Annotated in this window: 55 protein-coding genes and 1 tRNA gene (1 of these 56 only partly in view); 31 read left to right on the top strand and 25 right to left on the bottom strand. The window is 54.5% G+C overall.

All coding sequences use genetic code 11. The features are described from left to right. From murJ to B7994_RS11755, 3 genes are all read left to right on the top strand, one after another. On the top strand, positions 1-1,596 hold the full coding sequence (murJ, locus tag B7994_RS11765; RefSeq protein ID WP_158213143.1) for a murein biosynthesis integral membrane protein MurJ: 1,596 nt from the start codon (positions 1-3) through the stop codon (positions 1,594-1,596). 101 nt (positions 1,597-1,697) lie between these two features. After that, entirely contained in the window at positions 1,698-3,101 is a 1,404-nt protein-coding gene (locus B7994_RS11760; protein WP_088638659.1) for a TrkH family potassium uptake protein, read from the top strand. Positions 3,102-3,118: 17 nt separating this feature from the next. Further along, positions 3,119-3,775 carry a TrkA family potassium uptake protein gene (locus tag B7994_RS11755; protein ID WP_088638658.1) on the top strand — a complete coding sequence of 219 codons (657 nt, stop codon included), beginning with the start codon at positions 3,119-3,121 and terminating at the stop codon, positions 3,773-3,775. Positions 3,776-3,920: 145 nt separating this feature from the next. Here the strand turns inward: B7994_RS11755 and B7994_RS11750 are convergent, their stop codons facing one another. Continuing rightward, positions 3,921-4,502, bottom strand: coding sequence for a hypothetical protein (locus tag B7994_RS11750; RefSeq protein ID WP_088638657.1), 582 nt, complete (start codon positions 4,500-4,502; stop codon positions 3,921-3,923). 96 nt (positions 4,503-4,598) lie between these two features. Between B7994_RS11750 and aroC the strand changes: the two genes are divergently transcribed. The 3 genes from aroC to B7994_RS11735 are packed head-to-tail and all read left to right on the top strand — an operon-like array spanning position 4,599 to position 8,106. Beyond that, a complete protein-coding gene (gene aroC, locus B7994_RS11745; protein WP_088638656.1) occupies positions 4,599-5,681 on the top strand; it encodes a chorismate synthase in 1,083 nt (360 codons plus the stop codon). A 23-nt stretch (positions 5,682-5,704) separates the two neighbouring features. Continuing rightward, positions 5,705-6,580, top strand: coding sequence for a tetraacyldisaccharide 4'-kinase (locus tag B7994_RS11740; protein ID WP_088638655.1), 876 nt, complete (start codon positions 5,705-5,707; stop codon positions 6,578-6,580). A 56-nt stretch (positions 6,581-6,636) separates the two neighbouring features. Continuing rightward, positions 6,637-8,106, top strand: coding sequence for a hypothetical protein (locus tag B7994_RS11735; protein WP_088638654.1), 1,470 nt, complete (start codon positions 6,637-6,639; stop codon positions 8,104-8,106). Positions 8,107-8,123: 17 nt separating this feature from the next. Here B7994_RS11735 and B7994_RS11730 read toward each other — a convergent pair whose 3' ends face one another. After that, positions 8,124-8,507 (bottom strand): co-chaperone GroES family protein, encoded by a 384-nt coding sequence (locus tag B7994_RS11730; RefSeq protein WP_088638653.1) that lies wholly within the window; start codon positions 8,505-8,507, stop codon positions 8,124-8,126. A 30-nt stretch (positions 8,508-8,537) separates the two neighbouring features. On the opposite strand from B7994_RS11730, the gene B7994_RS11725 reads away from it, so the two are divergent. Next, positions 8,538-9,470, top strand: a complete 933-nt coding sequence (locus B7994_RS11725; RefSeq protein ID WP_088638652.1) for a hypothetical protein — start codon at positions 8,538-8,540, stop codon at positions 9,468-9,470. A gap of 116 nt (positions 9,471-9,586) precedes the next feature. Here the strand turns inward: B7994_RS11725 and B7994_RS11720 are convergent, their stop codons facing one another. Continuing rightward, complete coding sequence (locus tag B7994_RS11720) at positions 9,587-10,864, bottom strand: O-acetylhomoserine aminocarboxypropyltransferase/cysteine synthase family protein (protein ID WP_088638651.1); 1,278 nt, start codon at positions 10,862-10,864, stop codon at positions 9,587-9,589. A 387-nt stretch (positions 10,865-11,251) separates the two neighbouring features. Between B7994_RS11720 and B7994_RS11715 the strand changes: the two genes are divergently transcribed. Genes B7994_RS11715 through B7994_RS11700 form a run of 4 tightly spaced genes read left to right on the top strand, consistent with a single transcriptional unit; the run spans position 11,252 to position 13,836 of the window. Continuing rightward, positions 11,252-11,524, top strand: coding sequence for a type II toxin-antitoxin system RelB/DinJ family antitoxin (locus B7994_RS11715; protein WP_088638683.1), 273 nt, complete (start codon positions 11,252-11,254; stop codon positions 11,522-11,524). Beyond that, positions 11,524-11,802 carry a type II toxin-antitoxin system YafQ family toxin gene (locus B7994_RS11710; RefSeq protein ID WP_369832771.1) on the top strand — a complete coding sequence of 93 codons (279 nt, stop codon included), beginning with the start codon at positions 11,524-11,526 and terminating at the stop codon, positions 11,800-11,802. The genes B7994_RS11715 and B7994_RS11710 overlap by 1 nt, the downstream gene beginning before the upstream one ends. 55 nt (positions 11,803-11,857) lie before the next feature. Then, positions 11,858-12,913, top strand: a complete 1,056-nt coding sequence (locus tag B7994_RS11705) for a hypothetical protein (protein WP_088638649.1) — start codon at positions 11,858-11,860, stop codon at positions 12,911-12,913. Continuing rightward, positions 12,910-13,836, top strand: coding sequence for a DMT family transporter (locus tag B7994_RS11700; protein WP_088638648.1), 927 nt, complete (start codon positions 12,910-12,912; stop codon positions 13,834-13,836). The genes B7994_RS11705 and B7994_RS11700 overlap by 4 nt, the downstream gene beginning before the upstream one ends. Before the next feature lie 9 nt (positions 13,837-13,845). Here the strand turns inward: B7994_RS11700 and B7994_RS11695 are convergent, their stop codons facing one another. From B7994_RS11695 to B7994_RS11675, 5 genes are read right to left on the bottom strand one after another with little or no spacing between them, the layout of a single operon-like run. Then, entirely contained in the window at positions 13,846-14,802 is a 957-nt protein-coding gene (locus B7994_RS11695) for an FISUMP domain-containing protein (protein ID WP_088638647.1), read from the bottom strand. Positions 14,803-14,817: 15 nt separating this feature from the next. Beyond that, the gene (locus B7994_RS11690; RefSeq protein ID WP_088638646.1) at positions 14,818-15,057 is read right to left on the bottom strand and encodes a DUF1653 domain-containing protein; all 240 of its coding nucleotides are present in this window, start codon (positions 15,055-15,057) and stop codon (positions 14,818-14,820) included. A 1-nt stretch (position 15,058) separates the two neighbouring features. Beyond that, complete coding sequence (locus B7994_RS11685) at positions 15,059-15,928, bottom strand: patatin family protein (RefSeq protein WP_233143193.1); 870 nt, start codon at positions 15,926-15,928, stop codon at positions 15,059-15,061. Next, the gene (locus B7994_RS11680) at positions 15,925-16,464 is read right to left on the bottom strand and encodes an NUDIX domain-containing protein (RefSeq protein WP_088638644.1); all 540 of its coding nucleotides are present in this window, start codon (positions 16,462-16,464) and stop codon (positions 15,925-15,927) included. The genes B7994_RS11685 and B7994_RS11680 overlap by 4 nt, the downstream gene beginning before the upstream one ends. Before the next feature lie 20 nt (positions 16,465-16,484). Next, the gene (locus B7994_RS11675) at positions 16,485-16,913 is read right to left on the bottom strand and encodes a hypothetical protein (protein WP_088638643.1); all 429 of its coding nucleotides are present in this window, start codon (positions 16,911-16,913) and stop codon (positions 16,485-16,487) included. 170 nt (positions 16,914-17,083) lie between these two features. Between B7994_RS11675 and B7994_RS11670 the strand changes: the two genes are divergently transcribed. The 14 genes from B7994_RS11670 to B7994_RS11605 all read left to right on the top strand — a co-directional run bounded on the left by B7994_RS11670 (position 17,084) and on the right by B7994_RS11605 (position 32,824). Next, complete coding sequence (locus B7994_RS11670) at positions 17,084-18,751, top strand: thiamine pyrophosphate-dependent enzyme (RefSeq protein WP_088638642.1); 1,668 nt, start codon at positions 17,084-17,086, stop codon at positions 18,749-18,751. Positions 18,752-18,763: 12 nt separating this feature from the next. Next, complete coding sequence (locus tag B7994_RS11665) at positions 18,764-19,237, top strand: 2-oxoacid:acceptor oxidoreductase family protein (RefSeq protein ID WP_072807646.1); 474 nt, start codon at positions 18,764-18,766, stop codon at positions 19,235-19,237. 39 nt (positions 19,238-19,276) lie between these two features. Next, positions 19,277-21,361 (top strand): LTA synthase family protein, encoded by a 2,085-nt coding sequence (locus tag B7994_RS11660; RefSeq protein WP_088638641.1) that lies wholly within the window; start codon positions 19,277-19,279, stop codon positions 21,359-21,361. A 101-nt stretch (positions 21,362-21,462) separates the two neighbouring features. Continuing rightward, positions 21,463-22,464 (top strand): RimK family alpha-L-glutamate ligase, encoded by a 1,002-nt coding sequence (locus B7994_RS11655; protein WP_144063869.1) that lies wholly within the window; start codon positions 21,463-21,465, stop codon positions 22,462-22,464. After that, entirely contained in the window at positions 22,464-23,759 is a 1,296-nt protein-coding gene (locus tag B7994_RS11650; protein ID WP_088638639.1) for a glycosyltransferase family 4 protein, read from the top strand. Before B7994_RS11655 ends, B7994_RS11650 begins: the two co-directional genes overlap by 1 nt. 20 nt (positions 23,760-23,779) lie before the next feature. Beyond that, positions 23,780-25,273 (top strand): oligosaccharide flippase family protein, encoded by a 1,494-nt coding sequence (locus B7994_RS11645; protein WP_088638638.1) that lies wholly within the window; start codon positions 23,780-23,782, stop codon positions 25,271-25,273. A 62-nt stretch (positions 25,274-25,335) separates the two neighbouring features. Then, positions 25,336-26,004 (top strand): LPS export ABC transporter periplasmic protein LptC, encoded by a 669-nt coding sequence (gene lptC, locus B7994_RS11640; RefSeq protein ID WP_233143192.1) that lies wholly within the window; start codon positions 25,336-25,338, stop codon positions 26,002-26,004. Next, entirely contained in the window at positions 26,001-27,320 is a 1,320-nt protein-coding gene (locus tag B7994_RS11635) for a hypothetical protein (RefSeq protein ID WP_233143191.1), read from the top strand. Before lptC ends, B7994_RS11635 begins: the two co-directional genes overlap by 4 nt. Next, positions 27,317-28,054 (top strand): LPS export ABC transporter ATP-binding protein, encoded by a 738-nt coding sequence (lptB, locus tag B7994_RS11630; RefSeq protein ID WP_088638636.1) that lies wholly within the window; start codon positions 27,317-27,319, stop codon positions 28,052-28,054. The genes B7994_RS11635 and lptB overlap by 4 nt, the downstream gene beginning before the upstream one ends. 9 nt (positions 28,055-28,063) lie before the next feature. Continuing rightward, the gene (rpoN, locus tag B7994_RS11625; protein WP_088638635.1) at positions 28,064-29,785 is read left to right on the top strand and encodes an RNA polymerase factor sigma-54; all 1,722 of its coding nucleotides are present in this window, start codon (positions 28,064-28,066) and stop codon (positions 29,783-29,785) included. 187 nt (positions 29,786-29,972) lie between these two features. Next, a complete protein-coding gene (gene hpf / locus B7994_RS11620) occupies positions 29,973-30,290 on the top strand; it encodes a ribosome hibernation-promoting factor, HPF/YfiA family (protein ID WP_088638634.1) in 318 nt (105 codons plus the stop codon). 3 nt (positions 30,291-30,293) lie between these two features. After that, entirely contained in the window at positions 30,294-31,325 is a 1,032-nt protein-coding gene (hprK, locus tag B7994_RS11615; protein ID WP_088638633.1) for an HPr(Ser) kinase/phosphatase, read from the top strand. Positions 31,326-31,352: 27 nt separating this feature from the next. Beyond that, on the top strand, positions 31,353-32,270 hold the full coding sequence (locus B7994_RS11610; RefSeq protein WP_088638632.1) for an MlaD family protein: 918 nt from the start codon (positions 31,353-31,355) through the stop codon (positions 32,268-32,270). A gap of 80 nt (positions 32,271-32,350) precedes the next feature. Beyond that, complete coding sequence (locus tag B7994_RS11605; protein ID WP_088638631.1) at positions 32,351-32,824, top strand: TraR/DksA C4-type zinc finger protein; 474 nt, start codon at positions 32,351-32,353, stop codon at positions 32,822-32,824. A gap of 397 nt (positions 32,825-33,221) precedes the next feature. Here B7994_RS11605 and B7994_RS11600 read toward each other — a convergent pair whose 3' ends face one another. From B7994_RS11600 to B7994_RS11560, 9 genes are all read right to left on the bottom strand, one after another. Continuing rightward, positions 33,222-34,313, bottom strand: coding sequence for a serine hydrolase (locus tag B7994_RS11600; protein ID WP_088638630.1), 1,092 nt, complete (start codon positions 34,311-34,313; stop codon positions 33,222-33,224). A 23-nt stretch (positions 34,314-34,336) separates the two neighbouring features. Further along, positions 34,337-34,690, bottom strand: a complete 354-nt coding sequence (locus B7994_RS11595) for a hypothetical protein (protein WP_088638629.1) — start codon at positions 34,688-34,690, stop codon at positions 34,337-34,339. Between the two features lie 135 nt (positions 34,691-34,825). Next, positions 34,826-35,443: a hypothetical protein gene (locus B7994_RS11590; protein ID WP_088638628.1), complete on the bottom strand. Its 618-nt coding sequence runs from the start codon at positions 35,441-35,443 to the stop codon at positions 34,826-34,828. A 667-nt stretch (positions 35,444-36,110) separates the two neighbouring features. Next, positions 36,111-36,809: a hypothetical protein gene (locus tag B7994_RS13965; protein ID WP_144063868.1), complete on the bottom strand. Its 699-nt coding sequence runs from the start codon at positions 36,807-36,809 to the stop codon at positions 36,111-36,113. Between the two features lie 22 nt (positions 36,810-36,831). After that, positions 36,832-37,377: a hypothetical protein gene (locus B7994_RS11580; RefSeq protein ID WP_088638626.1), complete on the bottom strand. Its 546-nt coding sequence runs from the start codon at positions 37,375-37,377 to the stop codon at positions 36,832-36,834. A 3-nt stretch (positions 37,378-37,380) separates the two neighbouring features. Beyond that, on the bottom strand, positions 37,381-37,857 hold the full coding sequence (locus tag B7994_RS11575) for a hypothetical protein (protein ID WP_144063867.1): 477 nt from the start codon (positions 37,855-37,857) through the stop codon (positions 37,381-37,383). A 195-nt stretch (positions 37,858-38,052) separates the two neighbouring features. Next, complete coding sequence (locus tag B7994_RS11570; RefSeq protein ID WP_088638624.1) at positions 38,053-38,661, bottom strand: hypothetical protein; 609 nt, start codon at positions 38,659-38,661, stop codon at positions 38,053-38,055. A gap of 3 nt (positions 38,662-38,664) precedes the next feature. After that, positions 38,665-39,201, bottom strand: a complete 537-nt coding sequence (locus B7994_RS11565) for a hypothetical protein (RefSeq protein ID WP_144063866.1) — start codon at positions 39,199-39,201, stop codon at positions 38,665-38,667. 211 nt (positions 39,202-39,412) lie between these two features. Continuing rightward, a tRNA-Ser gene (locus tag B7994_RS11560) sits at positions 39,413-39,501 on the bottom strand. 123 nt (positions 39,502-39,624) lie between these two features. Here B7994_RS11560 and B7994_RS11555 point away from each other — a divergent pair. From B7994_RS11555 to B7994_RS11545, 3 genes are all read left to right on the top strand, one after another. Then, positions 39,625-43,074 carry a transglycosylase domain-containing protein gene (locus B7994_RS11555; RefSeq protein WP_233143190.1) on the top strand — a complete coding sequence of 1,150 codons (3,450 nt, stop codon included), beginning with the start codon at positions 39,625-39,627 and terminating at the stop codon, positions 43,072-43,074. A 101-nt stretch (positions 43,075-43,175) separates the two neighbouring features. After that, positions 43,176-44,435 (top strand): hypothetical protein, encoded by a 1,260-nt coding sequence (locus B7994_RS11550; RefSeq protein ID WP_144063865.1) that lies wholly within the window; start codon positions 43,176-43,178, stop codon positions 44,433-44,435. Then, a complete protein-coding gene (locus tag B7994_RS11545) occupies positions 44,432-45,208 on the top strand; it encodes a sulfite exporter TauE/SafE family protein (RefSeq protein WP_088638621.1) in 777 nt (258 codons plus the stop codon). Before B7994_RS11550 ends, B7994_RS11545 begins: the two co-directional genes overlap by 4 nt. 85 nt (positions 45,209-45,293) lie before the next feature. Here the strand turns inward: B7994_RS11545 and B7994_RS11540 are convergent, their stop codons facing one another. From B7994_RS11540 to B7994_RS11505, 8 genes are all read right to left on the bottom strand, one after another. Then, positions 45,294-45,950 (bottom strand): hypothetical protein, encoded by a 657-nt coding sequence (locus B7994_RS11540; RefSeq protein WP_088638620.1) that lies wholly within the window; start codon positions 45,948-45,950, stop codon positions 45,294-45,296. A 174-nt stretch (positions 45,951-46,124) separates the two neighbouring features. After that, positions 46,125-47,291, bottom strand: coding sequence for a ribose-phosphate pyrophosphokinase (locus B7994_RS11535; RefSeq protein WP_088638619.1), 1,167 nt, complete (start codon positions 47,289-47,291; stop codon positions 46,125-46,127). Positions 47,292-47,396: 105 nt separating this feature from the next. Continuing rightward, positions 47,397-48,224, bottom strand: a complete 828-nt coding sequence (locus B7994_RS11530; protein WP_088638618.1) for a hypothetical protein — start codon at positions 48,222-48,224, stop codon at positions 47,397-47,399. 142 nt (positions 48,225-48,366) lie between these two features. Then, complete coding sequence (locus B7994_RS11525) at positions 48,367-49,569, bottom strand: metallophosphoesterase (RefSeq protein WP_233143189.1); 1,203 nt, start codon at positions 49,567-49,569, stop codon at positions 48,367-48,369. After that, positions 49,569-50,198 (bottom strand): dTMP kinase, encoded by a 630-nt coding sequence (tmk, locus tag B7994_RS11520; RefSeq protein ID WP_088638617.1) that lies wholly within the window; start codon positions 50,196-50,198, stop codon positions 49,569-49,571. The genes B7994_RS11525 and tmk overlap by 1 nt, the downstream gene beginning before the upstream one ends. Before the next feature lie 32 nt (positions 50,199-50,230). After that, complete coding sequence (secA, locus tag B7994_RS11515; RefSeq protein ID WP_088638616.1) at positions 50,231-53,167, bottom strand: preprotein translocase subunit SecA; 2,937 nt, start codon at positions 53,165-53,167, stop codon at positions 50,231-50,233. Between the two features lie 157 nt (positions 53,168-53,324). Then, positions 53,325-53,531 carry a hypothetical protein gene (locus B7994_RS13960; protein WP_144063864.1) on the bottom strand — a complete coding sequence of 69 codons (207 nt, stop codon included), beginning with the start codon at positions 53,529-53,531 and terminating at the stop codon, positions 53,325-53,327. Positions 53,532-53,764: 233 nt separating this feature from the next. Then, positions 53,765-54,607, bottom strand: coding sequence for a hypothetical protein (locus tag B7994_RS11505; protein WP_088638614.1), 843 nt, complete (start codon positions 54,605-54,607; stop codon positions 53,765-53,767). Positions 54,608-54,858: 251 nt separating this feature from the next. Between B7994_RS11505 and B7994_RS11500 the strand changes: the two genes are divergently transcribed. From B7994_RS11500 to B7994_RS11490, 3 genes are all read left to right on the top strand, one after another. After that, positions 54,859-55,560, top strand: coding sequence for a hypothetical protein (locus B7994_RS11500; RefSeq protein ID WP_088638613.1), 702 nt, complete (start codon positions 54,859-54,861; stop codon positions 55,558-55,560). A gap of 70 nt (positions 55,561-55,630) precedes the next feature. Next, positions 55,631-55,969 carry a hypothetical protein gene (locus B7994_RS11495; protein WP_144063863.1) on the top strand — a complete coding sequence of 113 codons (339 nt, stop codon included), beginning with the start codon at positions 55,631-55,633 and terminating at the stop codon, positions 55,967-55,969. 9 nt (positions 55,970-55,978) lie between these two features. Continuing rightward, positions 55,979-57,671 carry the 5' portion of a hypothetical protein gene (locus B7994_RS11490; protein ID WP_088638611.1) on the top strand. 86 nt of this gene lie beyond the right edge of the window, so only the first 1,693 of its 1,779 coding nucleotides appear in the window; its start codon is at positions 55,979-55,981; its stop codon lies beyond the right edge, outside the window.

Raw genomic sequence — 57,671 nt, 5'->3', positions numbered from 1 at the left:
ATGAATAAAGCCGCCATTATCGTCGCTGTAAGCATGCTCCTGAGCCGCGTACTCGGGATTTTCCGCGAAATGCTCCTGGCCCATGCCGCCGGCGTGTCGCTCGAAAAGAACGCACTTGACCTCGCCTTCATGATTCCGGACATCCTGAACCATGTGGTGAGTACCGGGTTCCTCTCCATCATCTTCATACCGATTTTCACGGGTTACAAGGTGGCCGGCGACGAGAAGGGCGGCTGGAAGTTCTTCAGCAACGTGCTCAACACCTTCGGCATCGCGCTCTTGATTTTGGTAGTGCCCGCGTTCATCTGGATGAAGGAGCTTTTGCAGCTGTTGACGGTCGATGGCGCCACGCCGGAACTTATCGAGCGCGCCACATACTATGGCCGCATCATCTTGCCCGGCCAGGTATTCATCTTCGTGGGCAGCATCCTGGTGGCCGTGCAGCACACCCGCAAGCAGTTCCTGATTCCCTCGCTCACTGGCCTCATCTACAACGTGGCGATTGTCGCAGGCGGTGCGGCCGGGCTCGCGCTCGGTAAGTACACCGGCACGGACTACGGCCTGGAAGGTTTTGCCTGGGGCGTGCCGGTGGGCGCCTTCGTCGGCTTCTTCGCGCTCCAGATTCTCGGCGCCCGGCGTGGCGGCGTGCATTATGAGTTTATCGTACAGCCCAAGCATCCCGATATCGTGCGCTACTTCAAGATGATGCTCCCGATGTCTCTCGGCGTGGGCTCCATGTTCGGGCTCGAATTCATCATCAGGAGCTTTGGCGCAAACTTCGGCACGGGCGGCATTTCTAGCCTCAACTACGCCTACCGCGTAATGTACACGCTGGTGGCAGTCTTCGGGTTCTCCGTAAGCGTCACAAGTTACCCTGACATGGCACGCCTTGTAAAAGAAGGCGACTTCGGGCAACTCAACCGCAAAATCTGGAAGAGCCTCTCGCGCATGTTCTGCATATTGATTCCGGCAGTCGTCGCCGTGTGGGCACTCAGCTTCCCGGCGGTGCGCATTCTCTTTGAACGCGGAGCCTTCCAGCGCGAAACTACCGAAGCCATTTCTGAAATCCTCCGCTGGTACCTGCCCGTTAGCCTCGGGCTCTGCCTGCAGGCGGTTCTCGTGCGCAGCTTCTATGCCTGCGAGCGCATGTGGGTGCCGACCCTGCTCAACACCGGCATATTTGCGGCAACCATTCCGGCGTATATCCTGCTCGGCGCACCCGAGGTCGGTCTGGGTATCAAGAGCGTTCCCATCATCGGCGCCACGGGCGCCATACTCCAGGTCATCTCGATGATTTTCATGTGGGCCAAGAAGAACGGCACCGACGGCATGAAGGATGCCCTGCTGAACATGGGCCGCGCACTTGTCGCCTTCGGCATCATGATATTCGCCGCCATCGGGCTCGACCATATTTCCGGTGAGTTTGTACGTAACGCAAACTTTATCGTTCTCGTCGTATACGCCTGCGCCGCTGGCATCGCGCTCTTCACACTCACGCTGATTATCCAGCGCTACCTCGGCAGCAAAGATGCGAAGGATATTCTAAACGAACTGCTCGGCAAAATCCTCCGCAAGCTCCACCTCGCGAAGCGCTAAATTTGCCCCTTTTTCCCATATATGCCAATTTTGACCCAGAACGGCCACAATTTATATATGGTATATCTCATTTCTATATAAGTTGCTAAATTTCCACCCGTATGTTACGTTTTAAGTACCAGGCGTTCGAGGACACCACGTCCGAGAACGTCTTCAAGGCGAAAAAACAGGCAAACCCCATTACACTGGTGGTGCTCGGCTACCTGCTGATCATCACCCTGGGAGCCGTCCTGTTACGGTTGCCCGTATCGACACGCGAACCTATCGACTTCCTGCAGGCGCTGTTTACGGCGACATCCGCCGTCTGCGTCACAGGCCTTTCCGTTATCGACATCAGCACCACGTTCACCGGATTCGGCTACTGGGTGCTCGTCATCCTCATGCAGCTCGGCGGCCTCGGTATCATGACCGTATCTACGGTGCTTATCCTGCTTGCCGGCATGCACCCGGGATTCAACCACCAGTCCGTGCTGCTCTCGAACTTCACGCAGGAAGGTAACGTCGACGCGAAGCGCATCCTCATGGCAGTGCTCCCCTTCACGTTCATTCTTGAGGCCATCGGAGGCGTATTCTATTTCACGCAGTTCAGCGGCATGGAGACATACGACCGATTCTTCTGCTCTCTGTTCCAGGCGGTCAGTTCGTTCTGCAACGTCGGGTTCACGCTGTTCCCCGATTCACTCGTACAGTTCCAGCTGAACCCCGTCATGAACATCACGACCTGCATCCTCGCGCTGGCCGGCGGCTTCGGGTTCCTCGCCATCACCGAGCTGCAGTACGCCTTCGACTTCAAGCTCCGCAAGTTCCGCAAGATTTCGCTCCATACCCGCATCGCCACGTTCTGCACGTTCGTCATCATCGCGGCTAGCATCGCCGCCTTCATGATTACCGAATGGGGCAACACGCTCGATGGTTTGAGCCTCTTCGACAAGTTCCAGACGACGTTCTTCATGGCGTTCACGAGCCGTACCGCGGGCCTCAACACCGTCGATGTCCCGGCCCTGTGTGCCAGTTCCCTGTTCTTCTTCGCCATCATCATGTTCATCGGCGCGAACCCCGGAAGCTGTGGCGGCGGCATCAAGGTCACCACGGCGGCAGTCATCGGGCTACTCGGGTTCAACCGCCTGCTTGGCCGCGAAAAGACCCAGGTCATGGGCCGTACCATTCCCGAAACTACGGTGGATAAGGCCGTGCGAATCTTCGTGGTCGCCATCGTCGTGATCGCCCTCGCCACCATGACGCTCCTCATTACCGAGATTCCTGCAGGAGTCGGGTTCAACGAGAACGGAACTCCCTTCCTCAAGGTCCTATTCGAGGTCATCAGCGCCTATAGTACCTGCGGACTCTCCATGGGACTCACGGGCGAACTTTCCACCATCGGCAAGATCGTCATCTGCTGCGTGATGTTTATCGGCCGTATGGGGCCGTTGTTCCTCATTTCGGCAGTCGCAGGCCAAGTCAAGAACACCACCTGGTTCGCCGAAGAAGACATAATGGTAGGCTAATTACTACATTATAAAACATGGCATCAAAGCAATACATCATTATCGGTCTCGGCAACTCCGCTATCTTCCTCGCCCGTCACCTGACGAGCCTCGGGCACGACGTGCTCGTAGTGGACAACCATCCCGAGAAGGTGCAGGACATTTCCAGCACCGTATCGCAGGCCATGGTCGCCGACTCCACCCGCAAAAAGCAGCTCGCGAGCATCCCGCTCCAGAAGGCGGATTCCGTTATCGTCTGCATTGGCGAAAACCTGGAAGCAAGTCTCCTCACCGTGCTGAACCTCAAGGAACTCGGCGTCAAGCACATCATCGCGAAGTCCAGTAGCGCCGCCCACTCGAGCATCCTCGAGAAACTCGGCGTCTCGGACATTTTCCACCCGGAACGCGACAGCGCCATCGCGCTTGCCGAACGCCTGAACCGCCCGAACATGCTCGACTTCCTGCCGTTCATGGAAGGCTTCAGCATCGTGGAGGTCGTGTGCCCCGAAGAATTCATCGGTAAGACGCTTAAGGACCTGAACATCACCCACAAGTACGGAGTGCAGGTCATCGCCATCCGCGACCCGCAGGAACCGACCCCCAAGATCGGTAACCTCGCCGACATCGTGCTCCAGGAAGACGACGTACTCTTCCTCATCGGCCCGAACAACGCCCTCGACAAGTTCAAGAGCTAGTCGGCACCTCAGCCCTACAGACCTTAACCCAGCAGGTCAGGGCAACGTGCATGTTAGTTTATACGAAACAAGCCCTCGGTTATAACCGGGGGCTTTGCCTTTCATTAACTTGTTAAGTATCTTAGACTTAGGTGCGAGGTCCGACCTAGAATACCGGTTGAGTCGCAGCCTTTTCCTTGCCCTTTTTCTGGCCGGCAGCCTCTTTCATGAGCGTACGGTGTTCCACGTAGCCGAGCACGAAATACTTGCCGCCCTTCTTGATGACCGCGGTAAAGGCGTTCAGGAGCTTGACTCCGTACCATTCCTGGTAATTGTTGCGGCCCTCAACCAGATTCATCTCGTTGACCGTGGGGTCCTGGGAAGGCTTGCCGTACTTGAGCGTGAACTGCTCCGACATGTACTCGGCAGCCTCGATGGCCTTGAACTTGCGGGAATCCTCCACCTTGCCGGTACGGATCTCGAAGGCATAGAACTTGTCATTGGCGTTAAAAATGAACGAAACCTGCACCGGCAGTTCTCCGAACCTGAACATAGGGAGCACGACGCGTTCGCCCTTGCCCATCTGTCCGTAGGGTTCGTAACCCATCTTCATGACTTCTTCAATGACCGTTTCGCGGGAAGCGCCAAAGGGAATCCCCGCGAACTCCAATTCGTTATTGCGCTGAGCAAGCACTTCCATAGAAAGCGCAAGAACCAGCAACAGAACGATGTTTCCAAACTTAGACACTAGGGATCTCCTAAAACCTATGTAAAAGATAATAAACTTTTGGCATATAGTCATGCTTTTTCCGGCTTTTTAGGTTCTTTATCTATATTTTGTAGCATGTCTAGCACATTTGGCAAAATATTTTCCGTAACGACCTGGGGAGAATCCCACGGACCGGCCGTCGGCGCCGTCCTGGACGGTTGCCCCGCAGGCATACCCCTCACCGAAGACGATGTCCAGGTTATGCTGGATAGAAGGCGCCCCGGCCAGAACAAGACGACCACGGCCCGCGACGAAAAGGACAAGGTGAAGATCCTGAGCGGTGTATTCGAAGGCAAGACAACAGGCACGCCCATCTCGTTCGTCGTGTTCAACGAGGACCAGCATAGCGGCGATTACTCCGAAATTGCCAAGTGGTACCGCCCCGGCCATGCCGACCTGTGTTACGACCTGAAGTATGGGTTCCGCGACTACCGTGGCGGCGGAAGGAGTTCCGCACGCGAGACCATCGGGCGCGTTTGTGCCGGTGCTGTCGCGATGAAATTCCTGAAGCAGGTGGCCGGCACGGAATTTATCGCCTGGGTGGATTCCGTCGGCAAGGTGGACTGCCCGAAAATCGATGCGGGTACACTCACACACGAAGCAGTAGAGGCATCGATTGTCCGCTGCCCCGACGAAGCGGCAAGCGCCAAGATGGAAGCCGAGATTCTCGACGCGAAGAAGAACGGCGACAGTGTCGGCGGCACGGTCCGCCTCGTCGCTCACAATGTCCCCGTGGCACTCGGCGAACCGGTGTTCGACAGGCTCGATGCGCTGCTTGCGCAGGCGATGCTCAGCATACCGGCCTGCAAGGGTTTCGAAATCGGGAGCGGCTTTGCTGCGGCGAGAATGCGCGGCAGCGAACACAACGACGAAATTTATTTTGAAGATGGCAAGTTCCGCACCCGCACAAACAACGCGGGCGGAAGCGTCGGCGGCATCAGCAATGGCGCCGATATCGAATGCAGGCTTGCGTTCAAGCCAACGGCGACGATTTCGCAGTCGCAGAAGACAGCCAGCAAGAATGGCGAAAACGGCGAACTCGCCGCCAAGGGTCGCCACGACCCTTGCGTCGCCGTCCGCGCTCCCGTAATTGTCGAGAGTATGGCTGCGCTCGTGCTTGCAGACCTCTTCTTGCAACAGAAGCGCAACTGCCTTTAATCTGGGACTAGGGGGCGCATCCTATGCTACTCCGTTTCCTGCTCCTCGTCCTTGCCGGCATATACTACATCGTATTCAAGTTCCATCACCGCATTTGTCTGCGCGAAGGCCAGCCGCTTTCGCACGCGCAGCTTATCGTAGTCGGGAGCTACCTCGCAGGGGGCGCAGGCAAGACACCGTTTGTCGCATGGCTCGCGCAGTTTATCAGTTCGAATTCCAGGCAAGTTCCGCACATCGCCATCCTGTGCCATTGCAAGGCGCCGGACGAAGCAACAATGCTCCGGCAAAAGTTTGCGGGCGTGTCGCAGGTGCGCGTAATCGCGACCTCCAACCGTTACAAGACCGCGCACGAAATCGACCGCGATTACGACTACATCATCTGTGACGACGGATTCGAGGACACGCGACTCACGGGCGCCACGACCATCAGGCTCGACTGGGGCGAACCGCCCGCTGGTATAGCCGACCTGCTGCCCGCCGGCAAGTGCAGGAGCCTGCCCGCCGACCACGATGAACCCGCACTCGCCCTCAGATGCGGCGCGGACATCCGCTTCGAAATCGAGCGCATCGTAAACGGAAGTGGAGCCTCCTTCAATCCGGAACAGCACCCAGACGCGGCTATCGCCTGTGGCATCGGAGAGAGCAACCGCTTCGTGCGGGACCTCGAGGCCAACGGAATACATTCACAAGATATCATCCGTCGCCCCGACCACGACGGGAATTTTGAACAAACTATCAACAACCTTCTCGCCCGAGGGAAACCCGTCATCATCACAGAAAAGGATGCCGCGCGCCTCCACCGCGATATACGGAACAATCCCGACGTTTACGTGGCATACCAGCAGGTAATGGTTCCAGAAACCGCGAAGGCGACTATCGCCGGACTGCTCGGGCTCTAGTCCGAATATTATTTTTTTATTATTTGAAGGTATTCATTGCGAAAGAAGGACCAAAAATGACCTTAAAGCAGCGCATTACCAACCTGATGGACGAACTTGCAGTCGGTATTCCGGAACGCGAGTACTGCATCCAGCTCGCCTTCCTCACCATGATAATCGGTGAACCGTTCTACATCTATGGCCGCTCCGGCTCGGGTAAGGCCATTGTTCTCGACAGGCTCATCGCTGCATTCAAGAACGCGAAGGCACTCAAGGTCGGCCGTCGCCAGCAAGAAGTCCCCGCCAAACTCAGCGAGTATGACATTGTCGTTTTCCAGAGCTACGACCCGAGCAACGAGAACATGAAAAACTGGGTGCAGATTGCACTCCAGGACCGCGACGGCACTCCGCTCATTGTCTCTGGCGACATCCGCCCCGAAGTCGCCCTTACCCGCGGTGACATTATTGACAAACTTGCACTCACGGTTTGCCTGCCCGATAGCATTTCGCCGGCGGGCCTCTGCTCGCTACTCACCAATCCCGAAGATGTCACGGCGACAAACATCAACCCCGAACTCACCATCACAAAGGACGAGTTCAAAAAATGGGCACCCGAAATCCGCAAGGTGAACTTCTCACAAGATTCACTTTCCATGATAGGCAAGCTCGCCGACCTCTGCGACAAGAACAACATCTATGTTTCCATCAAAAAGTGGCTCGTACTGAGTCAACTCGCCAAGGCAGCCGCATTCTTCAACGGGCGCACCGAAACAAGCCTGATGGACACCTCGTTCCTTGGGACCGGCATCTGGGGCCGTACCATTACGAACAACATTCTCACCGACGGCTACAAGAAAATCGCCGTGGAAATCCTGCTCAAGGATATTCCCGAAACGCTCGAAAAGCGCTACGACGCCGACGACCTGCTACGCCGTATCAAGCGAATACTCTTCACAACTAACAACAGTTACGACACACGCGAGTATGCGGGCGAAACCTGCGTTTCGTACAAAATAAACATTGCCGGTGAATCCACCCCGATTTACGTACCGCTGCGCTATATCGAAACCGAAGAGGATTTCAACCCGTACAACGAACTGCGCCAGGTCGAAAAGCGTATCCGCTGCAACTTCCACAACACCACGAGCTGCAGCGTCGCCATCGATTCCTCTATCAAGGGCGTCGGGCTTCGCACGAACACCATCAGGGCGAACAGCCCCTCATTCAAGCCGGGCAAGTTCGAAGACTACGCGACACTCCCCACGTATATCCTCATCGAGAACGATCCGAACGTCATCGCCAAAAAGAAGGCCGAAGCCGAGCTCATCCGCAAAGAGATCAACGACACGATGGCCAAGGAATCGCAGAACCTGATGCAACTGCGCGACATTTACCGCGACCTGAAAAAGAACAGGTGCGAACTGTTCTGCAACCAGGTACTGTTCGACGAAATCCTAAATACCATCAAGGGAATCTTCGATACCACCGCGACGATTATCGGGAAAATCAAGGAAGCCGACGAAATGCTTTCGAGCAAGGGGCAGTAGGCCGCCCTCCGGGCAGGCTAGATAGCGTCGATACTATCAGGAATCTCGTTCCTGAGCACGAGCAGAATGGCGTTCTGCCCGACAATCACGTACTTCTCGCCGTTGATTTCTATCTCGGTGCCGCTCGCCTGCAGGTAGAGCGCCTCGTCGCCCTCGCGCACCTGCAAGGGCACGTAATTCACCTGGTCGTTGTTCTCGCCGGTAAAGATGGAATCCGGGTCACGCGCCACGGGTACAGGGTAACCCGGGCCCACGCGCATCACGAGGCCCGTATGCACCGCGTCGTGGTCCTTCACGCTCGGGGGCAGGTAGAGCCCGCTACCCGTGCGGTTCGACGCTTCGAGGGGTTTAATCAAGATACGGTCGCCAATTACAACAACATTTTTCAAAGAATCCATCATAGCCCATAAAATAGAATTTATATTGCTCGTGTGGTAATCGCGATTCTCATATCGTTCTGGCTCTGCATCCTCGCCTGCATCCTTGTCCTGTTCATCAGGACAAAGAAAGGTCGCCTGATGTTCAAGACGCTCTGGCGCAGCCCGAAGGTGAAGGTCGCGGCAATACTCCCGCCTGTCATGGTCGCAGCAATTGTAGCCGCATTCCTGTTCCAAACCGAATCCACCACCGAGCAACTCGATACCCGCGCGATATTCTACGACTACTCGCATACGCTTGTCGATGAACTTGCAAAGCAGAGCGTAATCACCATCGATTCGAACTGCGACCTCGCCGAGCCGCAACCGGAACTCGCATACATGCTACCCGCCATCTTGGGCGTATATTACGAGATTGTCAACAGGGCCACTACCGCAAGGCTCGTACAACTGAACGACACGCTCAAAGTATCGTTCGATGGTTACAAGCAGTTCAGGAACCGCACCATCAACATCATGAAGGGCGTACGCAAAAGGCTCGGCGGCAGGTACACCCTGAACATGACAAGCCGTGGCGAGAACCACGAGCTCGCCATCACGTACAAAGGAAACCCGTGGAGCAATGAGCAGCTATGCGCTCTGCCCGCCACTGAGGCAGGTATCCGCGAAAGCACGGATGCCGCTCTCCTCATGTCGATTACACGCCACATCTCGGATTTCGATTTCAACTACGAAGCCAGCAACCGCGAAAAGGGATTGCTCGCACTGGATTCGGGCGAAGGCCTCGAACAGATCTTCATCGGCGCGCAAAAACTCAAGGTCGCGCTCGACACCGCAAAGACAACCGAAGATGCGGTCGCCACGTTCTACCCCATTCACGACATGCAGACCATGCACAGCGAATGGCGCAAGAGCCCGCTCAAGAGCTCGTGGGTAGACGAGGTACTGAAAGACGTACAGTACTACAAGGCAAACGGCGTGAAATAAACGACAAAAGAGGGCGTAACCCTTGCAATAAAAAAAAAGCCGGAACATCCGTCCCGGCTTATACTTGTCATCCCCGCCCTCACCTCCGTGAGGACAGGCTCCGGCGGGGATCTTTTTTACACCTTGTCGAGGGCCTGCGTGAGGTCGGCAATGATGTCTTCGACGTTCTCGATACCCACGCTGAAGCGGATCAGGTCCGGAGCAACGCCGGCCTCGATGAGCTGTTCATCGCTGAGCTGGCGGTGCGTGTGGCTTGCCGGGTGCAGCACGCAGCTGCGGGCGTCGGCCACGTGGGTCACGATGCAGATCATCTTGAGGCTGTCCATGAACTGGATGCTCTTTTCGCGGCCACCCTTGATACCAAACGTCAAGACGCCGCACGGGAGCCCGCCCTTAAACTGCTTCTGGGCGAGGTCATAGTACTTGTTGCCCTCGAGGCCCGCATAGTCCACCCAGGCCACCTTCGGGTGGTTCTGCAGGAACTTCGCGCAGGCGAGAGCGTTTTCGCAATGACGCGGCATGCGGAGATGAAGCGTTTCGAGGCCAACGTTCAGGAGGAATGCGTTCTGCGGAGCCTGGATGCTGCCGAGGTCGCGCATGAGCTGTGCCGTAGCCTTCGTGATGAAGGCACCCTTGCCGAAAGCCTTCGTGTAGGCAAGGCCGTGGTAGCTCGGGTCCGGTTCGGTGAGGCCCTTGAACTTGTCGTGATGGGCTTCCCAGTCAAAGTTACCGCTATCCACAATGCAGCCACCCACGGCCATCGCGTGACCGTCCATGTACTTGGTGGTGGAATGCGTCACGATGTCTACGCCGAAATCAATCGGGCGGCAGAGAATCGGGGTCGGGAACGTGTTGTCCACAATCATCGGCACGCCGTGCTTGTGGGCGATGTCGGCGAAGCGCTTGAGGTCCAGAATCTTGCCGGCGGGGTTTGCCACCGTCTCGCCGAAGAGGCACTTGGTGTTCGGGCGGAAAGCCTTCTCGATTTCTTCATCGCTGGCGTCCTGGTCCACGAATGTGCATTCGATGCCGAGCTTCTTCATCGTCACGGAGAAGAGGTTGCTCGTGCCGCCGTAAATGGCGGAAGTGCTGATGAAGTGGTCGCCCGCTTCGCAGATGTTAAACACAGCGTAGAAGTTCGCAGCCTGACCGGAGCTCGTGAGCATCGCAGCCACACCACCTTCGAGAGCAGCAATCTTGTTGGCGACTGCGTCGTTGGTCGGGTTCTGCAGGCGCGTGTAGAAGTAGCCGCTTGCCTTCAAGTCGAAAAGGTCCGCCATGTCGTTGGTGGTTTCGTACTTGAAAGTGGTGCTCTGGTAGATGGGGAGAACGCGCGGTTCGCCGTTCTTCGGCTGCCAACCGCCCTGGATGCAAAGAGTTTCGATCTTGGACATTTTTGCCTCTTGTTTGTTATAGCCTTAAAATATAGATAGACGAAAGACGTGGTTCGACAAGCTCACCAACCTAGACGATAGATAATATCATCGTATGGTCTTCGAAAAAGGCCGCCTTAGCATATCTTTTCGGTAGGCAAATATAGAAAAAGACTATACCTTGTCAATGCGTTTATGCAAATATTCGCATAAATAACCTGCTATTTGCTTTTCAGCAGTTCGATTTGTATATTATTCTCTATACCAGAAACGGTGGTATTAGTTGATCGCATTCCGCGCAAGCGGGGCGGTCTTTTTTTGTTCAAAAATGAAAAAATGGAGTACAAAATGACAGAAATCACAAGCAGGCACTTGCATATACTTGCAAACAGAGGTATATTTAACGGTATGAGTACCGTTGCAAAGAACTTCCGAATCGATTCCGAACTCAACGACCAGGCGACCAAGCTCCTGGAGGGGCTAGGCCTCTCCATGTCGCAGGCGGTCTCCATGTTCCTGAGACAAGTCGTGCTGCACCACGGGCTCCCCTTCAAGGTGGAGTATCCGCAGTATTCCAAGGAGCTGATGGAGGCGATTGAGGAAGCAAAACAACTGGAAGCCAATCCGAACACCAAGCGCTACACGGACATGGACGAAATGTGGGCGGACCTCGATAAATGATTTACGAAGTTATTTGGACCAGCAAATTCAAGAAGTCCTATAAACTTTGTAAAAAGCGAGGATTTCCGATACAAGAACTCAAGGATGTTGTCGAGAAACTCCGCAAGGACGAAACGCTTGACGAAAAATTCCATGACCACGAATTGTCTGGGCAATTCAGCGGTACACGGGAACTGCATATCAAACCAAACTGGTTACTATGCTACCGAAAAAATCAAGGCATCCTCACATTGACATTGGTAGATACGGGAACGCACGCCGATATTTTCGGCATGTGAGTACACCATCCTTTTTTTCTATCTTTATATTTGTTACAAAAAAGGGGATTTACTGATGCCTTCTGAAAACGCGATTATCGAGAGAGCCGAGACATACCTTAGAAAACTTTCTTGCGGGGTAAACCCGTTGACCGGCGAGCTTTTGCCCGAAGGGGACGCCTGCAAGCAGGAACGGATCAGCAAGTGCCTCGCCTACGTGGCATCGCTTTTGCAGAAGCAGCTGGACCACAGCGATATTGCCGGGCAAGACGGCTCCCAGGCCGCAACAACCGCGAAAGCTAGCAAACCCGTAAAATCCGAAAAGGCCGAAAAGAAAGCAGCCAAGACGCAGATGGTCCCGCTCGCAATCGACAGCGAGATGCTTTCGCGCTACCGCTTCTTCGACTATCCCGTATCCATTTCCCGCGTGGTGCGCAACATCAACGAGCTGCTCCCGCGCGACGTGTACATGAACCACCTGCTCTATGCCGACGTAGCGAACTTCCTGGTGCAGGAGGGCATCCTTTCTAGGCAGACCGCCGAGGGCGGGCAAGAGGCCAACCTCCCGACGCCTCACGGAGAAAGCTTCGGCTTCGAGAAGACGGAAGGCGACATCCGCGGGCACCATAACGTGTTCACGCAGTGCTGGCAAAAGGCCCAGCAGTACATCCTGGACAACATCCAGAAATGCGTGGACCTTGCAAACGAGAGGTTTGCAAGCAAGAACGAGAAGGCTACCGGTAGCGACGAACAGGAAGGCGAGAAGCCCGCTCGCAAGGAACGGCCGAAGTTCCACCTCACCGCAGAACAGATTGCAAACTACCCGACCGACGAGACTCCCGTGCCTGTAAGCGAAATCGCAAGGCGCCTGAACGCGCTCATCGATCCGGCATCGAACATGGAGCGAATTTACTACAAGGTAATCCGCGACTGGTATGCTGCCGAAGGGTATCTCGAAATGCGCAAGTTCAACGACGGGAAGGTCGCCTTCTTGCCCACAGCGAAGGGCGATAGCGCTGGCCTCATGGTGGAATCCCGTACCGGAATCGACGGCAACCTCTTCGATGTCGTCGTGTACGACACCAACGCCCAGAAAATATTCCTGGACCACCTGCTGACAACACCTGAATGAGCCTTCCCGTAGCCACAAGCCGACAGGGCGGTGCCCTCTGGCACCTACTCGCCGTCGTGACGGTCGCCTTCTGGGGCACAAGCTTCGTTAGCACGAAGGTGCTCCTGAATCACGGCTTCAGTGCGGTGCAGATTTTTACGTTACGTTTCGTGGTAACCTACCTGATACTCCTCGCGGCATCGCACAAGCAGTTCCGCAGCAAGAACTGGAAACACGAACTAATCCTGTTCATCTGCGGCATCACGGGCTGCACGCTCTACTTTTGGACCGAAAATACGGCACTTTCACTGGCGCCATCCAGTAACGTCTCGCTTATTGTCTGCATCACACCGCTTCTCATCATGATTTTTGGCGGGCTCTTCTACAAGAGCGAACGGCTCGGCAGGCGACAGATTCTCGGATGCTTCATCACGTTCATCGGCATGGTACTCGTGGTGCTGAACGGAAAGTTCATCCTGAAACTTTCCCCGCTCGGTGACTTCTTGGCAATCAGCGCAGCGTTTGTATGGACCATCTATTCGCTTGTAGTCCGCAAGCTCAACGGCGAGTATTCCACGCTGTTCATCACGCGCAAGATTTTCTTCTATGGCGCACTCACGTCCATCCCCGCATTGTTCATCGAGGCGGGCGGCAGCGTTTCGAAAGTGGCCGATATCCCGTGGCAAAAATTTGCGGAACCTGTCGTGACACTCAACTTTTTGTGCCTCACGGTATTCTCGTCGCTGTTCGGATACCTCGTATGGAACAAGGTGATGAAGCAGCTCGGCACGGTGCTTGCGAGCAACTACCTCTACGCCATCCCGCTCGTCACCATCATCACGGCGGTCATCACCCTTGGCGAACGCATCACGCCTGTCGCCATCGCGGGTGCGGTAGCGACTGTCGCAGGCATGGTTACGGCCGAAATGAGGCGCGGTTCCTAATTTACTGTTCTAGTCCTTAACGCAACGGACGGCGTAGGCGTAGTACCCGCGCTGCATGGATTCCTTTTCCATGTCGTACTGGTTCGAAAGAATCCAGGCGTAGTGATTCATGTTGTCTTCGCCCCAGAAATAGGCCTTGGTGCCCTCGCCGTCGCATTCGCCCGTCTTGGCGCGGTAACCTGCCGGGAGAGCGGAGAACCCGCTTGCGTTCGTGGCAGTTATGTTGTCTCCAAAAATCGAATTTTCCCACTCGCCCACGGCGCGCAGGGAGCCGTTGTCGTCGCCGAACTCGCTCTTCGCCGTAGTGGTCAGGTCGCGCCAGTCGTCCGCAGTGGGGAGGCGCCAGCCTTCGGGGCACACAGCCGTCGCGGCGTATTCCTGGTAGAGGCGGCCGTACTTTTCGCAGTTCGCGGGAATGCCGTCGTAGCAGAAGCTGGAATCGATGGAACCCGTGGCGACGGCACTGTTGTCGTAGTTCAGGTTCTCGGCCATCCACGTGAGGCTACCGATTTTCACGGTCTTGTAGCTCTTGCCGTCGCGAGAATCGGCGAGCGTGCCGTATTCCACATTCGAGGCTGTTGCGGCAGATGAACTAGACTGCGGTTCGCCGCTTTCGCAGGGCGCCATGTCGGTCTCGATAAGCGCATCGCCTACGCACTTGTAGAGAATCTGCAAGTCATAATCGTAAATCGTGAAACTATTCGGGCAACTAATTTCCGAACGTTCCATATTGCGCACGGTAATGTCCGCCATGCCGTCCTTGAAGCATTCGGCACTGCTGGAATTCGGGCGCGTAACGTTCGCGCTGCTGGAGCTGAGCGTTGTGCCCGCATCGCTAGAAAGCGGGTCCTGGGACTCGCTGGAAGTGGGCTCGGGCGAAGGCCCGCTGGAACTGTCATCACAGGCGACAAGCGCAATCCCGAAAGCAAGTGCTGCAGAGGCAGCGGAAAACTTCTTGAAATCCATTTGTTTCTCCTTTCTTCAAATTTCCGTGAAGCGGTCCATCTCGACGCCGTCGGGGAGCATGACGCGGCTCTCGAAATCCTTACGGGAGCGCACCCAGAGCGTTCCCTTCGGATGGTCGGGAGTCTCGTACTCGCTGCGATAAACGACAAGCGGTTCAACCGACTCGCAGTCCAGAGCGTTCGACTCGACAACGGTATAGACCATCGTCGCCTTCTTGTAATGGCGGTACTTGTGACCGTTTATTGCCTTCGACACTTTACTTCTCCAGAAACTTTATCAACTCCGGCATAATCGCGGTAGCGTCCTTCACGCCGAGGTCATAGAGGCGCGCGAGCTTAGACTTGTCCTTCTCGAGGCGTGCGACATTCAGCTGCGCACTGGGCCGGATCCGGAAAGTAGTCCCGCGCTTGCACCATTCGTCAAGCGTTTTCAAGCACTGGTTGTAACGGATATGGCGGTTCTTCGAAGCTTCGACAAACTTCGGATACTTGCGATAGACTACCCTGAACAGGGGAATCAGCGAATTCGGTTCCTTGACATAGCCCTCGGGGCGCGTCACGATGACAACCTGCTTTTCGAAGCCCTTCTTCGCCATGATTTCGAACGGGATACTGTCAGCGGTACCGCCGTCCACAAGTTTCATGCCGTCGACTTCCACGATATGGCTCAGCAGCGGGAGCGAGGCCGACGCACGGATCCTGTCCATGCCTTCGGGCGTATCAAGTTCACGGGTCAGCAAGTAGGCGCCCTCGCCCGTTTCCAGATTCGTCGCAGTGGCATAGAAATCGGACTGAGCGGCGTTCTCACGGAACTTCTCGAAATCGAACGGGTCGATGACATGCGGAATCTGGTTGTAGCAGTAGTCGACTTCGAAGAATTCACCTGTACGGATGAGGTTGCCCCATCCCATGTAGCGCTTGCTCGCCGAATGGACGACATCGATACGCCTGTTCCTATCGCGCTGTTCGGAGAGGTAGCTGCACAGGTGCGTGGCGCCCGCCGACGTTCCGGCGTAACCACCGAACTTGAGTCCGTTATCGAGCATCACGTCGAGCACGCCCGACAGGTAGGCACCGAGCATTCCGCCACCTTCAAGTACGAGGGCCGCATTCTTGTACATCGTCATTTTGCGTTCTCCATAAGCCACTGGAAATCTTCCGGATGGTCTACAAACTTTTCAGGGTGTAACTTGCGCTTCGCGAAAAATTCATCGCGGGTCATCCACACAAAATCATCGACTTCGCCGGGCTGCGGCACAAGCGATTTCGCTTCTTTGTCAGTAAGCGTCGTCCTGTACACATCGTAGTATTCATTGTCAATGTAGGTGCCGCCGTTAAGTACGGTAGCGTACTTGACCTCGAATAAGTATTCGAGGTCGCGCGGACTCTTATGCACGCCCAGTTCCTCGCGCAGTTCGCGCACGGCGGCGTTCACGCTCGTATCGCCTGCAGAGATATGCCCCGCGCAGCTCGTGTCAAGGAGCCCGGGGTTATTTTCCTTCACGCGGGCCCGCAGCTGGAAAAGGATTTTTCCTTCGGGGTTAAAAGCCCATACATGAATCGTGCGGTGCCAGAGGCCTTCCGCATGCACGCGCGTGCGCCCGCAGGAATAACCCGCGGGGGTGCCGTCGGCGTTCAGGATGTCGATTTGCTCTTCTTGCATAAAAGACAAGATAATAAAAACTATCTGGCAGCAGAATCCTCGCGACCATCGATATCGGGGTCTATTTCCACGATTACGTGTATCGCTTCCCCTTCCCATTCTTCGGGGCATGCGTTGTCTTCACGCTTGGATACGGACATCATCTTGGCTAAAGTCGACTTTTCTTCCCAATAGCCGTAAAACAAGGTGCCGTAAATATCATCCCCTCTCTTGAGGTCGAAGGTATGCTGGCAGGGGGTTCCCTTGCTATGGACATAGACACACCTATCGGTATTACGGCAAACGATACTGTTATCCACATAAAAATCGTATACCCCGCCATCTTCCGCTACGATGATGATGTCCTGGGTGTCTTTCTTAACGTTCAGCAATATGGCGCAACCGGCGAGGTTGAACGCCGCCGCAAAAAGGACAAACACAACAAAATATTTCGCAATAGACTTTTTCATAGTAAACCCACATCGCCTTGTTCCATTAAAATAAGCTTTTAGGAGGCAAAAGGAGCGCCGCTAATCGGCCCATAAAGTAGTCTGTCGGAAAATAAGTACCCCTTTTTTCTATATTTGCGGGCGTTTAAGGCCATGCCTTAAAAACCATTTGACACAAGAAAAGGAACGCTATGCCAGCTTTTGATCCGAATGCGAAAAAGATGCTGATTTCGGGAAACGAGGCCATCTCGCTTTCCATGCGCCACTGCAACGTGCAGTTTGCCGCGGGTTACCCGGGTACCCCCTCTACCGAAATCCTCGAGGATTATTCTGAACTCGGCGGGTATGCCCAGTGGGCCCCGAACGAGAAGGTCGCCGCCGAAGTGGCCCTGGGTGCAGCCTTTGGCCATGCCCGCAGCGTGGTCACCATGAAGATGGTGGGCCTCAACGTGGCTAGCGACGTGCTCTACACCGCGACCTACACAGGCGTGGATGGCGGCATGGTTTGGATTGTTGCCGATGACCCGGGCCAGGGCAGTTCCCAGAACGAGCAGGATACGCGTAACCACGCGAAGGCGTCCGTTTGCCCGATGTTTGAGCCCAGCAACTCGCAGGAAGCCTACGATTTCTTCCGCATTGCGATGCAGACGAGCGAAAAGTTCAAGATTCCGGTAATCCTCCGCATGACGACCCGCGTGGACCACTCCAAGTCCATCGTCGTGCCGAAGGAAGAACTCCCGGCGATGGTGCCGAACTTTGAACGTAACATCGCCCAGCACGTGATGGTGCCCGGCTTCTCCAAGCCCGCGGGCCGCAAGCTCCGCGCCAAGATGGACGAGATGGAAGCCTGGAACGTGGCCGAAGGCCCGAACAAGGTGGAAATGCGCAGCGCCGACATGGGCATTATCGTGAGCGGCATCAGCTACCACCATGTGCGTGAAGCTGCCCCGGAAGCAAGCGTCCTCAAGCTCGGCATGACCTACCCGCTGCCGATGCAGCTCATCAAGGATTTTGCGAAGAAGTTCGAAGGCAAGCGCCTGCTCGTTATTGAAGAAAACGACCCGTGGCTCGCCGAGAACATCAAGGCTGCGGGCATTCAGTGCGAAAGCAAGTTCGACCCGATTTTCCGTTTCGGCGAACTCGACGTGAACCGCGTGCGCCGCATTATCGCGGGCGACAGGAATCCGGACCCGGTTCCGGTGAAGGGCAAGCCGCCTATGCTCTGCCCGGGCTGCCCGCACCGCAGCTCTTTCGCGGTTCTCAAGGAACTCGACTGCATCGTCTCTGGCGACATCGGCTGCTACACGCTGGCAGCCCTCCCGCCCATCAGCGCGATGGACTACATGATTGACATGGGTGCCGCTATCGGCATGGGTATTGGCCTCCGCAACGTGCTCCCGCGCGAACAGGCCAAGAAGGTCGTCTCCGTGATTGGCGACTCCACGTTTGTCCACAGCGGCATCACCGGCCTCGTGGAAGCGGGCTACAATCGCCCCGACACCGGCCATGTGGTCGTTATTCTCGATAACAGCATCACCGCCATGACGGGCCAGCAGGAACACCCGGGTACGGGCCGCCACCTCGACCACAGCCCGGCCTACAAGCTGGACTACGGCGCCATCGCGAAGACTGCCGGTTTCGACAACGTCTACGAAGTGAACCAGGTCAAGGAACCCGAGAAGTTCAAGGAACTCGTGAAGGAAGCTCTCGAGAAGGACGAGCTCACGCTCATCGTGGCGAAGAGCCCCTGCATTCTCGCCCTCAAGAGCATCCTCGCCTGGGACAAGGCCAACAAGGAAAAGGCGGAAAAGGCTCTCGCCGAGTCCGAAGCCGCCGCCAAGAAAAACGGCAACTTTTAAGGAGAAGTTTTTATGAGCGTAGTTAACGTGAAATTTGCCGGCCTCGGTGGCACAGGCGTTATCAAGGCGAGCGACGTGATGGCGGAACTCGTGTTCGAACAGGGTTACGACGTGAAGAAGGCCGAAGTGCACGGCATGAGCCAGCGCGGCGGTTCCATTGCATCTGACGTCCGTTTTGCGAAGGGCGAAGAAGTGCAGTCCCCGATGATCCCGACGGGCGAGGCCGACTACCTGGTGGTATTCGACGAGACGCAGGTCGTGGTGAACGAGGCCTTCCTCAAGCAGGGCGGCGTGCTCCTCACTCCGGCGGACATCGATGTCTCGAAGCTCGAGAACGTGAAGGCCCTGAACGTCGCGATGCTCGGCAAGCTCAGCAAGCATTTCGACTTCACGGTGGACCAGTGGACGGTCGCCCTGAACAAGCTCTTCGCCGAAAAGTTCCACGAAGGCAACAAGAAGGCCTTCATGCTTGGCCGCGAAGGGTAACCTGAAGGCGCAAAGGGTCATTTCATAAAAAGAGGGGAAATGAAAAATTTTTATTGGCTTTGGTACGGCTTGACTCTCTGGGGCACCCGCCTGGTGCTCCTTTGCGTTCTGTATTTTACTGCGGCGCCTACGGGCGGCCCGATAGTAGACCGCTGGTACAGATTTTTCCCCCATACGCTGGTAATTGAAGCCGGCGTCGTGATGGCGCTTGCCTTTGCGGGCGGGCTGCTCTGCACGCTGTTGCGCGGCCGCGCGCGGAAAATTGCGGGCATAGTGTTCGTGGTTCTCGGCGCGCTGTACATCGTCACCGCGGGCACCGACGACGAGATTATGCGCTGGATGGGCCAGCACTTCACGCTGTCGTTTATCACCACATACGCGCTTGCTGCATCGGACATGGGCCTGGTGGGCCGCGTGTTCCTGGGCGGCGCCTGGCACTTTCTGCTCACGGCATTCATCGCGCTTGCAGGTATTGTCGGGACGGTGTTTTTGTACCGCAAGATGTTCGCGAAGTGGAGTGAGGAGACGACACTCAAGAATTGGATTTGCCTCGGGATAGCATTTGCACTTGCCATTACCGGACTCACGTCGAAGTTCTGGTTTGCGCCGAGCAACATGCGCTGGAAGCGCATCGCGCCGGTCGCTTTTCGCCTAATCGACGAGGTCAAGTACAAGTTTGCGAAAAGCGAACAGCGCGCCGACTATGCCGAGGGCATAGTGTTGCTCGGCGGCAACCCTGTCGCCGGTTATCCTTTCCTGAGATATGCCGGCCATATTTTCGGGACTTACACCCGCCACCCTATCCAATATACTGACACAGATTCCGTAGAAGCAGACACTCTAGAAAAATTAGTCCTTGAAAAAGTTCGTTCGCGCCCGCTCGAAGACAGGCCCGATATCGTCCTTTTCGTCATCGAGACCTTCCGTGGGTGGAGCGGCGATATCCGCATCCCCGCGACATGCGAAAAACTCCCAAACATCTGCAAACTCGCCAACAGCGGGCTCTACTTCCCGAATGCGCATAGCGTAGGCTACCCTTCCATCGAAGGCTTCCTCGGGATACTGACCGGAATCTGGTCTCACCCGCAGACGACACTCCTTTCGGATTTCCCGAACACGCGCATGCGCGCACTACCCGAAATACTCGGCGACGCGGGATACTACCGCATGGTACTTACCGCAACCGAACCGAGTTTCGACAATCTGCACCCCTGGTTCGCGAAATGGTTCGACTATTCGGAATACAAGCCCGAGAATCAGCACGACGTGCCCATCGCGGACCGCTTCCGCGAACTGTATGCCAAGCGCCCTGCCGACAAGCCGCTGTTCTTTGACTGGATGAGCACCTCGTCGCATATACCGTTCACACTCCCCAAGGAATACGGCCCCACGCCGAAGGATCCCGAGGTCGCGTACATGCGCACACTTGCCTACATGGACAGCGCCGTCGGAATCGTGCTCGACGAAATCGCAAAGGGCCCGCGGGCAAACAACACGCTCTTTGTTCTTGTAGGCGACCATGCCATAGCCAACAACGCACAGCACGGCGTCTCGGATTTTATTGGCGGGATCCACGACGGCTATACATGGGTACCGCTGATTATCGCGGGCCCAGGCATCGAGAAAAAGATTGTCACGACACCTGTTTCGCAAGTGGATATCGCACCGACTATCGCCTGGTACCTCCACCTCGACGTTACGAACAACTTTGTCGGGACTCCCCTTCTCACTTTTTCGGACAAACCCGGAAAACCCAATGTCATGGTTTTGCAGCAAAACGAATCTACCGAGACAACTCCTGAGAACACTCCCGATTCAACTGAAGCAAAGTATGTCGTAAGGCAAAACCTCCCGCCGGTATTCGCGTTCCGCATGGGCGACATGACGATGATTACCGACTCGGTCACCTACATCGTGAACATTCAGGATTCTACACTCGTGAGCGCTTTTGAAACCGTACTCGAACCCACCTGGGATACATCCCACCCGGCCGAAGGTTTCGTGACAGGCAAGCCCGCGAAAGTAGACCCGGCGCAGCTCCAGGAAATTGCCCGCAAGATGCGTGCCGCCGCAAACGCCTGGGAATACACCATCAACAGCAATAACCTCACCCCCGCAAACTAGAGGTTCCCTTTATCCCTCCAAAAAGCGCCTTGTCGGGGTGTTTATGGCTATTTGTCAAATAGCCTATCTTGGCAAATTGCTGTTTTTCTATATTGACGACTATGAAAATCGGTATTTTGAAAAGCCACAACAGAGATTACAAGCTCTATGTCGAAGCCTGTGAGAAACTGGGCATAGAATACAAGATTGTCGACTTTATCGGCAAGGACTGGATCAAGGAATGCCTCGAAAGCGGATGCGACGGCTTCATGGCCCGCCCGCCTTGCGACTATCAGGAAAGGAAGGCCGTATACGACGAACGCCTGATGTTCCTGAACCGGAATATGGGCAAGCCCGTTTATCCCGGCGTGGACGAATGCCTCTTTTACGAAAACAAGCGTTCCCTGGTAAACTGGCTCGACTACTACAAACTGCCGCACCCCCATACGGTAGTTCTGGGTAGCCGCAAGGAAGCCCTGGACTACGTGGAACATGCGAAGTACCCCTTCGTATCGAAGCGCGCTATCGGCTCTGCCGCGAGCGGCGTTATCATTGTCAAGTCCAAGATTCACGCAAAGGTGCTGGTAAACCAGTTTTTTGGCTGGGGAGTACCGGGATTCACCCTCGGCAAAATCTACTGGAGCTGGGTAAAGAAAAAATACCTGCTCCCCTCCCTGGGCACCGAACAGAAGCACTACATGATTTGCCAGGACTTTTGCGATGTCCGCTGGGAACACCGCATTATCCGCATCGGCAATACGTTCCTCGGCTACAGGAAAGTTGTCGGCAAGCACGGCTTTGCAAGCGGTTCCGGGCTCGCTGCCTGGGGAGAACCCCCTCGCGAAGTCCTCGACATGGTTAGGGACATTACCGACAAGTTCGGGTTCCGCTCCATCGCAATCGACATTTTCGAAACGGGCGACGGCAAGTACCTCATCAACGAGATGCAGGCGCTCTTCGGCAGCGTAGAACGCTCGCTACTCAATATCGACGGCAAGGATGGCCGCTACGTGTACGAAAATGGCGAATACAAGTTCGAAGAAGGCTACTACAACGTGAAACGCTGTTATGAGCTTCGCGTCCTGGACTTCGTGGATTGCCTCAAGGCCAAGGGCATAAAGTAATGTGTAACGCCTGCTGCGGCTCCGACGACACTCTTGTCTCGAACAGTTCCCATGCGGTAAAAAGTCGCCTGGAAGGTGTACGCTTTGTCATGTGGGGGTTCCCGGAACCTACGCAGACATTCATCCACCGCGAATTCCAGGAAATGCGCCGTCAAGGGCTCCGCGTGCAAATCCTTGCAGGGGCGAAGCGCGATATATCGATCCAGCCCGAAGACATCCAGGATATCTGTTATAACGATACCATCTACCTCGGTAATCCGGTGGTCTGGTTCCTGAAGGGGCTTTTGGTAGGCACGTTCAGCGCGTTGCCTTTTTGGCGCGTGCTCTTGCGCATGCTCGCATTCCACCACAAGGATTTTGCACACAGGTTGCGCGCCCTGGCAATGACTGTTGCAGCTGCAAGCGTCGCGCACAAGGTCAAGGCCAGCGGCACAAGGCACCTGCAGGCCCATTTCGGCAGCTACCAGACAGAGCTCGCCATGGCACTCGCCTGGATGACCGGCTGCACCTACGGCGGCACATGGCATGCGGTAGATATCTGGAAAGATGCAAACATCCTGCCCGATAAAATCCGCAATTCCGAAGTCGTCTTTACCTGCACCAAGTTCAATGCAGACCATCTGAAGGATATCGCAGGGGATTCTTCCGACAAGGTAATCCTTTCGTACCACGGGCTTGATTTTTCAAGACTGCCGACACCTGCAGACTTTGCGCCCATCGACGCAAGCCATTTGCCCGAAATCATTGCCATCGGGAGGCTCGTGCCCAAGAAGGGTTTCGCCTACCTGATAGAGGCAGTCGCAAAACTCGCTCGCGAAAAATTCCCGGTGCACTTGACCATCGTGGGCGATGGCCCGCTAGAATCCGAACTCAAGCGGAGTGTGGAAAGCTTCAACCTGCAGGACCACGTAGAATTTACCGGGTCGCTCAAGAACGCGGAAACCCTGGAACGGGTAAACCGCGCCCACCTGCTGGTAGCCCCCTCCATACAGGACAAGTACGGCAATATCGACGGTATCCCGAACGTGACGCTCGAGGCCATGGCGCTTGCGCGCCCTGTCGTAGGCACTCGCCTTTCGGGCATCCCCGAAGTCGTGAACGAGAATACGGGCGCTCTTGTGGATTGTGCCGATGTCGACGGCCTCGCAACAGCCATCCGTTCCCTGCTCAGTGATAGGGACGGCCTTATCCGCCGTGGCAAGAATGCACAGGAATTTGTCTACAGCCATTTCGATGTACACAAGAACATCGAAATCCAGTTGAACCGCTTTGCCGAAATCCTTTCTAGCAAGTAGCGCGAGGTACGAGGAACTCCATGGCCGAGGGTAACATCCAGAAAGACCAAAAGTACCTTGTCAAGAGCGCATTCCTCAACCTGGCAGGTACCGCACTCAAGGTCATCGCTCCCGTGCTGATGATAGTGGTGGCGCGCGTGTTCGACAAGGCGCTATTCGGCGTGTATGTCTCCACCCAGTTGTGGGTGCTCACCATGAGCCGCGTGGCAGTCCTCGGGCTTGACAAGGGCCTGCACCGCTACATTCCCCAAAACATCGTGCAGGGGCGCGACCGGTACGAAGGCATCATGGAATCCGTCAAGCGCACGGTGCTCTTCTCGGCCATCCTCACGGTCGGTGTGCTTATCGCCGCCTACTTCGGGCTGCACAAGCTCTCGAGCGGCCTTGCGATGCTATCTTCCACCGAGATTTCGATATACATCCTCTCGCTGGTGCCGTGGTCCATCCTCCACATTTTTGCAGGCGCATCCGAAGGCAATCGCCACCCGCAATACAAAATTTTCATCAACGACTTCGCGGTATCGGCACTTGCGCCGGTCATCGGGCTCGTGCTCTTTTTCGCATCGTTCCCGCAGACGCTCGCCCTGCCGGTGGGCCTCTTCGTCGCAAACTGCCTCGGCGTAGTCTGCTACATATTCCTTGTCCGCAAGCAGTTCCCCGAGATGCCGTGGCGCCCGAAAAAACCACTTTCAAAAGACCTGCTGAACTATTCCATCCCGCTCGGTTTTTCCGAAGTGGTCACGTCTTTCTTGCTCCGCATGGACCTCTGGATGGTGCTTGCATTGATTGGCCCGGAGGCGGCAGGTATCTACGCCGTGATGGTGACCATCTCTAACGGGCTCAAGACTATCCGCCAGAGCTACAACCCCATCCTGCTCCCGGTAGTGGCGGGAATGACCCCCGAACGACTGAAGACCGACCTCAAGCCCGTATTCAGCTACTGCGTATCGATGGTGACCCTGATACAGCTCGGCATCGGGTTCTTCATCGTGCTGTTCCCGGAACAGACGATGATGATTGCCGGAAAGTCGTTCATTACCGAAGAAAACCCTGTCGCCGTTCTCGGCATCCTCATGATAGGGAACCTGATTAACGGCATGTTCGGCCTCGCGGGCCCCGTGATAAACGGGCTGGGCCGCAGCAAGTTCATGCTCCTCATGAACGCAGTCTCGCTCGTGTTCGCCATCGCCATGAACTACCTCCTGATCCCGCACCTGGGAATCGCGGGTGCGGCGCTCTCCTCGATGAGCTACCAGATACTGCAGGTGGTATGGATGAACATCTATGTGTACCGCATGATAGGATTCTGGCCCTACAGCTGGACACTCTGGGTTCAGGGAATCTGGATTATCCTGCTCACGGTACTTTACGTTGTTCTAAATAACGGTTACAATCCGGGTCTGCTCCTGAAAGCTGTTTTCTACGGCATCGCGATTCTCCTGATCCTCTCGACCTTCTACTTCCAGGGATTGAGCGGCAAAAAACCGAAGAAAAAACGCAAATCCCCCAATTAGACCCCCTAAATATTTGTACCTTGTACATTATGGCACGGTTTTTGCAGAATATACTGAAAGGTATGTTGTTCCGCGGTTTGGGGTCTGTACCCGCACCGCGCCTTACCGCCGTGCTCCTGGCGCTGTGCGTGGCCCTACTCGCCGGCTGCGAAGAGATTGAAGAAGAAAAGCCCTGGATCCATGTGGACCGCCCACAGATGCTCTTCACCGACACCACACTCCTGGACTGCTACGACAAGGACATCCTCTCCTGGAAACTGAAGACCGCCTATCTGGAACGCTGGTCCGACAAGGAGGTCGTGTTCATGCGGCCCGTGCTAGTAGATATCTACGATTCCGTCGGAGAGCGCGTCGCGTTCCTGCGTGCGGATTCCGGACGAATGGACATGAAGTTCACGTACGTGTATGCCTACGGGCACGTGTATGCGCTGACCCCGAAGGGAGCCTCGGTGCGCGCGGATTCCCTGCTATGGAACAAGCGCGATGACCAGGTCAAGACCGACAGCTACGTGCGCGTCGTTTCCGAAGACGGCGACGTATTGCAGGGCAAGGGATTCGTAAGCGACGCCCGCATGGACAACTGGAGAATCCTATCGAACGTGACGGGCATATTCCAGGACGCAGCGAAACGCATGAAGGAAGAAGACAAGAAGCAGGCGGAAGAACTCGAGAAGAAACCGCCCGAGCCTCCGGCGGCTGCAGGCCCGGCGCCTACACGGGGGAACCATTGAGGCGCGTTCCCGGCATCTTCCTGCTCATGTGCCTGCTCCTCGTGGCAGACGTTTTCGCGCAGACTTCCCCGCTTATCATGAAGCACGCGGACAGCCTCGCTGTCGCCCGCAAGCGGGGCACCCTGCTGCTGCAGGGCCGTGTGCTGTTCGTGCATGACAGCATCCAGTTCCGCACGCAGCGCGCCACCTGGAACAAGGATGCCGAAATGGTGCAGTGTACCGGCGGGTTCCTGTTCACGCACCCGAGCGGGTTCATCCAGGCCGACAACGGCATCTACCGCAAAAAGCAAAGCATCGCCATCGCAAGCGGGAACGTGGTTGCCGGCGACTCCGCAAATTCGTACAAGTTCACAGGCGACTATCTGGAATACGACCGCGAGAACGAAATCCTCACGATGCCGCAGAAGCCCAAACTCTACCAGTACGAGAAACACAAGGACAACACGACTGACACGCTTACCATTGAAGCGCGCAAAATTATCTACAACAAGAAGTTTTCGTTTGCCGAAGCCTACAAGGACGTGAAGGTCACCGAAAGAGACATGGTGGTCACCTGCGACACGGGATACTTCGACCGCGCGAACAGCTGGCTATCGATGAAGGGCCACCCCACGTTCGACATGAAGAACTATCACCTCACGGGCGATTCCATTTTCCTCGTCATCGACGAGGCCAAGAAGACAATGAAGTCTGCGCTCGTGATAAGGAACGCGCACGGCATCTCAAAGGAAGACCCCAAGAGGAGTGCGCCCGGCAACGTGACCGAGGCATTCGGCGATACACTCTACTGCGAATTCAAGGACAACAAGATTGAACGCCTGTACGTGAACCTGAACGCGAAGGGATTCTTCTACGAAACAGACCTGCCCGACTACAGGAACCTCATGGACGGGAACCGCCTCGACCTGTATTTCAAGAAGGGCAAGATGGACCACGCCATCGTATCGGGCAAGGCGCAGAGCACCTACTTCTACGTGAAAAAGGACCGCACTGTATCGGGCAAAAACGAAGCTGCAGGCGACACCATCAACATCGTTTTCGACCCGCTCAAGAACGCCGTCAAGACGCTCCGGCTGCTCGGGCGTAGCAATATGGCGAGCGGGCGGTACGTGGACCTCGAAAAGGAACAGCGCAACAAGGCTGCAAAAGAGAAGGCTCGGCTAGATTCGCTTGCCAAAGCGGGCGTAAAACCGGCCCTTTCCGATTCCCTGGGGTTGACAAAACAGGGTGAAAATAAAGATAATGTAAAGAGCAAGTTCAAGTATCCGCGTCAAAGGGAAAGAGCGAAGGTCAAGACGGAGGACAAGAAACCATGAAGAGTCTGGTAAGCACAATCCGTACAGATAAACTGCGCAAGGTCTATGGCGGCCGCCAGGTGGTGAGCGATGTTTCCATCAGCGTGTCGCAGGGCGAAATCGTCGGGCTGCTTGGCCCCAACGGTGCCGGCAAGACGACTTCGTTCTACATGATTGTGGGAATGGTGCGCCCCGATTCGGGCCACATTTTCCTCGACGACATCGAGATGACGGACAAACCCATGTACAAGCGGGCGCGCCTCGGCGTGGGCTACCTCCCGCAGGAGGCCTCCATCTTCCGCAAGCTCTCGGTTGAAGACAACATAATGGCCATCCTCGAAACGCAAGGGCTCAAGCGCCGCGAGCGCAAAATGCGCCTGGAACAGTTGCTCGAGGAATTCAAGATTACGCATATCCGCAAGACAAAATCCATGAGCTGCTCGGGCGGTGAACGCAGGCGCCTCGAAATCGCACGCGCGCTCGCAAGCGACCCCTCCTTCCTGCTGCTCGACGAACCTTTCGCGGGCATCGACCCGATTGCCGTTGCCGACATCCAGTCCATTATCTCGGGCCTCAAGGAAAAGGGCATGGGCATCCTCATTACCGACCACAACGTGCGCGAGACGCTTTCGATTACCGACCGCGCCTACATCATGTACAAGAGCCAGGTGCTTACTGAAGGTTCGTCCGAATACCTCGCGAACGACCCCGAAGCAAGGCGCATCTACCTGGGCGATAGTTTCAGGCTGGACTAGGAAAACCTTATGAACGTAGGAATGCAACTAGGACAGTCCCAGCGCCTGGAGCAGAACATCTCACCGCAGATGCTGCAGTCTGCTGCCATATTGCAGAAGACAGCGCAGGAACTGGACATGGCCATCAACGAGGAACTCGCGGTGAACCCGCTGCTGGAACTCGATGACGAATCGCCCGAGGAAACCTCCCTGGACGAATCTGCCGACAATGCAAACTCCGACGACGAAGCCATCCATGAAATGGATTTCGAGTCCGGCACCCTCGAAGATACCGCCGACCACGACTACGACATTCTCGAGAACTCGACAAACTCCGACATGGAGCGCAGACTCGAAGACGGCTCCTTCGATGACGATGCCCCGCTCAAGGACCTGAACGCGCCCTCGCACGATGCACTCGACGAATGGGACCGCCCGCAAAAAGACCGCGACAAGAGCCTGCAAGATACCCTGCGCGACCAACTGCGCGACTGGAACGGAACCCCGCTCCTGTTGCGCCAACTTGAGGAGGCAGGCTGCACCGAAGCGCATTTCCGCTCGCTCATCCAGTACCTCATCGACAGCCTCGACGAGAACGGCTACCTGCAGGCCGCCCCCGATGACGTAATGCTCAAGATGGCATCGGACCCGGGCGAAGACCCTCTCGTTGTCGAAATCGAGCATGTCATTCGCAACGATATTGCCCTCGAAAACGCGAGCCTCCCCGTAGCCGAGGCGATACACGTGCTCCGCAGTTTCACGCCGCGCGGGATTGGCGCCCGCAACATGCAGGAATGTTTCCTTATCCAGGCGGAAGCCATCGACGATTTCCCGGCGCTCACCAGGCAGATTCTGGAACAGCATTTCGACGACCTCATCGAACTCCGGTACGGCAAAATCGCGAAGGCGATGTCGGTATCCTCCACGGCAGTACAGCAGGCCGTAGCCTCGCTCGGGAGGCTCACCCCGCACCCGGGCAGGCAGATTTCGAATGCCCCGACACAGATAAAGCATGTCGACCTGAAGGTAGAACTCAAGAAGGGCAAGTTCGAAGTAGAATGCACGCAGGAATCCCGCAACAAAGTGCGCCGGCTGCGCGTGAACAAGTACTACACCGACATGCTCAACGGAGACATTAAGCTAGACAAAGAAACGCGCGAGTATATCCAGAACAACAAGCGCAAGGCGGAAGAGTTCATCAACGCGGCGAACAACCGCTTCTCGACCATGGAACAGGTGATGCGCGCCATCGTGAAGCGCCAGCCGGCATTCTTCAAGAACGGCCCCTCGTTCCTCAGGCCCATGATTCTGCAGGACATTGCAGACGAAGTAAAGCGCGACCTCTCGACCGTCAGCCGCGTCACCAACGGCAAGTACGTGGAGACCCCCTTCGGTATATACGAACTCAAGCAGTTCTTCACATCGGGCGTCCGCCAGCAAGGCAAGCGCCCACCCGCCGACACTGCCGCCGTGACGGTCTTCAACGGGTCCCCGGACGCCCCTGCAAGCAGCGCGCCCGCGTCAAGCGCCCCCGAAGGCTTCGAAGGCGAAGACGATATCGTCGGCTCGGCCCGAATCCTCGAGGCCATCAGGACCCTCGTAGACGGCGAAGACAAGAAAAAGCCCCTCTCGGACCAGGCCATCGCCGACGCCCTCGCAAAAGAAGGAATCCAGGTCGCCCGCCGCACGGTGGCAAAATACCGCGAGGAAAAGCTCAAAATCCTCCCCGCCCGCCAGCGAAAACAGCTCTAATTGGCCTTTTTTATCGAAAAAAAACAAAAAATTGCCCTTTTGGAGCCCTTCTATATTCCAATCGGGATGATTTTATTCTAAAAAAACTTGTTTTCATTTGGTTTTTTCGGAAAAAAAGATGTATATACTCTAGATGCGAGGCGAAACGCCCCGCAAAGTACCATCTTTATTATACGGAGGTATCACAATGGATATTCAGTTTTCTGCTCGCCACTTCAACGCATCTGCCGGTCTCCAGGATCGCATCCAGGAAGAAATGGACAAATTGGCCAAATTCTACCCGAACATTACCAACGCCTCCGTAATCCTCGACCACGAAGTTGAACACCAGCGCCACTGCGAAATCAGCGTGAACATCACCGGTTCCGTAGTCGTCGCCTCTGCTGACGAGGATAACATGGGCAAGGCCGTCGACGTAGCCCTGGAACGCGTGAAGGTTCAGCTCAAGAAGGCGAACGACAAGCAGAACGACCACCGCGCACAGCCAATCTCCAACCTGACATAAGCCGTGGCCGAATCCAGGTTGAAAGATATCAAGATCCTGCATCGGGAAAAACTCCCGGTGCGGGACTTTTTTGGTCACTACGGCAAGGATTTGCAGCTCGCCCTGCACACCCCCGAAGAAGACCTAGACACGAATATCGCTGAAAGCGGTATCCACCGCCCGGGCCTTGCCATGGCGGGCTACACCAAGGTATACAGCTTCAAGCAAATTCAGGTCGTGGGCCATACGGAATGGAACTACCTCGAAAGCCTCGGGCCCGAGGGCCGCAAAAAAGTTTTTGATTCGCTTTCCGAGTTCCGCGCACCGATGTGGGTAGTAACGCATGCGCAAATGCCGCACGCCGAACTCAAGGAAATGTGCACACGCCTGCACATCCCGCTGTTCTCGACCACGCTCCACACCTACGAATTCAACAAGATTGCGCAGCGAATCCTAGAAGAATTCTTTGCGCCGCATTCCATTATCCACGGGAGTCTCGTGGACGTCTACGGTATAGGCATGCTCTTCGTGGGCGACAGTAACGTGGGCAAGTCCGAATGCGTGCTCGACCTTGTCGAAAGCGGCCACCGCATGGTTGCAGACGACGTTGTCCACATCAGCCACGTGGGCAACGCCATCATTGGCAGGCCCGACCCGCTTATCCGCCACCACATGGAAATCCGCGGCGTAGGCATCCTCGACATCCGCTCGATGTTCGGTATCCATGCCATCCGCAAGGTCAAGAAGATTGAAGTCATCGTAGAGCTCCAGCCCTGGCAGCGTGACGTGCTTTATGAACGTACCGGCCTCAACGAACTCGAAGAAGTCGTCATGGGAGTGCGTATCCCCAAGATTGTCATCCCCGTGGCGCCGGGCAAGAACCTCACCGTGATTCTCGAGGTCATCGCGATGAATGCGCTCATGAAAATGAACGGCCAGAACATCGCGAAGGATTTCAACGAGGGCCTCATGAAGAAAATCAAGGCCAAGGCCAAGAGAGAATACAGCGACGACCTGCTCGAAATGGACATCGAGCACTGGTCCATCTACGAGTAGACTACCTAAATTCTATCTTTCCCGCCGATGTACAAGTTAAAGAACCTCATAAAGAACAACCTGTTTCCCTTTATCGTGTTCATGATATTGGTTGCAGGCTGTTGTTTTGCCTGGTACTTTTTCCACCCCTCGAGCCCCTACCACGCGCGCTACAGCTTCGTGGTGAGCTACCAGCAAATCGGAACGCTCTCGCCGGGCAACCGCGTGGTCGTACGCGGTATCGAGAAGGGTAAAATCCTCAAGGTGGAACTCACGGACGACGCCGTCTTCGTGAAGGTGGAAGTCCTTGCCGATGCGAAAATCTCGAAGCACTCCGAATTCAGGCTCATCAACGCTGGCCTCATGGGCGAGCGCGAAATGAACATCCTGACGGCAGAAGACAACGACTGGATTGCCGACGGCGACACGGTCTACGGGGCCTTTGACGACGGGCTTTCGGGGGTAAGCGCCATGCTCAAGGACGCCATCGCGGACCTCGACACCATGCAGCAGCAGATTATGGCCCTCAAGGACTCGCTGACCATAGGCAGCACGGGTCAGAGGATCGAACGGATCGCCAAGAAGGGCAAGAGGCTCCTGAACGCAAGCAAAAAGCTCATCTCCGATACCCGCGACGAAGCCGTCGCCGTACTCGACAAGGGCGAAGGGACGCTCCAGAAGCTCCACGCCGAAATCGACGACGCCACGAAGCGCGGGACGGTCACTGTAGAAAAGGGCTCGGAACTGCTCAAGCACATAGATACACTGCTAGAACGCGTAAAAGAACTCAAAAACGAGGCCGAAGCCCTGGCATCGCGCCTGGACGGCAAGGACAACACCGTCGCGCTGGTCGTTTCGGGCCACGGAAAGCTCATTGGCGGGCTGGAAAAACTCGCAAAAGACATCGACAAACTGACCAAGGACATCAAGAAATCTGGGCTTAAACTAAATATCGATATTTTTTAAAAAAAGTTTACCTTTTTCTGTTAAAAAAAGATAATTTTCCGCGTATGACGTGTTAAACCGACTCTACAAAGGAGTGTGCCATGAGTGAAAAGAAACCCGCGAAAATGAGCGATGCCGACTTGAAGTTTTTCGAGGAGATGCTCGTCGAGAAGCGTCGCCAGTTGGTAACTGCGCAGAGTGAATCGGAAAGGGCCAACGCATTCCAAGGACAGAAGAGCCAATCTGGCGACGGCGGAGATTCTGACAGCGCCGACTCTGCGACAGACTACAACACGCTCGAAACCACTTTCTCGCTTGCCGCCCGCGAAGGCAAGTACCTCGTGTACCTCGAAGAGGCGCTCCAGCGCATCCGCAACGGTACGTTCGGCATCTGCAAGGTGTGCAAGCAGCTTATCCCGAAGGCGCGCCTCATGGCCGTGCCCACGGCCACCAAGTGCGTGAACTGCAAGGAAGAGACCAAGAAGAAGGAACAGGAAAACAACCGCATGGAAATGGCGCGCCTCTTCGCCGAAGCGCAGCGCAAGGAAATGCAGAAGAGGGCAGCCGGCCGGTAATGCATGTGAAGGCCGCAGGCCTTTCTTTCTTAGAGTATTAAAAATCCCGGCATTGCGCCGGGATTTTTTTGCGGGCTGAAAATGCGATTTTTAGAGCAAGTCGGCGCGAAAAATGCGATTTTTGGGGGGAGGCAGAGCGCGAAACAAGGTTTTTTGGGGAAATTTACGGACTAAAATCGGTGGGGCAGGCATTTAGTCCGTAATTTTCTAATTTGTACGTAACAAAAAACGGCAAAAATGACGTTTGCGAACGCGAAATTGGAGCAAATCGGGCTAAAAGTCGCTTTCCGGGGTCAAAAATCGTTTAATTTGTTCAAAAAATTACGGACTAAAGTCGAGGGGGTGGTCATTTAGTCCGTAAAAAAGTCAAAAACAGCGCGTTTTATGAGTCAAAACATTAAACGGCGCCAAAAAATGCGTCGGAAAGCTTGGCGCGGAAGGCATGGATGCGGTCAGCACTTGCCTCGCGGTGCGGGTACGTGAAATCGGAGAGCAGCACAACTGCGGCGCCTGCGATTGGGTCGGCGACGATGCTCGCCCCGGTAAAGCCCGTCTTGCCGAAGGTGCGGGGCGACACGCGCGACCCCATGAACTTGCCCTGGGCAAGTTCCCAGCCAAGGGCTGTGCAGGCGCCCGCAGCACTTGAATACGCGCGGGCTTCCGGCAACAGAAACGCATTCCGGCTCACCATATCGAGGATACCCGCAGGCGCGACCCGGATTTCCGCGCCATCCGGACCACAAGCGGCGCCATCATCCAATACCATCTTCACGAACTTCAAGAGGTCGGGCACGCAACTGAACATGCCGGCGCTCCCCACCGGGAAAAGCTTGCGCAATACCCACGCACTCTCGTCGTGTATCTCGCCGCGGATTTCCCGCCCTCGGAAACTGCAGATTTCCGTCGGGGCGATTTCTTCCACCGCAATCGGGTTCCACTCGCGGGTCAGCGGGTCCCAGCCGCTGCGGGCCATACCGAGCGGCATAAAGAACCGCTCGCGCCCCTGCTGCTGCAGGTCCTTGCCCGTAAGCCTTTGCAGTATCATGCCGAGCAACACGCTCGCCGGGTTCCCGTAATTGAAATCCGCCCCGGGCGCCTTCGCGAACTGGTAGGTAAAAAGCGCCTCCAGTATACCCTCGGGCGGGAGCGTGCGCAAGGTCTTCATCGGCACGCGGTAATCCAGGCTGTGCGTAAGCAGGTGGAACACGCGAATGTCTTCGCGGTAGTTTGTCTGCAATTCAGGGATGTAATCTATAACGCGGGCATCGAGCCCCAGCTTGCCCTCCAGAATGTAACTGAGCGCAAGCGTTGACGTAGGGCAAACCTTCGTGAGGCTTGCGATGTCGAACACCGTATCGGCGGGCGTATCGAGCGCAACTGTGCGCGTACTGCCGTCGGGCAATATAAAGCCCGCCACCGCCTTGTTGAATACACCTTCGGCCTTCCCGCCCTGCAAAAGCGAAAGGATTGCGCCTTCGTCAAACCGCATATCGAAAGCCGCCCGAAATGCGATTACTTCTTGGCGAGTTCTTCTTCGAGCTTGCGGGTCTGCACCTCGTTCGCGGCGATGGTGTTCTTGAGGTTCTCGATTTCGGTTTCCTTGATGAGCACCTTGTCTTCGAGGTCCTTGCACTTCGCAGCGAAAGTCTGTTCCGACTCGATGCGCTTGTTCAGTTCGCCGGTCAGGCTTTCCACCGAGCCGCGGAGTTTCTCGACGGCATCTTCGGCTTCCTTGGCAGCACTGTCGCCGGCTTCATCGTCGCACTTGCAACTGCAGGGGCAGAGCTTGTCACCGAACTTCTTGTTCGCCAAAAAGGCCGCAACTGCGCCCAGGGCGACACCCGTCAGAAAACTACTTGTCTTCATAAAAAACTCCTTGATTCGTTTTATGCTTGTAATATCTATAAAAATTTCGCAGAAAACAAGTACATGTGCGTAAAAAATGCCCCGATATGAGCCAGAACACCCCAAAACCGCAAAAAAATGGCCAAAATTAGGGCATTATTTGTCGTAGCAATATTCCTTATCTTCTATTGGCAACTTTGCTACACAATAACCGTCATAGCAACCAACACGATTCGATGAGGCCGGTGCTCTAAAATCGCCGGAAAAAGGTATCATAGGATTGTCCTTATAACCAAACCATATAGCTGTATCCTGTTCAGAAATGACATTGATATTATTCCCGCCTATAGCTGGTATGGTTATATTTTGTTCCTTTCTTTGCAATCCTTCAAATAAGTGCATAGAAACAAGGGTATCTTGGGTTCTGATTTTATTAGGAGGTTTTCTTAAATAACACCCCAAATCATACCAAGAAGGACATTCTTCTAACGAGTCGCACAGATCTTCACCAGTCAACACCTTATGTAAATCTTTATCAGAAAAATACATTTCATTAGCAGGCTTAACAAAAGTATATACGCGTTTTATATGACACACCTGCTCCCCACTTAAATACATATCTGCACTATCAATCTTTGTAGTAGATAGTATGTGAATAGATATATATTCCTTTGTATCAAAACATTCAACATCTGCACCATCATAGTAGCACCCCAAAAATATCCCGCAAATCGCGGTTATTAAAACGAGGAATATTTTAGATATCTTCTGCATATTTTACCAGCATGAGCAGCCTATGGTTCTATAAAGCATTCGTCGCCCAGGGTCCCTCTTTTGCAGACACCATTGTTTTTCTTGTACGAAAACATGCAGACGCCATTTATACACTTTTGGTTTGAGATGTCAACATCGGGATCGGATGATTTCTGAATCTGTTCCAAATCTTGCTCTAAAAAGAACCCATACGCATAGTTGTACTTTACCTCAATACTATCAGTATACAGTTCCTTGCCCGACGAACCATTCCTAACGATATTCATCTTTAGCGTATTGTGTTTCGACGACTTGACCTTGTGGCAATACACACCCGCTCTGCACGTGTACTTAACAACAGACGGGTAGCTATAATGATTTTCGATATTGACAACGGCCCAAGTCCCTATGTCATATCTACTCGACTGACAAATGGTATCGCCATTCAAGGTAAACAAGACCTCTATGGCCCCTTCATCCGATTCGTCATATGGGATATAGTCCCCTATAGATTGTCCATATTGTTCGTATAACCGATTATCATTTGCCGAAAAGAAGAACATCGTTTTGACTGCGTCATCATAAACAGAACATTCGTCGCTAGTAGTGCAACCACAAAACAACCCGCAGATTGCGGTTGTCAAAGCAAGGTATATTATAGATAACTTTTGCACCACATTACCTCTTTTCACTTGTCGTAGCAATATCTATCAAGAACTATCGGCAAAGTCATCACACAGTAGCCATCATAGCATCCATTGCGAGTTGTGCGATCAGGAACATTATTAATGAGATCTAGCGGATTTTTTTTGTAACTAAACCACATAGAACTATCTTGTTCAGAAATGATATTGACATTATATCCACCCGCTACAACATAATCCGTTTCTATCCTGACTTCTTTTTCATGGGAAAAAACTTGCATACTTAATTTACTCTTACCTAATTCAACATCATCAAAAGGATCAATCTCGCAAGAAAATCCATTCCAAATAGGATAAGCCTGCGATACAACACAATTGTCGGGATTATATTCGAATGACGGCAATTGTCTTAGGCCATTTTTATGCTCCATACATATCCACATCCCTGCCCGCAGTTCACAACCATCAGGAATAGTATCTGAAGTTGGCTGAATATAAACTGGAACTTTGTTGGTAGAATCATTACATAAAAACCATTTCTGGTCGATACCTGTTTCTTTATTGCATACACGTTGGTCATCCAGAAAAAAATACACGCTATCAATATTTGTTGTTGATATGACTCTCAAAGAAACAAACCGGTCTGAATCATAACACTCGATTTCGCCATCATAGCAACCACAGAATAACCCGCAGATTGCGGTTGTCAAGGCGAGGTATATTTTAGGAGAAATCTTCGGCATGATGCTAATAATTTATATACTTTTAATTGGATAAATCGTAGCAAAATTTTTCTTTTACAATCGGCAACGTTGCGACGCAGTAGCCGTCATAGCAACCGGCACGTTTCGACAACTGTGGGGAACCATAGATTTGACCAAGTGGATTTTCCTTATAACTAAACCATTTAGCACTATCCTGTTCGGGAATGACATTAATATCATTCCCGCCAATTACAGTGAAGTCCGTCTCTATATTATTTATGTCTCCTTTTATAAAAATCTCAATGCTCATCTTACTTGAATCAAAATCAACATTCTCCAAAGGACCGAGACCACAGGAAAAAACGTCCCATACAGGGCAATCATCCTCATTGCACAGGTATTCTTTCTTACTTAGTCCACCCTCACAAACTCGCTGATTATTGAGAAAAAAATGGGCACTATCAATATGTGTCGTAGATATAATTCTCAAAAATACATACTGATCTGAATCATAACATTTCGTCTCAATTCCCTCATGGCATCCACAGAACAACCCGCAGATTGCGGTTGTCAAGGCGAGGTATATTTTAGGAGAAATCTTCGGCATGACTTACTTATCATAGCAAACATCTTTTTCAGCCATCGGCAATATCGCAACGCAATAACCGTCATAACAGCCAGACCTTTTCCATGCACTTGCAGGGCCATAGTAGTCAAAATAGTCTCTCATCGTAACAGATGTATAACTATACCACAATGCCGTATCCTGCTCGGCAATTATATTATAGTGATTTCCATCAGCAATCTTTATTCCTAATTCAATTTTTTTACTTTCATTTTTCAAAAAAACATGCATCGTTAACTTTAACGAATCTATAGATTTCTTATACAACTTTTCATTTATGCTGCAATCAAAAGCCCTCCATATAGGAAAATCCTCTGTTGCAACACAATTGTTTATATATTCATCGCCAAACGAAAAAAAACTATAGGATTCATCATCAACTGAATTTTGGCACATTATATTCTCAAAAAGATTTCCTTTTATTTTAGGGCAATTCGTACATATTCCATCTTCAACAATCAATTGCTCATAACATATCCGTTCATCGTCCAAATAAAATTGGACACTATCTACATCCAGTGTCGAATTATGATAGAACCGGGCTCCCGGAGGAAAGCATTCCGTTTCCCCATCATAGCACCCACAGAACAATCCGCTGATAGCGGTTGTTAAGACGAGGAATATTTTAGGTATCTTCTGCACTCCCTATCCTTTCTTCTACTTGTCGTAGCAAAAATCGTTATCTGCCATTGGCAGCATTGCAACACAATAACCATCATAGCAACCGGCACGATTCGACGAAGCCGGAGAATCAAACACATCAAAAAACGGTCTTATTGGATTTTCCTTATAACCAAACCATTCGGCAGTATCTGATTCTGGAATTATATTGATCATATTATTGCTAGAAAAAGGTTTATCAATACTGATAATTTTTTCTTGAGAGCCATCAAACAAAAGTATAGAGATGTAATTTGTATCAATGTCGATCTTGTCAGAATGACCTAAAATACATCCTGCAGATTTCCAGAAAAAACATTTCTCTACTGAATCACATCGTTCTATATCGGTTACATTTTTATTGACTCCCTCATCATAAAAAAATTCTTCACTTTCTAATTTTGCATATAATCGAATCTTATTCAAATAACACTTTTGAGATTCATTTATACTGATTATCGCACTATCAATATTTGTAGCTGATAAAATATTTATTATCAAATACTCCCTTGAATCATAGCACTCAACTTCCCCGTCATAGCAACCGCAAAACAACCCGCAAATGGCGGTTGTCAAGGCGAGGTATATTTTAGACTTTTTCTGCATGACTTACTTATCGTAGCAAAATTCTTCTTTTACAATCGGCAACGTCGCTACACAGTAACCGTCATAGCAACCTACACGATTAGACGAAGACGGAGAATCGTAATCATCAAAATATGGTCTTACTGGATTTTTATCATAAGTAAACCACCGAGTAGTGTCACTTTCAGCAATCACATTAACATAATTTCCGCCCCAAGTATTCAAGGGTGTCTCAATCCAACTTTTTTCATCCTTATAAAATATCTGTGCACGTATTTTTGCAGAATTGACGTCTATCCCATCAGAGGGCTTGCCAACAAAGCAATGAAAACCGTACCATATAGGATTCTCTTCCGATAAAACACACTTATCAACATCCGCTTCTGACACGACTGTGGCAACCAAAAAACGTCCAGTATCCTGACATATAATTTGCTCATAATAAACGCCCACGTCACCATAACATATGTGCTTTTCATTTAGGTACAATTGAATACTGTCAAACTCATCCGTTGTCAAGAAATTTAAACTAACAAACCGATTTGAATCATAACATTCCATTTCCCCGTCATAACACCCACAGAACAACCCGCAGATTGCGGTTGTCAAGGCGAGGTATATTTTAGACACTTTCTGCATACCTTACCCAATCCCTTAATTTTTGCTCCTTTGAATATATAATTTATGTGTAAAATTAGGCGCTTTTTCTGTAAAAAAGGCAAAATCAGCAAAAACAAAGGACCCCCCGACTTGCGCCGGAGGGTCTTTGCAGCGGGAAGAGCGAGATTCGAACTCGCGATAGGATTAAGTCCTATACGTCCTTAGCAGGGACGCGCCTTCGGCCAACTCGGCCATCTTCCCATCTTGGGGACACTAATTTTACTTATTTTTGCGCCAATTTTCAAGGGGTCGGCCCCAAAAAATGCTAAATTCAAGCATATTAGCAGGCTCTGCGCACTCCGCAGGGTCCTTTTGGTGATTTTTATGGCACAGGCAAAAAGAAAACAGAAGAAATCAGGCTCCGTGATAGTCAAGCTTTTCAAAATCGTTGCGGCGTTCGCCCTCGTGGGGCTCATCTGCTGCATACCGGCATATATTTTCGTGTTCAAGATTCTCCCCGAGCGCGATCCGGATAACCAGTTCAACAGGGACACCATATTGCAGGTGCTCTCCGGCGAGACCCGCGTGTACTACAACGACGGCAACAGCCTGCTGGGCGCATTCTTCGATGCAAACCACCGCATCTACGTGCCCTACGGCGATATCCCGCTAAACATCATTAACGCGCTCGTCGCTGCAGAAGACGCAAGCTATTGGAACCATAACGGATTCAGCCTGCACGGGTTCATCCGTGCGATGGCGGCAAACATCAAGAGCGGCCACATGCGACAGGGCGGTTCCACCCTCACGCAGCAGACGGCAAAGAACGTGCTCGGCCGCGAAGAGCGGAGCATCAAGGCCAAGTGGAAGGAACTCATCAACGCACTGCGACTCGAGAAGCACTTCAGCAAGGAAGACATCCTGGAATTCTACCTGAACCAGTTCCACGTATCGGGTACGGGCAAGGGCGTGGCCATCGCAGCCCAGTACTTCTTCGACAAGGATCTCAAGGACCTCTCGCTTGCCGAATGCGCATTCATCGCAGGCTCGGTCAAGGGCCCGTTCAACTACGACCCGTTCATCCAGCGCACCGAAGAACGCAAGGAAAAGGCGCTCCAGCGCGGCGAAGAAAGACTGCGCTACGTTCTCGGCCGCATGCTCGACGAAGGCTATATCGACGCAGAACAAATGAAAGAGGCGCTCGCCGAGCCGCTGCACTTCAAGCACGGCAACTTCCGCTTCAGTGTATCGACCACTCTCGAACGTATCGACGAGAAACTCTCCAGCGACTTCTACCAAAAACTCTTCGAAGAAAAAGATATCAGCGACTGGCGCAAGGCACAGCTCGAAATCGTGACGACACTCGACGCAAGGAGCCAGGACGCCGCCAAGCGCGCATTGCAGACAAACATCAGCAACCTGCAGATGCAGCTCGGCGGTTTCGTGCTCCCGAAGGCGAAGTATGCGAACAAGGCAGTAAGCGCACGCAAGGGCGACTACCTGTACGGCGCGGTCGATACCGTACTCCATAACGAGAAGGGCGAACTCAAAGCGCTGCGCCTGAGCTTCGGGCAGCTCAAGGGCGAAGTAGGCGAACAGTCGCTCAAGGAATTCGGCAAGCAGATTGGCAAGGATCCGGCAGCCGTCCTGGGCAACCAGATGAAGAAGGGCGCCATCCTTTTGGTGAGTATCCTCGACGAAAAGAAAGTGAACGGCTTTGCGCCGTGCAAAATCGAAACAGAACCGGTGCTGCAGGGCGGCCTTGTGGCCATCAGGAACGGCATGGTCGTCGCAAGCCAGGGCGGTTTCCACAATACGGACTTCGACCGCAGTTTCAAGGCGCTGCGCCAACTCGGCAGTAGCTGGAAGCCTATCCTCTACGCACTCGCGCTCAAGCACAAGTGGAACTACATGAACGTCCTCGAGAACGACTTCAACGTGTTCCAGCACGTGAACCAGTTCTACTACCCGCGCCCCGACCACAAGAACAAGGGCGACCTCGTGAGCATCGCGTGGGCGGCAACACGTTCCGAGAACATCGCAAGCATATGGCTCTTGGACCACCTGCTCGACAAACTCAGCCCCGAGGAATTCAATTCCGTCGCGCAAGAGAACGGATTCGCCCGCAACAGCGACGAAGACAGCAAGGCATATTTCGAGAGACTGCGCGACAAGTTCGGGCTCACCATGAAGGAAAGCGTGAAGCGCGAGATCGAGTTCACGAAGGCACAGTATGCTCTCGCCGCACAGTACGAGGCCGAAGAAAAATACGAGCGCGCGATAGACGTGCTGGACCTGCGCGTCGGCACCTACAACGATGTCGCACTAAAACAGGCCAAGAAAGACGAGAAAATAAGAGCGTTCATCGGGCACAACTTCAAGGACTATTCCGATATCCTCCACAAGCGCGAAATACAGGAACTCGACCCGGATCTTTCCGAATCGCTTCCGCCTATCGATTCTGTGAAACTCTTCAGGAACTTTACCCTGGGCGACGTGAAACGCCTCACCGTGATGATGAAGCAGGTAGATCCCGAGACCGACTATCTCGACGAAGCTTCCCTACGCTACTGGCCAGATTTCCGTCGCTCGCTTTCCATGGCGGAATACGCGCGGTTCGCACACGAAATCGGCATCAACCAGAAACTGCAGAAAGTGTTCAGCATGCCGCTCGGCGTGAACGAGATTACCCTGGGTGAAATCAGCACCGCCTACCAGACTATCCTCTCGGGCAAGGTATACAAGTGCAAAGACGGAGAATGGAACGAGCCGTGCTTCATCAAGGAAATCAAGAAGGACGGGCAGACGATTTTCAGGAACTCCGTAGAATCGAAAGTGATTCTTGATTCGCTCATTACTTCGCAAATGGGTGCGATGCTGCGCTCCGTATTCGTAAACGGTACCGCACGCAGCCAGGTGAATGCGCTCACGGTAGAAAGCCCCGACAGCCAGACAAAACTGCGCTACCCCGCACTCGGAAAAACTGGTACTACGAACGATTACAGGAACGTGGCGTTCATGGGCGCTATCCCGACGTATGTTGCCGAAAAAGAAGGCATCGCGCTCGATTCCGTAGTAGCTATCGGTAGCTACGTGGGCTTCGACAACAACAAGCCGCTCAAGTCGGGCAGGACCCGCATCGCAGGCGCCTCGGGCGGCCTTCCGCAATGGGCCGCATTCGCGAAGGAAGAAATCGAAATCCTCGGGACTCCGGACAACATAGACTTCTTCGACATCTCGATGCTCGCCGAAGGCGAAGTCCCGCTGCACCTCGCCAACGAACGCGGGCAGATTACCGTCGACCCGATGTCGGGCTTCTACATCGCCGACGCATCGCAAGGTAGACCGCTCCCGTATATCGAAGCGCCGGGATTCGTGCCCCCGCAGGTACAAGAAAAGGCCGCCGAAACGATTGCAGCAGAAGGCATCATGACAAGCATGCCCATGCCGATGGCAGGTGCCGCACCTGCCGAAGCGGGTAGCGAGAATGCGGGCTCCGCGCAGGCGGTACAGCCGGGCGAGCAGAACGCGCAGGCGGGCCAGGCGCCGACAGGCAGTGCAGACGCAGGCAACGCGCAGGCAGCCGCAGTTCCGCAAGAAGGCGCGGCGACTACCGCAGAACCCACGTCGGCAACAACGCAGCCTGTTGTGCCTGTGCAGACCGCACCAGTTGCCGGGCCGACCGCGGGAACCACACAGCCCGCAGCCGTACAACCCGCACAGCCGGCGGCACCGGCAGCCGCACCGAAGGCAGCCGCCATGCCGCAAGACGACGACTGGGATTTGCCCGCCGGAATGGACGGCGGTGCATTCGTGCCTATCGAAGCGGAATAACGTTTGCGCTATCCTGAGCTAGATGCCGCAAGGCATCGCGGCGAGGGATCCAAACCTGAGGAAACTAAAAAGCAGAAGAATTGAATATGAATATGAAATTTTTGAGCAAAGCCCTTCTGATGGCGGCAGCGACATTCATGCTCGCCGCCTGTGCAGGCAACGCGCCCGCGCCCGCAACCGACGCACAACCGCAAACCGCCACCCAAGACGCCACCGTGGCAAAACCGCAAGCAGGCGCCGACCAGCAGGCCACAGCGCCCGCAGGCCAGTCCAAGCCCAGCGAAGGCGCCTCTACAAGTTCCACAACAAGTTCTGCGACCAGCACAGAACACGCAGGCGCCTTCGATTCGCAGGCTCTCGATTCCTACCGCCTGAACACGCCCGAAAACACTCCCGCCACAAGCGATGCGGGCGCCACCGACAATACGCAGCCCAGTTCCGCAGCCGCACAGGTTCCGGACCCCTATACCGCATTCCCGAAACTCGTTGAAGAAGTCTTCGCCCATGCAGCATCGCTGTACAAGGCGGGCCTTACCGATTCCGCAAGCGCCTATCTTGAAAAGTTCCGCATCCTCAAGCCCATGTGGAAAGTTTGGTTCGATAAAGCCGATACACTGCTGAACGAGTTCGGCAAAGAACGCGCCGAAAAGGCAAAGGCGTTTGAACCGCTCGTGTTCCAAATCCAGAACATGAACCGCGCACAGACCGCCTACAGCATGGTGGCAGAAACCGCCGACAGCCTAATCGCGCTTGCCCCAGGCGATTCGCTCACCGGCTGGGCTAATGCACAAAAGCAGGTCGCCTACAAGAACACGCTCGCCAAGGCCAAGAAGGAATACGATACCATAAAGGCGCTCGCCGACAACCAGGCGCAATTCGCCGAAGCGCAGAAGAAGGCAACCGAACTGCAGATGCGCTACCGCGACTTTGAAAACGAACTGCATATCCAGGCGCTTATTGACTACATCGCAGGCCTTGCTGCCGCAACCAATTCCGAGGCGGCAAAGTACTGGGAAAGCCACGACCCCGCACAGGCTCTCGCGAAGGCCGACGAACTCATAAAGGCGGGCAAGTACGGCGAAGCGAAGGCCGCTTTGAACAAGTTAAAGGCCAGCAAGCTCCGCAAAGAAGCTAACGACAAGTACCAGGAACTCGCAAACACATTCTGCAACGCCCAACGCAAAACCACTTCGCAGATTTTCACGAAGGCACAAAAGCAGAAGGACGCCGCCAAGAAAAAGAAGCTCCTCCAGGATGCCATCGCCCCGCTCGACAAGTGCCTCGGCGAATATCCGGAATACGGGCAAAAACAGAAAGTGCTTGACAACAAGCAGTTCCTCGAGAAGGAAATCGCCAAATGATAAACGCGCCCTGGTGGGACTACGCGCAGTATCCCGCATTTTTCGTACTTGGCGCCATCGTAAGCCTCATCAACAGCATCGCGGGCGGCGGCTCCACGCTTAGCCTGCCCATCATGATATTCCTCGGCATGCCCGCGACCGTCGCGAACGGCACCAACCGAATAGGCCTCATCATCGGGAACTGCAGCAGCGCCTTCAACCTGATGAAGCACGGCTACCTGAACAAGAAGATATTCCTGCAACTGCTCATCCCCACCATCGTGGGCACGGGAATCGGCGCCTGCTTCCTGGTGCATATCGGCGACAAGATGTTCCAGGCAATCCTCGCCGTCGTCATCTGCGTCGTCGTCGTGATGAGCAACCTGCGCAAGGACATCCTCGGCAAACCGCCCGCGACACCTCCCGAAAAACTCACCTGGAAAGGCGCCATCGGGTTCGCATGCATTTCCATATACGGCTGCATCGTGCAGGTGGGCGTCGGATTCGTACAGATTTTCGCCCTCACGCGATACACCGGGCTCGACGCCATCCGCGTGAACGCACTCAAGAACGCGCTCACCAACGTGTTCCTGATTGTCAGCACCACGGCGCTCGGCATCGCGGGCAAAATCGACTGGCCCATCGCCATCGTGATGGCCGCAGGCGCATGGCTCGGCGGCTACTGCGGGAGCTTTTTACAGCGCAAAAAAGGCAACAAGTTCATCCAGCATTTCGTGAGCGCATGTAGCATCGCGATGGCAATCTACCTGATTATCGACCTAATCGTCGGGTAGGCAGTTTTATCCATCAAGCAGTGAACTGAAACAAAAAGCGACCCGTATAAACGAGTCGCATTTCTGTTTTTAGACGTGTGCTAGATTATTCGGCGGGGCAAGCGTCAACGAGCTGGCCTTCGAGCGTAGTTTCGCACATCGCGGCAGCTTCGGCGGGGAGTTCCTCGCAGCCACCCATAACGCCCGGGACAATGCAGTAAACGACATTGCCACCTGCGGCAGGACCTTCGCCAGCGGCGGGGCCTTCACCAGCAGCGGGTTCTTCACCGGCGGCGGGGCCTTCGCCAGCAGCGGGTTCTTCACCGGCGGCGGGGCCTTCGCCAGCAGCAGGTTCTTCACCGGCGACAGGGCCTTCGCCGGCAGCAGGTTCTTCACCAGCGGCAGGGCCTTCACCGGCAGGGGGTTCCTCGCCGGCGGCAGGTTCTTCACCAGCAGCGGGGCCTTCGCCGGCAGCAGGTTCCTCAGCGGCCGGGGCGGCAGCTTCACAGCCGGCAACCGGCTTGCCCAGGACCATCATGTCCCAAGACTTGCCGCTGCACTGGATAGTGTCCTGCATTTCCTCGACGAAAACCTTCGCGCAGAAGTTATCGGTTGCAGAGCAAGCAAGGTCCTTGCTATCGACAAAATTCTTGATGCTCGCAGGAGCTTCCTTGGAGGGAGAGCTGGAGCTATCGTCGCCACATGCGACAAAAGAGGCCATCGCAATCGCGGCCAGGGGGAAAATCACCTTCTTAGAAAACATATTATCTCCTTGTTGTTGTATAACAGGTGTATTGTATATATACATTATTTCGTTTCATATAGGATAATACAATTGCAATACACGCTTTTTTCGTTGTTATGGGCAACAACAAAACCCCTGTTGTTAAACAGGGGCTCTAAAGTAATTAACCGCGAACGATCTCATTAGAAGAAATTAGAAGAATACAGGCGGCCAACGCGGGTTCTTCGAGGACATATCGATCTTGTAGAAGTCCTTCTCGAAGCGGCCGTCGTCCATGCCGTACATCTGCATCACGTGGCGGGCAATCCACTTGCCGAGCTTGAGCACGGTGAGCTTCTTGCGCAGGCGGCCCTGGCAGTCACGATTCATGATATCCGGGAGGGTCGAGGTCGTGAGGATTTCGTCGATGGCGTGGCTGTTCAGCTTTTCGCGAGCTTCGGCACTGGTATGGAAGTGCGTCACGCCGAAGCACACGCGGTTCGGGTTGCCCTTCTTGATGTGTTCGCAGCACTGCACGATGGTGGTACCCGTGCGCACCATGTCGTCGAACACGATCACGTCCTTGCCTTCGATTTCTTCGATGCTGATGTCAGAAAGTTCCGGATTGAAGGTCATGCTGATTTCACGTTCGCCGGTACGGACCTTGTCCATCACCACGCGCTTGCACTCGGGCAGCTGCAGGGCATCGTAGACGGCATTCATGAACGGGCGGGCGCCCTTGTCCGGGGAGACAATCACGAGGTTGTTGCCGTCCTTGCCGGTCTGCACGAAGTTGCTGCTCTTGATGTAGTGAGCGTAGACGTCGGTCGGGATGAGGTTATGGAAGTGACCTTCGAAAATTTCGTTGAAGAGGTTCTGCACCTTGATGCTGTGGTTGTGCACCGTCACCACGGCGTCGACACCGGACTTCTTGAGGAGTTCGGCGTAAAGGAGGCTCGTGAAGGCCTGGCCGTCGAACTTCTTCAAGTCGATATCCGGGCGGTCCTTCTCGAGAGGGCCAATGCGGTGCGGGCCACGGTCCTGGGCGCTGTAGAACAGGTCGGGTTCAACGAGCACCACCTGCTCTGCACCGTTGTCCTTGGCGGCGCGGGCCAGAATGCAGTTGCGCATGGCGTAGTCGTTACGGCTGCGTTCATGGTTCGACACCGAGCAAATCAAGACAATCTTGCCTTCGAGACGCTTGCCAATATGCTCCATGTCGTCCACATCCAGCATGTAGCGGGGGCAGAATTCGGAGTTGGCGAAGGTCTTCAGGGAGACCACGTCGGAGATGTCTTCACGGAGGCCGATGTACTGGGCCATGTCGATGGCGAACGGGTCATCGGTGAAGTTGCCGGTCACGATAAAACGATCTGACATATTTTTGCCTTGATTGGGGGTTGAATTTGATGTCCCAAATATAGTCAGTTTCGTCATCGCTTTCAATGTCAATTTTTTAGGAATATTTACAATCGATGTACGCTTTCAGCGCTTCTTGAGATTTTCCGAGTTCTTCCTGGGAAGCTGCGGGGTAAAGAACTGCGCCATGAACGCCCCGTATTCGAGTCCGGCATCGGCAGGGATCATGGACAGCACGTCAAAGATATGCGCCACCTGCTCGTCGCTAAACTCGGCGTAATAGGGCTTGCGCGGTTCTTCGTAGTAACTGGTATAGCGGTACTTGACCGGCTGCTGCTGGAAGTTCTCGATGAACTTAGAGTGCTGCTTGATGACGGCGACCTTCTCGTCGACGTTGTAGAAGTTGATGTAGAGGTCCGGGTCGCAGAGGTGCATGAGCCCGTGACGGATACCCGCAGCCTCGGTACGGCGCGTCTTGAGCACGAACTTCAGGAAAGCCGCCTTCGCTTCGGCGACATCTGCAAATACCGGCTTCTTGGCCCAGGTTACGAACTGCTCAATAATGGCGGCAACCAGCGGAATATCCTTCCTCTTGTTGCTCGGAGAGGCAGGCGCATCCCAGAGGCCAGCACTACCGTTACCCTTGAAGCCAAGCGACCAGAGCCACGTGTAGTGAGCAAGGGCGAGCGACTTTACGGTTTCCAGGTCAATTGTCGAATCCTTTGCAACAACGTTGTCCCTATTCGCCTTGACAATATCCGAGAATTTTTCTTCGCGGGTCACAAACACAAACGAGCCATCTTCGCTACGGGTAGGCTCCTGCGAAAAGTCTATAGCACGGTCATCCATGAGGGCCGTCTTGACGAATGCATCGAACAGGCTGTAGACATCGTCACAACCGGGCTTCTTGAAGCGTGGAAGATTCTGGGACTTGCGTTCTGCGATTGTCGACATAAATACTCCTTTAAAACGCGCTTCACCCAAGCGCTTTACATTAATATCGCATTAAAAACGCGAATTGACAAGTTTTTTCAGGAAAATTTTCGTTTTCGCACGAATTCTGCCGCAAAAATGCGCATTTTAGGGGTTATCGGCCCTAATCAAGTACAAAATGCAGGAGCCACATTTCGGTATCGCTCCCGATGCGCACCGGAGGGCCCCAGCTGTCGACCCCGCTGCTGACAAGCCACCGGACAGAATCCAGCATGCCAAACCCGTAGGCAAGGCGCCATACCCAATTAATGATGACAGTGCCCGGGAAGAACTGGCCCTTGTGCGTATGGCCCGATAGCGCGATATCCGGCAGGCGGCCCGAATAGCCGGCATCCTCCGGACCGGAAAGGCCCTTCGGCTGGTGGTCCATGAGCAGCCAGGGGAGTTTATTGCCCGGTTCAAGAAGTGCAAGCGGCTTGCGTTCTACATCCAGGGCCCGCTCCTTCTGCAAGTCCATGCGCCCGGTAATGCAGGCGACCTCCGTACACACGGTTGAATCTTCCAAATACACCCAGCTACCGCGGCGCAAAAAGCCCGCGATATCGGCACCGGCACCTTCCGTATAGACTTCGTGATTGCCGCCGATAGCGAAAGCCCCTACCTTGGCAGCGGCCGCGAACTTTGCGAACAAAGTATCATAGCCCTGGTTGGTCAGTACGGAATCGTGAATATCGGCAAAATCGCCGCCGAAAAGTATCAAGTCGGGCTTGAGGCTGTCGGCCTCGTGCAACATGCGCTCCACCTTCTCGCGCCTTATGAGCGGGTCCAAATGCAAGTCGCTGAAAAAGAGCGCCGTAAAATTGCGGGGCGCAGCAAAGGAATCGGGACGAACAACGCCCGCAGTAGAATCGCGCGAGACCTGCGCGGAATCAAGTGCAACAGAAGAATCGGGACTGGGAACGTGCGAGCCTTCCACGTGCAGTTCGACAGTCGACTCACGCAAGATGTAATGTTCGTTGTGGAAATACCCCACAGCACACATCACGCCCGTAACCGCAAACGATACGGCAAGCAGTACGCGGGCGGCAATAACCGTTATGCGCTTTGGCATGGGCCTGCGCACGGCAACGCGGCGGCACAGCCTGAAAATCCACCAGCAAATATACAGGAGCAGCGCCTCGCACAGCCATACCGAAAGGAACGCCTGACCGACGCATGCCCAGAACATGTCGCGGAATATAAAGCAGACAGGCAGGAGCACTACGAGTGCACCCGCCAAAATGCTTCCCTTGTTTCCGGGGGCCACCTGCCGCAAATTCACGAACAGGAAGATCACTCCGAAAATAAGGATGAAAATGAAAATCACTAAAGCCTCGACTTCACCAGCCTATAGATGTCGGCAGAAACTTCCTCTTGAGGCCGGTCTGCATCTACCGCCGCAACGCAATCGGGGTATTCACGGGCCGCGGCCAGGTACCCCTGGCGCACCCGTTCGAAAAAGTCGGCCTTCTCCTGCTCGAGTCGATCGGGTGCCTCGCCCCGCTTCGCGGTGCGCGCGCGGCTCCGTTCCACTGTCAGGTCGAGCACTACGGTGAGTTCCGGAATGCAGTCGCCACAGGTAAGTTCCGTAAGCTGCTGCACCATGCCGGCGCCAAGCCCGCGGGCGTATCCCTGGTAGGCAAACGTGCTCCATGCAAAGCGGTCGGCAATCACAATCTTGCCTGCATCAAGCGCCGGCTGGATGATTTCGTGTATCACCTGCGCGCGGGCGGCATTGTACAGCAAAAGTTCCGCCTTGTCGCTCATGATTCCCTTGAACGCAGGGTCCAACAGAATCTCGCGGATGCGTTCAGAAACTTTCGCCCCACCCGGTTCGCGGAGTTTCACCACGGAATAGCCTTCCGCCTCGAGGGCAGTAGCCAGCTTCTCGATGTGGGTCGACTTTCCCGACCCATCGATACCTTCAAGACAAAAGAATCTTTTCGCCGTCTGCATATCTACTTTCCAAACTCCGGCGCGACTGCTAATTACTCAACGTCCTTGCCGTGGCATTTCTTGTACTTGAGTCCGGAACCGCACCAGCACGGGTCATTGCGACCGAGCTTCGGGCCGGCAGCCTGTGCACGGCGGCGTGCCGCTTCCAGGATAGCCGGATTCGTGTAGGTACGGCGCACCGTCGGGCGCGTTCCCGGCAAAGCGGACTGCGACATCGGCTGCTGTGCCTGCTGGTCTTCCGTGATGGCGTTGCTCTGGGAATGCGCGGCAGTTCCTGCAAGGCCTGCGGCCTGTGCACCCTCGGCACTCAGCTGTTCACTATTCGCAGAGTCATCCTTGCCCGCTTCCTGGGCAGCCTTCTTCTCGGCATCAATCTGTTCCTGGCTCTTGAGCTGCAGCTGGTCCGGCGAAACGGTCATGCCGTTCGGGAGCGTGATGCGGATGTTCAAGATGCGGAGCATCGTGAGCGTCGCAATCTTCTCGAGGCAGCCCTCGAACAGCTTGAAGCCCTCGTTCTTGTAGACCATCAGCGGGTCCTTCTGGGCGTAGCCGTGGAAGCGGATGGCGTCCTTCAACTGGTCCATCGCGTAGAGGTGTTCCTTCCACACCTGGTCGATCGTCATGAGCAAGAAGCGGCGTTCGATGTTGTGGAAATCGGCTTCCGGGATAATCTTGCCGAGCTTGTCGTAGCGGGCCTTGCACATGCCGATGATTTCGTCGAGCACCTGCTCCGGAGTCTTCTTCATCGCCTCTTCGAGCGTGAGGTTGTACTCCATGCCGAGCGTGCGCTGCAGGTCGGTATGCAGGCCTTCGAGGTTCCAGTCCTCGGGGTAGCTCTTCGCCACGATGTAGTTGGAAACCTTGATATCGCAAGCGTCTTCGATGCGGTCCATGATTTCCTGGCTAATGTCCTCACCGTTCAAGATGCGGCGGCGGAGCCCGTAAATCACCTTGCGCTGCTCGTTCATCACGTTATCGTAGTCGAGCAAGTGCTTACGGATATCGAAGCTCTGGCCTTCCACGCGGCGCTGTGCACCACGGATAGAACGGCTCACGATCGGGTGCGTAATCACCTCGTCCTCGCCCACGCCAAAGCGGTTCATCAGGTTCTTCACGCTGTCGCCACCGAAGATACGCATCAGGTTATCGTCGAGGCTGAGGAAGTACTGGCTGGAACCCGGGTCGCCCTGACGGCCGGAACGGCCGCGCAGCTGGTTGTCGATACGGCGGGATTCATGGCGTTCCGTGCCGAGCACGTGCAGGCCTCCCAGGTCCGTGACTCCGGGGCCAAGGGCAATGTCGGTACCACGACCGGCCATGTTGGTAGCAATCGTCACCTTGTCCTTGTAGCCAGCGTACTGGATAATCTCGGCTTCGCGGCCGTGGTTCTTCGCGTTCAACACTTCGTGCGGAATGCCTTCCTTTTCCAAAAGTCCGTGCAGATGTTCGGACTTTTCGATAGATGCCGTACCCACGAGGAGCGGCTGGCCCTTGCCGTGGCGTTCCTTGATCTCGGCCACGATGGCGCGCCACTTGGCGTCTTCGCTCTTGTACACCATGTCCTGCAGATCCTGGCGGATGCAGGGCTTGTTAGTCGGGATGACCCAGGTGTTCATGTTGTAAATCTTGATGAATTCCGTCGCTTCCGTTTCTGCCGTACCGGTCATACCGCTGAGCTTCTTGTACATGCGGAAGTAGTTCTGGAACGTGATGGTCGCAAGCGTCTGGTTCTCGCGGCGGATCTGCACCTTTTCCTTGGCCTCGATAGCCTGGTGCATGCCGTTAGAGTAGCGGCGGCCTTCCATGAGGCGGCCCGTGTTCTCGTCCACAATCACGATCTCGCCATCGCGCACGATGTAGTCCACGTCCTTCTCGTAGAGGTGCCATGCGCGCAGGGCCTGGTCAATGTAGTGCACCCAGTCGGCGTGCTCGCCGTAGAGGTTCGTAATCTGGAGGAGGCTCTCGACATGGTTCACGCCCTTCTCGGTGAGCATGATGTACTTGTCCTTCTCGTCCACGCCGAAGTCCCTGTTCTTCACGAGCTTCTGGGCAATCTCGTTCGCCTTCGAGTACTTGTCGGTAGCGTCTTCGGCAGGGCCGCTGATGATAAGCGGAGTACGGGCTTCGTCGATAAGGATGGAGTCCACTTCGTCCACAATGCAGAAGTTGAGCTCGCGCTGCACCAACTGGGACGGGTCGACCGCCATGTTGTCGCGCAGGTAGTCGAAGCCGAACTCGTTGTTGGTACCGTAGGTCACGTCGCTGTTGTAGCTCGTGCGGCGCTGTTCGGAATCAAGACCGTTCACGATGAGGCCCACCGTGAGCCCGAGGAACTTGTAAACGAGGCCCATCTGCTTCGCGTCACGGCCGGCGAGGTAGTCGTTCACCGTCACCACGTGCACACCGTGGCCACTAAGACCGTTCAGGTAGACCGGCAGGGCTGCCGCAAGCGTCTTACCTTCACCAGTCGCCATTTCGGCAATCGCGCCCTCGTGGAGCACGAGGCCGCCGATCATCTGCACGTCAAAGGGCATCATGCGGAACGGCTTCACCGATTCCGGGTAGAGTTCACGCACCTTAGCATAGAGAGCCGCGGGCAGGTAGACTTCCCATTCGTTCTTCCCGCTGGCAAGTTCCGCCTTCGCATCGTTCACCGCATCCTGCAGTTCGGGGCCAAGGCGGCTAAAGTCAAAGCCAAATTCCGGCTTGAAGATGTTGAAGATACCCAGACGGCGGTCACAGGCTTCCTGGCACACGGCAAAGGCGTCGACCTTGATATCCTCGAGCGTACCGCCGTTGTTCAGCTTCTCGCGGAATTCCGCGCTCTTCGCGGCAAGTGCCGCATCGTCCAGGGCTTCAAGCGCCATGCGGGCAGCGTGGATCTTCTCGATTACCGGGCGAAGCTGCTTCACCTTGCGTTCGTGGGGTGTGCCAAAGACCTTGTGGAGGACAGTATCGACTATGCTCATAACGTTCCTTTATAACAGCCGAGCGCGGGCCCGGCTACAATGATAATTTAACGCATGCGAATTTAGCAAATTATCGGGTGGCAAGTTGCCCCGACGCACGCAAAAACGTGGCAAAAAAGCCCATGACAGGCGTTTTAAAACCTTGCAGGAATGCCTATCAGGAATGGCTCAGGTCGTGGTGGCCGTGATTCAGCCACTTGTCGAAAGCGGCATCCCACGGCTTCCTGCGGCGTGCAGGAACAACACCGTCCTTACGGCGGGAAAGCCGCCAGCACGCAAAGCCAAACGCAATCGCTGCGACGCTCGCGACACACAAAAGCTTGACGACAAGCAGCGTCACATCGAATTCATTAAGCGGATTCATTCTAACCCCCAAAAACGTTAGTAACAAACCAACAAACATCCAAAACCGAGCCAAATATAAGCACAGGGCATACGCGCAGTCAAGAAAAAAATGGGGAGTAAGAAAAAAGACTACTTTCACGAACAAAAACTTATTAAACAGTGCTCCTAAATGCAAAAATGGGAAACTCGCAGAGCGAGCTTCCCACTTTTTTGGGAGATGAAAAAAAATTTTGTGAGTTTGTTCGAACCGGATTACTTGGCGAGCTTGCCTGCGGCTTCCTTGCGGAACTCATCCATGATCTGGTCGATGGCGGCATTGTAGGCCTTCACGGACTTGTCTTCGCGGAGGTTCACATAGTCACCATTAACCTTGGCATTTTCCTTGCCTTCGACCTTGGTCCAGCCGCGGTCGGTGTACAGAATCTTCTCGCCGTTCTTGTCGACCAGCACCACGTTCACGAACACGATCGGGGTCACGTTCCTCGTAATGTTCGTCATCATGCCGGTTTCGTAGAAGAAGGCATATTCAGCAACTGCGATGGCGTCGACGTTCAGGGACTGGCACATCTTGCCGAGGGCGCGGAGCACCGGGGCTTCAACGCGTTCGCCGTTCACCCAGTGGGCGCCAGACGGAGAAACCTTGTCAAAGGAGAGTTCGTACATGCCCCTTGCAGGGACGAGACGCTTGCCGTCACGGGGAGCAACCTTGTTGGCGAAATCTTCAATCTTGCCGAAGGTGTCCTTGTTTTCGAAGTAAGCCTTGACTTCTTCGTTGTTGTTCACTTCTTCAAACGGAATCACGCTCCAGCCTTCGATGCCGTTGAGGGCCTGGAAAAGAGCATTTGCACCGTGGGTGACGATATTCACCTGCGGCTCGTTGATCATCTCGACGTTGTCCTTGATGATGTTGCCGACGACAGAAAGAAGGGTTTCCTTCTTGCCTTCTGCGACTTCGATATCCTCGAAATCTTCGGTACCGGTAACGCTCAGGATGGCGACCTTCTTGACGTTTCCGATATCGGGCTGTTTGACGTTGATGCCGGCGCAAGAACAAAGGAGCGCGGCACAAGAAAAGAGAAGAGCTATACGCTTCATATGTATTTTCTCCTAAAAAAGATGTGAGACACAAAGGTAACAAAGTAATTCACCACATACAAACTCGTAAGCAATTTATAATAGACACGCATACCGACACCAGGAACATGGAACCGGCGGATTCTGTAAAAATTATCCCTCAAATTTTTGCGAAAAATCCGTGAAATCGCCATAATGTAAACGAAAAGTTACGTAAAGAAGGGGCGTTTAGGCGCTCAATAGTATATTTTCTTTTACATAAGGAGTCTCATATGAAACACACTATCCTGACCGCCCTGCTCGCCATCGTGACGACGGCCCTCCTCGCCGGCTGCGCATCTTCTCCCCGCGAACTGGCAAACCACAAGCTTATCCCCGGTGGCGAATACACGGGCAAGGCCGATAACAACAGGCCCGACGAAATCAAGTACCAGCCGCTCCCCGACCACGTGCAGTACGTACGCGCAAGCGACTCGCTCGTCATTGCCGCCTTCAATGAGCTCAAGGAAGCCCTCGCAGCCGAAGAAGACAACCTGAAGATTGCGCAGTACCTGTTCCTGATGCCGGGTACCTGGGAAAATTTCAAGGATGACGAGGAACTCCAGAAAAAATTCAAGAAGCAGAAGGACAAGTACAAGGTCAAGGTCGGCAAGGAGAAGTTCACCTTCCGCTACGCCATCCCGAGAGACGCCAAGTCCGCCCGCAAGGCATGGGGCATCGTAAAATCCATGATCCGCACCCCGGGCGATTCAGCCGAGGAACCCGCCGAAATAAAGATCCGCGCCATCAGCACCGACGAAATGGACATCATCTCCAAATTCACTCCCTTCAAGATGGTCGAACCGCTCTTTGTCGTGAATGACAGGTTCGTACTCGGATACAACAAGAAGGGAGAACTCGAAGTCCTCGACGAAGTCCCGTACTACACGCCGTTTTTCGAACGTTTCGAAAAAATAATGAGCGGAGATGATTGACACGGCGCTAAAACAGGTATAAATTATATTAAGTTGCAATGAGCGTTACTTGTAGCGCGGCGAGGATGTCATGAAATTAAAAATTCTCCACAACCTTTTCGCTTTGACAATAGCGGTGGGTTTATTCGCGGGATTCGCAAATGCGGCTCCCGCCCAGAATGCAGGCACAAAAGAAAAGGCAACCCTTATCGACGAGGCGACCCCCACAGCCAGCGGGGAACCCGCGGCAAAGTCCGAAGCCAGCAAAAAGGCCGAGGAGCCTACGAACAGCCAGGCCGCAACCGCAGCGCAGAACCAGGCCGCATGCGAGCATGCCGCTCCCGAAAAGAAGAGCGACATCCCGATCTTCCCCATCGTGATTTCTTCCATCGGGACAATTGCCTTCATTGTCCTCGCCATTCTTTTCTAGGAGGTGACTATGCGTAATATATTCAAGTCCATCTCCGCAATCGCAATCATCACCGCATTCGCGTCCACGTTCTCCTTCGCCGATGCGATATGCTACGACCTCTGCATGTCGTGCCGCAATGCCGAAAGGGCCGAGAACTGCAACAAGATAGAGACCACCTGCAACTGCCCCTTCGTCATCGATAGCGCAAAATCCAAGAACATGGGCATTGAGATAAGCAAGCGCAAGCTCATCGACGACCTTATCGCAGGCTGCGACAAATCCGTATGCGCGCGCACCGTGACATTCCAGGACGGCTTCTACAAGAATATCGAGAAGGGGCGCACCACGCTTACCAGGTTCGAACTCATCTCCAAGTCCGGAGATGCCGAACAGCGTGCACTCAGCATGCAGCCCAGCGCCATCAAGGCGGCAAATGCGACCGTCGACTCGCTCACGCGCCGCAGGAGCTTCTTGCCTATCGCGCCAATGTCCATGGAATGCACCGAGCGCTGCGATGACTGTGCGGGCAAGCTCAAGAAAGAACCTGCCACGATGACACCCGCCGATTCCCTCAGGGCTGCACAGGCCGCGGCGCCGGCCACCACACCGACCACATCACCGGCCGATTCGGCCCAGGCTCCCGTCGATACAGTCGCACTTGCTAAAGCCCGCGAAGATTCCATCGCCAAGGCGGATTCACTGCGCAAGGCGTTCTGCCGCGTAACCGAAACCACATGCCAGTGCAAGGCGCACGAAGAGAACACGGCGGCACTCATCGCGCTCGACAAGGAGATTGCCGAGAAGACCGCCATCGCCGATAGCCTCGTAAAGATCAAGCCCGCGCTCCTACGCGAAGACATGGCCCGCGCCATCGCCGATTCCGTACAGGCGCGCTGCAACACGCAGGGCAAGTGCCGCTACAGCATAACGTATACGAGCAAGGAACTCGCCCTGCTCGAAATCCGCATCGAGGAAGACAAGCCGGAACCCGCGCCGGCCGCGGCAGCCCCTACGCCGACGCAAGCACCCGCAGAAGTGGCAAAACCGGAACCCGCTCCCGAACCAGTTGCACCCGCGGCAGAGCCTGCCGTAGAGGCATGCCCGCAAATCGAGGCACCGGCAGACACTGCCGAAAAGGATTCCGAGAAGGAAAAGAAGAAGGACCGCATATTCTATAAGGTAACTGAAATCACCTACGGCAACTTCGGTGAACGCAGCTACTACGCGAAGGACTACGGCCGCATCAAGAACCTCGACGAAGAAACCGGTTACGAAGCCGGCGTCAGCTACCTGTTCCGCTGGTACTTCTACGATGGCGGTGCCTTCAGCATCGGTCTCGGTACGTTCTACCACTACAAGAAATTCAACTACGAGTTCACACCCGACGAAAAATATGGCATATACTACCACAACATCGGCGCGGACATCCCGATCTCCTTCAGGCTCGGCGTTCCCTACATTCCTATCCTGAAGCCGTTCATCAGCCAGACATTCAACTTCCACAAGCCCATATTCGAGGTGTACAAGATAGAGACTCCTCCGGAAGACGAGATGGATGAAGATGCCATGATGAAGTCGCTCGCAAGCGATGCGACCGGAATCGATTTCGACATGTTCGACGACGTGAAGACCCGATTCAATGCGGCGAAAGACCTCACGTTCTCCGTGTGGCTCGGGTTCGGCGTGCAGATTACGCGCCACTTCTCGGTGGAATACCAGA

Origin of the sequence: Fibrobacter sp. UWR2 (genome assembly GCF_002210285.1) — a bacterium.
Taxonomy (GTDB): domain Bacteria; phylum Fibrobacterota; class Fibrobacteria; order Fibrobacterales; family Fibrobacteraceae; genus Fibrobacter.
The sequence above is the reverse complement of the archived record's forward strand: the minus strand, read 5'-3'. Positions and strand labels throughout refer to the sequence as shown.

Excerpts from the sequence above, each read along its gene's own strand:
- murJ (WP_158213143.1), top strand. The coding sequence starts at position 1 with ATGAATAAAGCCGCCATTATCGTCGCTGTAAGCATGCTCCTGAGCCGC.
- B7994_RS11760 (WP_088638659.1), top strand. The coding sequence starts at position 1,698 with ATGTTACGTTTTAAGTACCAGGCGTTCGAGGACACCACGTCCGAGAAC.
- B7994_RS11755 (WP_088638658.1), top strand. The coding sequence starts at position 3,119 with ATGGCATCAAAGCAATACATCATTATCGGTCTCGGCAACTCCGCTATC.
- aroC (WP_088638656.1), top strand. The coding sequence starts at position 4,599 with ATGTCTAGCACATTTGGCAAAATATTTTCCGTAACGACCTGGGGAGAA.
- B7994_RS11740 (WP_088638655.1), top strand. The coding sequence starts at position 5,705 with ATGCTACTCCGTTTCCTGCTCCTCGTCCTTGCCGGCATATACTACATC.
- B7994_RS11735 (WP_088638654.1), top strand. The coding sequence starts at position 6,637 with ATGACCTTAAAGCAGCGCATTACCAACCTGATGGACGAACTTGCAGTC.
- B7994_RS11730 (WP_088638653.1), bottom strand. The coding sequence starts at position 8,507 with ATGATGGATTCTTTGAAAAATGTTGTTGTAATTGGCGACCGTATCTTG.
- B7994_RS11720 (WP_088638651.1), bottom strand. The coding sequence starts at position 10,864 with ATGTCCAAGATCGAAACTCTTTGCATCCAGGGCGGTTGGCAGCCGAAG.
- B7994_RS11715 (WP_088638683.1), top strand. The coding sequence starts at position 11,252 with ATGAGTACCGTTGCAAAGAACTTCCGAATCGATTCCGAACTCAACGAC.
- B7994_RS11705 (WP_088638649.1), top strand. The coding sequence starts at position 11,858 with ATGCCTTCTGAAAACGCGATTATCGAGAGAGCCGAGACATACCTTAGA.
- B7994_RS11700 (WP_088638648.1), top strand. The coding sequence starts at position 12,910 with ATGAGCCTTCCCGTAGCCACAAGCCGACAGGGCGGTGCCCTCTGGCAC.
- B7994_RS11695 (WP_088638647.1), bottom strand. The coding sequence starts at position 14,802 with ATGGATTTCAAGAAGTTTTCCGCTGCCTCTGCAGCACTTGCTTTCGGG.
- B7994_RS11685 (WP_233143193.1), bottom strand. The coding sequence starts at position 15,928 with ATGACGATGTACAAGAATGCGGCCCTCGTACTTGAAGGTGGCGGAATG.
- B7994_RS11680 (WP_088638644.1), bottom strand. The coding sequence starts at position 16,464 with ATGCAAGAAGAGCAAATCGACATCCTGAACGCCGACGGCACCCCCGCG.
- B7994_RS11675 (WP_088638643.1), bottom strand. The coding sequence starts at position 16,913 with ATGAAAAAGTCTATTGCGAAATATTTTGTTGTGTTTGTCCTTTTTGCG.
- B7994_RS11670 (WP_088638642.1), top strand. The coding sequence starts at position 17,084 with ATGCCAGCTTTTGATCCGAATGCGAAAAAGATGCTGATTTCGGGAAAC.
- B7994_RS11665 (WP_072807646.1), top strand. The coding sequence starts at position 18,764 with ATGAGCGTAGTTAACGTGAAATTTGCCGGCCTCGGTGGCACAGGCGTT.
- B7994_RS11660 (WP_088638641.1), top strand. The coding sequence starts at position 19,277 with ATGAAAAATTTTTATTGGCTTTGGTACGGCTTGACTCTCTGGGGCACC.
- B7994_RS11655 (WP_144063869.1), top strand. The coding sequence starts at position 21,463 with ATGAAAATCGGTATTTTGAAAAGCCACAACAGAGATTACAAGCTCTAT.
- B7994_RS11650 (WP_088638639.1), top strand. The coding sequence starts at position 22,464 with ATGTGTAACGCCTGCTGCGGCTCCGACGACACTCTTGTCTCGAACAGT.
- B7994_RS11645 (WP_088638638.1), top strand. The coding sequence starts at position 23,780 with ATGGCCGAGGGTAACATCCAGAAAGACCAAAAGTACCTTGTCAAGAGC.
- lptC (WP_233143192.1), top strand. The coding sequence starts at position 25,336 with ATGTTGTTCCGCGGTTTGGGGTCTGTACCCGCACCGCGCCTTACCGCC.
- lptB (WP_088638636.1), top strand. The coding sequence starts at position 27,317 with ATGAAGAGTCTGGTAAGCACAATCCGTACAGATAAACTGCGCAAGGTC.
- rpoN (WP_088638635.1), top strand. The coding sequence starts at position 28,064 with ATGAACGTAGGAATGCAACTAGGACAGTCCCAGCGCCTGGAGCAGAAC.
- hpf (WP_088638634.1), top strand. The coding sequence starts at position 29,973 with ATGGATATTCAGTTTTCTGCTCGCCACTTCAACGCATCTGCCGGTCTC.
- B7994_RS11610 (WP_088638632.1), top strand. The coding sequence starts at position 31,353 with ATGTACAAGTTAAAGAACCTCATAAAGAACAACCTGTTTCCCTTTATC.
- B7994_RS11605 (WP_088638631.1), top strand. The coding sequence starts at position 32,351 with ATGAGTGAAAAGAAACCCGCGAAAATGAGCGATGCCGACTTGAAGTTT.
- B7994_RS11600 (WP_088638630.1), bottom strand. The coding sequence starts at position 34,313 with ATGCGGTTTGACGAAGGCGCAATCCTTTCGCTTTTGCAGGGCGGGAAG.
- B7994_RS11595 (WP_088638629.1), bottom strand. The coding sequence starts at position 34,690 with ATGAAGACAAGTAGTTTTCTGACGGGTGTCGCCCTGGGCGCAGTTGCG.
- B7994_RS11590 (WP_088638628.1), bottom strand. The coding sequence starts at position 35,443 with ATGCAGAAGATATCTAAAATATTCCTCGTTTTAATAACCGCGATTTGC.
- B7994_RS13965 (WP_144063868.1), bottom strand. The coding sequence starts at position 36,809 with ATGCCGAAGATTTCTCCTAAAATATACCTCGCCTTGACAACCGCAATC.
- B7994_RS11580 (WP_088638626.1), bottom strand. The coding sequence starts at position 37,377 with ATGCCGAAGATTTCTCCTAAAATATACCTCGCCTTGACAACCGCAATC.
- B7994_RS11570 (WP_088638624.1), bottom strand. The coding sequence starts at position 38,661 with ATGCAGAAAAAGTCTAAAATATACCTCGCCTTGACAACCGCCATTTGC.
- B7994_RS11565 (WP_144063866.1), bottom strand. The coding sequence starts at position 39,201 with ATGGAATGTTATGATTCAAATCGGTTTGTTAGTTTAAATTTCTTGACA.
- B7994_RS11555 (WP_233143190.1), top strand. The coding sequence starts at position 39,625 with ATGGCACAGGCAAAAAGAAAACAGAAGAAATCAGGCTCCGTGATAGTC.
- B7994_RS11545 (WP_088638621.1), top strand. The coding sequence starts at position 44,432 with ATGATAAACGCGCCCTGGTGGGACTACGCGCAGTATCCCGCATTTTTC.
- B7994_RS11540 (WP_088638620.1), bottom strand. The coding sequence starts at position 45,950 with ATGTTTTCTAAGAAGGTGATTTTCCCCCTGGCCGCGATTGCGATGGCC.
- B7994_RS11535 (WP_088638619.1), bottom strand. The coding sequence starts at position 47,291 with ATGTCAGATCGTTTTATCGTGACCGGCAACTTCACCGATGACCCGTTC.
- B7994_RS11530 (WP_088638618.1), bottom strand. The coding sequence starts at position 48,224 with ATGTCGACAATCGCAGAACGCAAGTCCCAGAATCTTCCACGCTTCAAG.
- tmk (WP_088638617.1), bottom strand. The coding sequence starts at position 50,198 with ATGCAGACGGCGAAAAGATTCTTTTGTCTTGAAGGTATCGATGGGTCG.
- secA (WP_088638616.1), bottom strand. The coding sequence starts at position 53,167 with ATGAGCATAGTCGATACTGTCCTCCACAAGGTCTTTGGCACACCCCAC.
- B7994_RS13960 (WP_144063864.1), bottom strand. The coding sequence starts at position 53,531 with ATGAATCCGCTTAATGAATTCGATGTGACGCTGCTTGTCGTCAAGCTT.
- B7994_RS11505 (WP_088638614.1), bottom strand. The coding sequence starts at position 54,607 with ATGAAGCGTATAGCTCTTCTCTTTTCTTGTGCCGCGCTCCTTTGTTCT.
- B7994_RS11500 (WP_088638613.1), top strand. The coding sequence starts at position 54,859 with ATGAAACACACTATCCTGACCGCCCTGCTCGCCATCGTGACGACGGCC.
- B7994_RS11495 (WP_144063863.1), top strand. The coding sequence starts at position 55,631 with ATGAAATTAAAAATTCTCCACAACCTTTTCGCTTTGACAATAGCGGTG.